The 50,880-nt window shown below is 58.1% G+C and carries 32 protein-coding genes and 1 riboswitch (1 of these 33 cut by a window edge); of the genes, 2 read left to right on the top strand and 30 right to left on the bottom strand.

The window, feature by feature from the left end; genetic code table 11:
- The 5 genes from ACFOTD_RS18180 to ACFOTD_RS18200 all read right to left on the bottom strand — a co-directional run.
- A protein-coding gene (locus ACFOTD_RS18180) for an S-layer homology domain-containing protein (RefSeq protein ID WP_378121210.1) crosses the window boundary here: on the bottom strand, nt 1-5,853 show its 5' portion. Its footprint begins 2,085 nt before the window's first position; the window shows 5,853 of its 7,938 coding nt (coding positions 1-5,853); its start codon is at nt 5,851-5,853; its stop codon lies off the left edge, out of view.
- Between the two features lie 718 nt (nt 5,854-6,571).
- Nucleotides 6,572-7,348, bottom strand: a complete 777-nt coding sequence (locus tag ACFOTD_RS18185; RefSeq protein WP_378121212.1) for a 3-hydroxybutyrate dehydrogenase — start codon at nt 7,346-7,348, stop codon at nt 6,572-6,574.
- Between the two features lie 15 nt (nt 7,349-7,363).
- Entirely contained in the window at nt 7,364-8,026 is a 663-nt protein-coding gene (locus ACFOTD_RS18190; RefSeq protein WP_378121214.1) for a CoA transferase subunit B, read from the bottom strand.
- A gap of 17 nt (nt 8,027-8,043) precedes the next feature.
- Complete coding sequence (locus ACFOTD_RS18195; protein WP_378121216.1) at nt 8,044-8,739, bottom strand: CoA transferase subunit A; 696 nt, start codon at nt 8,737-8,739, stop codon at nt 8,044-8,046.
- 15 nt (nt 8,740-8,754) lie between these two features.
- Complete coding sequence (locus tag ACFOTD_RS18200; RefSeq protein ID WP_378121218.1) at nt 8,755-9,954, bottom strand: acetyl-CoA C-acetyltransferase; 1,200 nt, start codon at nt 9,952-9,954, stop codon at nt 8,755-8,757.
- Nucleotides 9,955-10,090: 136 nt separating this feature from the next.
- On the opposite strand from ACFOTD_RS18200, the gene ACFOTD_RS18205 reads away from it, so the two are divergent.
- A complete protein-coding gene (locus ACFOTD_RS18205; RefSeq protein ID WP_378121220.1) occupies nt 10,091-10,984 on the top strand; it encodes a LysR family transcriptional regulator in 894 nt (297 codons plus the stop codon).
- 108 nt (nt 10,985-11,092) lie between these two features.
- Here ACFOTD_RS18205 and ACFOTD_RS18210 read toward each other — a convergent pair whose 3' ends face one another.
- The 9 genes from ACFOTD_RS18210 to ACFOTD_RS18250 all read right to left on the bottom strand — a co-directional run bounded on the left by ACFOTD_RS18210 (nt 11,093) and on the right by ACFOTD_RS18250 (nt 28,498).
- Nucleotides 11,093-11,839, bottom strand: a complete 747-nt coding sequence (locus tag ACFOTD_RS18210) for a PAS domain-containing protein (RefSeq protein ID WP_378121222.1) — start codon at nt 11,837-11,839, stop codon at nt 11,093-11,095.
- A gap of 475 nt (nt 11,840-12,314) precedes the next feature.
- The gene (locus ACFOTD_RS18215; protein ID WP_378121224.1) at nt 12,315-14,816 is read right to left on the bottom strand and encodes an ATP-binding cassette domain-containing protein; all 2,502 of its coding nucleotides are present in this window, start codon (nt 14,814-14,816) and stop codon (nt 12,315-12,317) included.
- The gene (locus ACFOTD_RS18220; RefSeq protein ID WP_378121226.1) at nt 14,789-15,679 is read right to left on the bottom strand and encodes an energy-coupling factor transporter transmembrane component T; all 891 of its coding nucleotides are present in this window, start codon (nt 15,677-15,679) and stop codon (nt 14,789-14,791) included. The genes ACFOTD_RS18215 and ACFOTD_RS18220 overlap by 28 nt, the downstream gene beginning before the upstream one ends.
- Nucleotides 15,676-16,656, bottom strand: a complete 981-nt coding sequence (locus ACFOTD_RS18225) for a DUF4430 domain-containing protein (RefSeq protein WP_378121228.1) — start codon at nt 16,654-16,656, stop codon at nt 15,676-15,678. The genes ACFOTD_RS18220 and ACFOTD_RS18225 overlap by 4 nt, the downstream gene beginning before the upstream one ends.
- Before the next feature lie 12 nt (nt 16,657-16,668).
- On the bottom strand, nt 16,669-18,300 hold the full coding sequence (locus ACFOTD_RS18230) for an S-layer homology domain-containing protein (RefSeq protein ID WP_378121230.1): 1,632 nt from the start codon (nt 18,298-18,300) through the stop codon (nt 16,669-16,671).
- Between the two features lie 82 nt (nt 18,301-18,382).
- On the bottom strand, nt 18,383-24,649 hold the full coding sequence (locus ACFOTD_RS18235) for an S-layer homology domain-containing protein (protein ID WP_378121232.1): 6,267 nt from the start codon (nt 24,647-24,649) through the stop codon (nt 18,383-18,385).
- 751 nt (nt 24,650-25,400) lie between these two features.
- Nucleotides 25,401-25,588: riboswitch (cobalamin riboswitch) on the bottom strand.
- 95 nt (nt 25,589-25,683) lie between these two features.
- Nucleotides 25,684-26,673 (bottom strand): SLAC1 anion channel family protein, encoded by a 990-nt coding sequence (locus ACFOTD_RS18240; RefSeq protein WP_378121234.1) that lies wholly within the window; start codon nt 26,671-26,673, stop codon nt 25,684-25,686.
- A 100-nt stretch (nt 26,674-26,773) separates the two neighbouring features.
- A complete protein-coding gene (locus ACFOTD_RS18245; RefSeq protein WP_378121236.1) occupies nt 26,774-27,667 on the bottom strand; it encodes a LysR family transcriptional regulator in 894 nt (297 codons plus the stop codon).
- 432 nt (nt 27,668-28,099) lie between these two features.
- Nucleotides 28,100-28,498 (bottom strand): FixH family protein, encoded by a 399-nt coding sequence (locus ACFOTD_RS18250; protein WP_378121238.1) that lies wholly within the window; start codon nt 28,496-28,498, stop codon nt 28,100-28,102.
- A gap of 540 nt (nt 28,499-29,038) precedes the next feature.
- On the opposite strand from ACFOTD_RS18250, the gene ACFOTD_RS18255 reads away from it, so the two are divergent.
- On the top strand, nt 29,039-30,286 hold the full coding sequence (locus tag ACFOTD_RS18255; RefSeq protein WP_378121240.1) for a glycosyltransferase family 2 protein: 1,248 nt from the start codon (nt 29,039-29,041) through the stop codon (nt 30,284-30,286).
- Nucleotides 30,287-30,288: 2 nt separating this feature from the next.
- Here ACFOTD_RS18255 and ACFOTD_RS18260 read toward each other — a convergent pair whose 3' ends face one another.
- From ACFOTD_RS18260 to ACFOTD_RS18335, 16 genes are all read right to left on the bottom strand, one after another.
- Complete coding sequence (locus ACFOTD_RS18260; protein WP_378121241.1) at nt 30,289-30,489, bottom strand: hypothetical protein; 201 nt, start codon at nt 30,487-30,489, stop codon at nt 30,289-30,291.
- Between the two features lie 27 nt (nt 30,490-30,516).
- Entirely contained in the window at nt 30,517-31,044 is a 528-nt protein-coding gene (locus ACFOTD_RS18265; protein ID WP_378121273.1) for a DUF2642 domain-containing protein, read from the bottom strand.
- An 89-nt stretch (nt 31,045-31,133) separates the two neighbouring features.
- Nucleotides 31,134-31,598, bottom strand: coding sequence for a GNAT family N-acetyltransferase (locus tag ACFOTD_RS18270; RefSeq protein WP_378121243.1), 465 nt, complete (start codon nt 31,596-31,598; stop codon nt 31,134-31,136).
- 20 nt (nt 31,599-31,618) lie between these two features.
- On the bottom strand, nt 31,619-32,668 hold the full coding sequence (pseI, locus tag ACFOTD_RS18275; protein WP_378121245.1) for a pseudaminic acid synthase: 1,050 nt from the start codon (nt 32,666-32,668) through the stop codon (nt 31,619-31,621).
- Nucleotides 32,669-32,673: 5 nt separating this feature from the next.
- Nucleotides 32,674-33,741 (bottom strand): UDP-2,4-diacetamido-2,4,6-trideoxy-beta-L-altropyranose hydrolase, encoded by a 1,068-nt coding sequence (gene pseG / locus ACFOTD_RS18280; protein ID WP_378121247.1) that lies wholly within the window; start codon nt 33,739-33,741, stop codon nt 32,674-32,676.
- Nucleotide 33,742: 1 nt separating this feature from the next.
- Complete coding sequence (locus ACFOTD_RS18285) at nt 33,743-34,474, bottom strand: cytidylyltransferase domain-containing protein (protein WP_378121249.1); 732 nt, start codon at nt 34,472-34,474, stop codon at nt 33,743-33,745.
- Complete coding sequence (gene pseC / locus ACFOTD_RS18290; protein ID WP_378121251.1) at nt 34,471-35,706, bottom strand: UDP-4-amino-4,6-dideoxy-N-acetyl-beta-L-altrosamine transaminase; 1,236 nt, start codon at nt 35,704-35,706, stop codon at nt 34,471-34,473. The genes ACFOTD_RS18285 and pseC overlap by 4 nt, the downstream gene beginning before the upstream one ends.
- Nucleotides 35,687-37,618 carry a hypothetical protein gene (locus ACFOTD_RS18295; RefSeq protein ID WP_378121253.1) on the bottom strand — a complete coding sequence of 644 codons (1,932 nt, stop codon included), beginning with the start codon at nt 37,616-37,618 and terminating at the stop codon, nt 35,687-35,689. The genes pseC and ACFOTD_RS18295 overlap by 20 nt, the downstream gene beginning before the upstream one ends.
- Nucleotides 37,615-38,394, bottom strand: a complete 780-nt coding sequence (locus ACFOTD_RS18300) for a glycosyltransferase family 2 protein (RefSeq protein WP_378121255.1) — start codon at nt 38,392-38,394, stop codon at nt 37,615-37,617. The genes ACFOTD_RS18295 and ACFOTD_RS18300 overlap by 4 nt, the downstream gene beginning before the upstream one ends.
- Nucleotides 38,395-38,552: 158 nt before the next feature.
- Nucleotides 38,553-39,647 (bottom strand): SGNH/GDSL hydrolase family protein, encoded by a 1,095-nt coding sequence (locus ACFOTD_RS18305; RefSeq protein ID WP_378121257.1) that lies wholly within the window; start codon nt 39,645-39,647, stop codon nt 38,553-38,555.
- A 9-nt stretch (nt 39,648-39,656) separates the two neighbouring features.
- The gene (locus tag ACFOTD_RS18310) at nt 39,657-41,852 is read right to left on the bottom strand and encodes a glycoside hydrolase family 36 protein (RefSeq protein WP_378121258.1); all 2,196 of its coding nucleotides are present in this window, start codon (nt 41,850-41,852) and stop codon (nt 39,657-39,659) included.
- Nucleotides 41,853-41,855: 3 nt separating this feature from the next.
- Entirely contained in the window at nt 41,856-44,807 is a 2,952-nt protein-coding gene (locus ACFOTD_RS18315; RefSeq protein ID WP_378121259.1) for a glycosyl hydrolase, read from the bottom strand.
- The gene (locus ACFOTD_RS18320; protein ID WP_378121261.1) at nt 44,804-46,966 is read right to left on the bottom strand and encodes an alpha-L-rhamnosidase C-terminal domain-containing protein; all 2,163 of its coding nucleotides are present in this window, start codon (nt 46,964-46,966) and stop codon (nt 44,804-44,806) included. Before ACFOTD_RS18320 ends, ACFOTD_RS18315 begins: the two co-directional genes overlap by 4 nt.
- Nucleotides 46,967-46,991: 25 nt before the next feature.
- Nucleotides 46,992-47,846: a carbohydrate ABC transporter permease gene (locus ACFOTD_RS18325; RefSeq protein WP_378121262.1), complete on the bottom strand. Its 855-nt coding sequence runs from the start codon at nt 47,844-47,846 to the stop codon at nt 46,992-46,994.
- Entirely contained in the window at nt 47,847-48,737 is an 891-nt protein-coding gene (locus ACFOTD_RS18330) for a carbohydrate ABC transporter permease (RefSeq protein WP_378121264.1), read from the bottom strand.
- A gap of 83 nt (nt 48,738-48,820) precedes the next feature.
- A complete protein-coding gene (locus ACFOTD_RS18335; protein WP_378121266.1) occupies nt 48,821-50,185 on the bottom strand; it encodes an ABC transporter substrate-binding protein in 1,365 nt (454 codons plus the stop codon).
- Nucleotides 50,186-50,880: the final 695 nt, after the last annotated feature.

Genomic DNA, 50,880 nt, shown 5'->3' on the forward strand with positions numbered 1-50,880 from the left:
ATCCGTGGCGAGCGGGTTTTGCTGTCCGTACCAATCCGCGTTCCAAACTTCCCATCGGTTCGCGGCTTCATTCCAGAACAACGCGGTCGCTTCCACGCCCTCGATGCGCTTGTTCTCCGTCACCTCGTACGCAAAGCCGCTAGGATCGTAGATCCAGGTCGGATCCGCGAGCTTTTTCTTCGGATTCTCGTCCTTGATCTTGCACTCGGCGACGATCTGCCTGGCGAACCGCGCGATCTCCCCGCCCAGTTGTGCATCCATGACTTTGCCTGCCGCGTTCGAGGCGATAAATAATACGATCGTTCCGACGCCGAACGTCGTCGGCCCCGCGACGACCGATGCCAGCGCGATGCCCTGCTTGATGAGCTCTACGCCGATCAGCCGGTTTTTCAGATGGTTGACGTAATCCAGGCGAATCGGAGCGATGTCCGGCGGGCAGTTATCTTCGATGGCGGTCATGATGCGTTCGAGCTGCTGCAGCGTATCTTCGCTGTCGCGACCGTCATAGATGCTGTAGGCCGCGTCAATCGCCGTCCAGGTCGTTTCGCCGGCTTTGGACTCGAGCGCTAGCCCGATGCGCACGGCAATCGTCGAGACGGCCGAGTTGAGCGCCTTGACCGGCGCAGCCGATTTGCCGTTCGCCGTCTTCTCGCTTGCCGAGATGCCTTCGCCCAATACGGCCAGCACATCGCCGAGCGCGGGATTCGCCGATGCGAACCGATCCTCCGGCAGGTAGGCCGTCAACTCGTATTTTAGCTTGCCGTCCTTGAACGACTCCCCCATCTCAAAGCCGTAAAGCGGAACGCCCGTCTGCTGCTCAAGGGCAAGGTCCGCCGACGTCGGCGTATATGTCTTCCGTTCCATCTGCGCATCGATCCGAATCTGTGCGTCGCCGGAGGAGGCTGGCAGCACGCCCACATAAGACATCGTCTGCGCGCCGCTGCCGTCCGACTTGGGCGATACGTTCAACGATTCTTGACGCGCATCGCGGAACGGCGCGGACAATTGCTCGCGAATCTCTTCCGCCGGAGGCGGATCGCCTGCAAGGCTGTCGATCGACGACTTCGTCTCGTAGTCGAGTCCGATGGGACCGACCGCGCTGCTGCCGACGATCGCTCTGTATACGCCGTTTTCTTGCAAGCTTGCCGGATAGCGGACGCCCTTCACGACAAAGGCGACGTCGCTCGATTGTTCGGTCCGATTGAATCGCGCCTCGAGCACGATCGGGGACCTGGGATCAAGAACGTAAGGGAACTTCGCCTCTCCGTTGCGCGGATCAATGCTAACCGCCCGCCCGTCCGGCTGGGACAGCGTGAAGGAAACAGGCTCCGCGTAGTCGGCGTCATAGTGAACCGTCGAGCCGCGGCTGCTCCACGTACTGCCGTCTTCGCCCCGCGCCGTGGCGCGGATCGGCCATGTAGAGATCGGACCCGAGCCGGGCAGCGCGACGGAAGCCGACCACAAGCCGGCCGGGGAGGCTTCCGCCGAACCGACGATTCGGTCGCCGGCATACAGGGTAACCGCGCTGCCCGGGATCGCCGTACCGCCGATCTTGACGTTGCGCGCAGAGCTGTATGCGGGCGCCGTCAGCGTCACCGGCGCGATCGAAGCTTCGGCGCCGCCGAGCGGCTCGGCAACCGTACGTCCGCCGAGCGCGTAACGGATTTCCGGCGAGACCCTGAGCCGGATGTTCGAAGGCGACTCCGTCAGCTTCAGCTCGTATTGCAGTGTGCCGTTAGCGCCTCTGCCGAGGATGCCCAGCGGGACGGAATAACCGCCTGCTTCTTGCGTGGGTGTCACGGAGCGGCCTTGCCAGACGACGCTTCCTTCGACAAGCGTGGTCTCGGCAGGCACGTCCAGCGCGATCGCGCCTTCGCCAAGATCCCCCGTGCCGCCGTCCGAATAGGACAGCCGTACTTGTACGGTCGAGCCGGGGACCGGCTGACCGCTGCCGAGCAGCACGCCGTTGCCCGCCTGACCGGAAAAACGTCCTGGAACTTCCGTGCCGAGCGTGCCGAGATCCGTCGTCGCGCCAGGACCCGCCGAGAAGGTTCGCGTGATGATCGGACCGTTCGTCATCGCAACCTGCAGCTCGTAGTTTCCGGCAGCAGGCAGCTTTAAATCAAGCTGCGTGCCGGGAGAGGCGCCGTATGCAACGTACGATCTGCGCTGATCGGCATCGATGGCGTAAAGATAATAGTAAGCGGCTTTCGAGGACAGCCGCGCGGTCGCAGCAGCGCCGTCATTGATAAGACGAAGCTCAACCGACCCGCCGTTGTCTGCCCCGATCTGCGCAGCAGCGCAGGCTCTTCCGAATCCGCCTTCGATGCCGTCCGCACAAATCGTGACCTTTTGGCCCGGTTCTGCCGAGATAAAGAATGGATTTTGGCTATTCAGAATAGCATGACTCGACGAAATGTGGAAATGGATAAATTCGCGCCAATCCAGCGTGTAAGGACCCGTCCACGCTTCGCCCGCCGCGCCCGTGAACAGATTGACTCGAACCCACGCAGGAACCGTTTGCTTAAAGACGATATCCGCATGCTGGAGACCTGTCACAGCGTCTAAGTAGGTCGTCCCGGAGACGATGCCGTTCACGATCGTCGCTTGAAGCATGTTTCGGCCAGCAGGAATATCAAGCTTGTAATGCCCTTCTTCGTCAGTAACTGATGCAAAGCTCAATCCAGCTTGATGGGCCGCGACTGTCGCTCCGGCTACGGGATTGCCGTTTGAATCGGTTACAGTGCCTTCGACCGTCGCTTCGGTAATCGGCCGGAAATCGAAGGCAACTGGATTTGAGCCGCTTAAAGCTTTAAAGGTTTTCGTTTGGGGCGCAAATCTGGCGTCTCTCGGCGTGGCGGTTACGGTCAACGTACGTCCCACCGCACCCGCAATAGGCGGCGTCACGAGATCGTTGCCGGTCCATTCGCGTTCAACGAGGACATCGCCATTCTCGTTCGCGACCGTTATGCCTGCATTCATCTTTAAGCCGTTCGATACGGTTGCGCCTACGCGCAGCTTGGCAGGCGCAACGACCGCGGCGCTCGCCTCCTTGCGTTCGCCGGGGCCGATTGTCATAGCGGGCGGCCTTCCCGAGCTTAGCAGGTCGAATCCGTCCGCGTCGACCAGCAGCAGCCTATAGTCTTCCGCAGGCGGCAATCCCTTTAATAGGGTGACGCCGTTGGACGATAATCTGACATAGGCGTATGCGCCGGCGGTCGCGCTGCTGATACCCAACTGAGCGTCCTGGAGAAGAGCGGACTCTCCGCTAACGTCGATAACCGCCGTGCCTCCGACCGGTATCGGGGCTCTCAGCAGCTCTCTCTCCGCATTGCTGCCTGATAAATTCACGGACGCCTTGAGCGAGGTCAACTGCCGGGCTTCATCCGGTACGACAAAGAATCCTCTGTAAGAGCCCGCCTCCGTCTGTTCCGCAAGCTTGATCTCGGCCGTACGGACTGCGCCGGTCGTATCTTCGTAAGTAAGCACTGCCTTGGCATTGGCGCCAGCCGGCCCGGAAAGCGTCAATTGACCGTTGTCCCCGTGACCCGCATATTGGCGAAGATAGAGCGGCAGCGCGTACGAAGCTTTGGCGATCGTGACGCCGCCCGTCGTGACGCTCTTTTCAACGGAATAAGCCGTTTCGTCGCCCGTCGCGCCGACGGCTCGAACCGCATAGGTATACGTCTGTCCGAATGCGGCAGTCTTGTCGATAAACGAACGGGCTTGCGGATCGGACAACGTGGCGAGGGTCGACCATCCCCCGCCTCCTGTGCTGCGCACGACCCGCAGCGCGACGATCCCCTCGCTTGTCGAAGGCGGATTGCCCCAGGCCAGCGTTACCTCCGCGCCCTTCGCCGTCAGCGTCAGATCGGCCAACGAGCCTGCCTGGTCCGGCAGCGTCCGCACGGGTGCGGATGGGCCGTTCGACGTTGAGGCGCCGTCCGCGTTGACCGCTTCTATTTTAAATAGGTAATCGGTGTCGGCCGTCAAACCGGAGACGACCGCTTCCGTCGTACCGCTTGGCACTTGCGCCGGCTGCGGTCCGCCGAGCACCCGGTACCCGTTGTCCGCGCCTTCCGCGGCCGTCCAGCTCAGCTTGACGCTAGTCTTGCCGACCTCCGACGCCGTCGCCGAGCTGCCGGCAGGCCATGTCGCCGCAGGAGAAGCGCCCTGGATCCGCTGCACGTACAGACCGTGCGATCCGCTCTCCGAGCCGCGAACCAGATTCTTCACCTCGCTTGCAAAGGCAAGTCTCGTACCGTCGCCGCTAAGCGCCCCCTCCCCCGAGTCGTTATCGATCGACACCGAAGGATCGTAGGGCAGACTGACGAGCGAGGTTTTCCCCTGGTTCAGATCCCGTACGTACAGCTTGGAATACGAATCCGTATAGCCGGAAACGAGACCCGCTGCAGCGGAATCAAACAAGACGTACCGGCCGTCCCCGCTAATATCGAGCGCCGTACCTACCGCCGCCTTCCCGCTAGCCCCGTCGGCCAAACTTACGAGCTTGCGAGCGCTGCCCGCATCCGCCGCCTCGTCGTCATATACGTACGCGCCTGCTAGCGTCTGCGCATCCGTCGAAGTTGCAACGGAATAAACGACATGTTTTCCGTTGTCGTCGATCGCAATGGTCTCTCCGATCGCGACGTTTCCGGGAACCGCCGCCGATACGCGGACCAGACGATTCGTCCCCGGTATATACAGATAGACGTCGCCGCTATTCGCCGGGTCGCCCTGCTGCAGCGATTGGTCCGAAAAGAAGGCCATCGCCGAGCCGTCCCGGTTCAAGACCATGTCGGACGACACCGGACTTGCGCCGCCCGGCAACAGCAGCGGTTCCAGCTTCCGCGAGTCCAGCTTATAGCGGACGGTATACGCTTTGCCTTGCTCCGGCGAATAGTCGGTAAGGTTGGTCGCTTCCGTCTTGAAAACGACGGTGCTGCCGTCGTCGCTGATCGCCGGATCGGTGCTGGGTCCGTTCGCTTCCCCGCCGTCGGACGTGACGCTGAGCTTGGTCATGTTCGCGGCCGCCGGATCGTATGCGCCGTCGGCGCTATAGCCCCGGTCAAGCAGGAAAACATCGTTAAGGCCGTTGTCCGGTCCAGACGTCGGCGCGCTCATGAGGTTATACGCGGCGGATGCGAACACGATGTAACGACCGTCCCCGCTCATGCTTCCGGAGATCGACGCTTGATTGCCGGAAATGCCGGCGCCCGTCCGGCTCACCAGTTGGGTGCTGCCCAGCACGGCATCGTATACGAATACGTCCGTAGTGTCGTTGTAATCGCCGCGATCGATGAGTTTGCCCGATTCCGAGGCAAACAACGTGTAACGCCCATCGTCGCTCATATCCAGCACGCGGCTGCTTGGGTCGTCGACCGGCAAGCCGTCCGCAAGGCTCGTGTCGATTCGCACGATCGACCGGCCTGCAGGCAAAGTAACGCTGGTCCAGGCTGTCAGGGCCGCGCACTCGTCCCGCTGGCAAAAGCGGTTCGCGATTTCGTACGTTTGCCCGTTTTCGAGATTGGTGGCGATGCCGCCGAGCGCACGTTCCGTGAGGATCGGACCCTGACGGTATTGACCGCCTGGCTTGCGCCAGACCACCCGCGCGCCGTCGAAGGCGCTCTGCGGCGGATAAGACCAGCTCGCGGATGCGCCTCCGATCAGAGGCGTAACGGACGGCGCGGGCAGCGTGTCCGCGAGCGCTGTTACAGCCTGAACGGACTTGCCGTTATTGGCCGCCGTTGCAGAGACCTGATAGCCGAAACCCGAAAAAAGCAGCAAACCGGACAGGCCTGCCGCCAATAGTCGATTTGCTGTGCGAAACCGATGCGTTAGACGATTGGACAATGATATCCTTCTCCTTTGCGACCATAGACGATTGTTACTAGATTAAGGAAAAATGCCATTCTATGCTAGTGACATCAGGCGTGCATGATCCATTTCGTACCTAGTCGCAAAGTTGCATTTTATCTCTGTATTCACGCTCTATTCGACATCAGTCGTTTTTCCGTTCAACATGGGCCGTCCTGAACCCCCCTCTAATGTTGAAGCAGCAAGCTGAAACGAAGCCGAAATAGAAAAACAGGACGGAGCAGAGGAATTCCCCGCTTCGTCCCGTTTGCGTTATTGGTCTATAGCTGCATCTCGATCAGGCGATGCGCAAGGCAAAGACAGTCCCATAGTAGACCGGCCCGGGCGCCAATCGCGGCAAAGAAACGCTGTACAACGTTACATGGCTGGACCTAGCTGCTAATCGTGAAGAAGTAACGCCGTACAACGTTACATGGCTGGACCTAGCTGCTAATCGCGACGAAGTAACGCCGTACAACGTTACATGGCTGGACCTAGCTGCCAATCGTGAAGAAGAAACGCTGTACAACGTTAAATGGCCGGACCTAGCGCCTAATCGTGACGAAGTAACGCCGTACAACGTTACTTGGCTAGACAGCGGCACAATCCTTGGCGAAGTGATGCTGCCCAGCGCCACTTGGCTCGAACCGGCGCCAGCCGAGGCAAAGCAACCTTTCAAGGCAGCCCCCTCAGCTGATATTTTTCAACTCTTTAATTACTGAGCCGTATACCCGCCGTCGATCAACAGCGCCTGCCCCGTGATGCCTCTCGCCGCTTCGCCCGACAAATAAAACGCGAGCTCCGCGACCTCGTTTACGTCGATCAGCCTCCGCTGCGGCACAAGGGGAAGAAGCACCTTCTCCAAGGCTTCTTCTTCCCTGACGCCGTGCAGTCTGGCAAGGTCCGCGAGCTGGTTGCGAACGAGCGTCGTATCAACGTATCCGGGGCACAGCGCGTTTACGGTAATGCCGTCCGTCGCCGTTTCCAGCGCCACGACTTTGGTCAAGCCGATGACGCCGTGCTTGGCGCTGTTGTAGGCGGCTTTGCCGGCAAAGCCGACAACGCCGTTTATCGATGCAATATTGATGATTCTGCCGAAGCTTCTGGCCCGCATCCCGGGAACGACGTGTTTAATGAGCATAAAAGGCGCCGTGAGCATGATGCGGATCATGCGCTCGAACGTTTCCGTCGGGAAGGACTCGATCGGGGAGACGAACTGCATGCCCGCATTGTTGATCAGCACGTCGACGCCGCCCCATCGGTCTTCGGCGATTCGCACAGCCAGCTCGATCTCGTCCTCGCTGGTGACGTCCAGGCGCATGCCATGAACATCGAGTCCCGATTCCGTCAGCCCGGCAGCGGACTGGATCGCGGCCGCCTCGTTCAGGTCCGTCAACACGACGGTCGCGCCGGCGATCGCGAATCGCCGCCCGATCTCGTAGCCGATGCCTTGGGCCGCCCCCGTCACCAATACGACTCGCTTGTCGGTCATCTCGCTTCCTCCTTTTTAATAAGCGTGCAGAAGCAATTGCTCCGATATCAGAAGCTGCGCGCCGGTCGAAGCTGCAATCTCCTCGGACGTGAACCCGTTCGCAGTCTCAATCAACACCAGCCCATTCTGCGCGACGTCGATGACGGCACGGTCGGTGATGATCCGGTGGACGACCGCCTGGCCCGTCAGAGGCAGCGTGCATTGCTCGACGATTTTCGGCTTGCCGTCCTTGCTTACATGCTCCATGACGACGACGATTCGCTTGGCGCCGTGAACCAGGTCCATCGCGCCGCCCATCCCTTTGATCATCTTGCCCGGTATCGTCCAGTTGGCCAGATCGCCCGTAGCGGACACTTCCATGCCGCCCAGGATCGCCAGATCGATATGGCCGCCGCGAATCATGGCAAAGGAAGCCGCGCTGTCGAAATAAGCGGCGCCCGTAACGGCAGTCACGGTTTCCTTGCCTGCGTTGATCAAATCCGGGTCGACCTGCGACGGCTGCGGATAAGGGCCGATTCCGAGCAAGCCGTTTTCGGACTGCAGCCAGACCTGTTTATGCTGCGGAATATAATTGGCCACAAGCGTAGGCATGCCGATGCCCAGATTGACGTAATAGCCGTCCGCGATCTCCCTCTCGGCCCTCACTGCGATTCGTTCGCGCGATGTTGCTGCAGTCATCGTATCCCTCCTCCGATTTAAGCTTGCTCTGCGACTGTCAGTCTTTCGATGCGCTTGCGCTGCTCGCCGATCGCGATCGAATGAACGAAAATGCCCGGCGTATGGATGCGGTCCGCATCTAGCTTGCCGGCTTGCACCAGCTTCTCCGTCTCGGCGATCGTGATGCGGCCTGCGGTCGCCATGATCGGATTAAAGTTTCTGGCCGTCTTGTTATAAACGAGATTGCCGCAAGTGTCCGCTTCCAAGGCGCGAATCAAGGCAAAATCCGCCGTCAACGACTGTTCGAGCAGATATGTTTTGCCGCCGAACTCGCGCGTTTCCTTGTGTTCCGCTAGCGGCGTCCCTACGCCCGCCGGCGTATAGAACGCGGGAATGCCGGCCCCGCCGGCCCTGATTTTCTCGGCCAACGTCCCTTGGGGCAGCAGCTCGACTTCGATCTCGCCGGACAATGCCTGACGCTCGAATTCTTTGTTTTCGCCTACATAAGAAGCGATGATCTTCCTGATCTGCTTGTTGCGAAGCAGCAGGCCGAGTCCCCAATCGTCGACGCCGCAATTGTTGGAGATGATCGTCAGATCCTTGACGCCGGTTTCGGACAGCGCGACGATCAGGTTCTCCGGAATGCCGACGAGCCCGAAGCCGCCGACCATGATCGAAGCGCCGTCCTCAATGGCCGCAACCGCTTCCACAAAAGATGGATGAATGATTTTCAATGGAGCCCGCCTCCTTTATCCGCTCTGGCCGCTGCGTTCCACGATGACCGCAATGCCTTGCCCGCCGCCGATGCAGAGCGCGGCCAAGCCGTACGTTGACTTGCGGCGATTCATCTCGTGGAGCAAGGTGACCAGCACTCTTGCCCCGCTCGCCCCGATCGGGTGTCCGAGCGCGATGGCGCCTCCGTTTACATTGACCTTGTCTTCGTCCAGATCGAAATGCCGGATGAAAGGGATCACTTGCGCGGCGAAAGCTTCGTTCACTTCAATCAGATCGATGTCGGAAATTTGCAGCTGCGCCTTCTGGAGCGCTTTCTCGACGGCCGCGATCGGTCCCGTCCCCATATAAGCCGGATCAACGCCGGCGACAGCGAAGGCACGGATGACGCCCAGCGGCCGGATGCCTTTTGCCGCTGCGCGCGCTTGGCTCATCAAGACGAGGGCGGCGGCGCCGTCATTGATGCCCGATGCGTTGCCGGCCGTGACCTGGCCATCGGGCTTGAACGCCGGCCGCAGCTTGGCAAGCGTACTCGGCGTCGTATCGGGACGAATATGTTCGTCTTGCTCCGCGACGAGCGACGGCTCCTTCTTGCCGGGTAACGCGACGCCTACGATCTCGTCGGCAAAAATGCCATTGCTGGCGGCGTTTCCGGCTTTACGCTGGCTTTCGAATGCCAATTCATCCAACTGCTCGCGCGTAAGCTCGTATTTCGCGCATAAATTCTCGGCCGTGATGCCCATGTGGTAATCGTTGACCGCGCACCATAGCCCGTCCTTGATCATGCTGTCGGTCAGCGTTCGATCGCCCATGACATAACCGGTCCGCGTGCCCTGGAGCAAATGCGGCGCCTGGCTCATATTTTCCATCCCGCCCGCGACGACGGCTTCGCAATCGCCCGTTTGAATGGAGCGGCTGGCCAGGTAGACGGACATCAGGCCGGAACCGCACACCTGATTGACGGTGGTCGCCGGCGTTTCGACAGGCACCCCTGCTTGCAGAGCCGCCTGCCTGGCCGGGTTTTGGCCGAGTCCGGCTTGAAGCACGTTGCCCATATAAACTTCGTCGACGATCGAAGCGGGTATTCCCGCCCGATCAATGGCCGAACGGATCGCGGCGGCGCCGAGCCGAACGGCGGGCACGTCCTTGAATATGCCGTTAAACCGTCCGATCGGCGTTCGGACAGCGCTTGCAATAATAACTTCGCGGTCGCTCATTCGAGGTCCACTCCTTTACACGGCTGTTGATTAAGCTTCTTATCCCTCATTGTAGAGCGCCTTCATTTATGTGTAAAATATTGATATTGGATATGATTTATTCAGAATTTGAATAAATAAAGGAGGCGTTAAATGTATGGAAAATATACAGCTCTTATACTTCACCGAGGTGGCACGGCTGCAAAGCTTCTCAAAGGCGGCGAAGTCGATGCATATTGCCCAGCCTTCTTTGAGCAGAGCGATCAAAAGCCTGGAAAACGAACTTGGCGTCGTATTATTCGATCGCACGACCCGGTATTTGCGGCTGACGGACGACGGCGAGATCGTGCTCCGGCATGCGGCAGCGACGCTGTCCATGTCCAAGGATCTGCTGGCAACGCTGAACGAAGGCAAGCAGCTTCAAAGAGGCGAATTGCTGCTTGGCTTGCCGCCTGTCATCGGCGCCAGCTTCTTTGCGGGGATTATCGCCGGCTTCAGATCCGAATATCCAGGTATACGGCTGCGGTTGGTCGAAGAAGGCGGCAAAATCGTGGAGCAGCTGCTCAGCGAATCGAAGCTGGACATCGGAATTGTCGTCCTGCCCGTCGACGAGGAGGAGTTCGAGTCGCTGACATTAGCGGAGCGCCGTTTGTTCCTTGTTTTAAATGCGAGTCATCCGCTGGCCGGCAGCGAATCCGTGCGATTGTCTGATTTAAGAGAAGAGCCTTTTATCATGTTTAAAAAAGGCTTCTCTCTTTACGATCGCGTGAGAGAAGCCTGCATATTGGAAGGGTTCGAGCCCAAGATCGCTTACGAGAGCTCGCAATGGGATTTTATGGCGGAGATGGTCGGCGCGGGGCTGGGCATTGCCTTGATACCGGATACCGCTGCGCGGAAGATCCAGTCCAGGGCGGTCTCGGTCATACCGGTTACCGTGCCCGCGATCCGCTGGGACATCGCGGCGATCTGGCCCCGCGGTCGCTATCTGTCCCATGCGGCGAGAGGCTGGATCGAATTTATGAGGCGATGGCTTACGAGTGAAGCGCGGTAGCGTCGGGCATGGGCGTGGCGTTGCGATGACATCGGCCGCGATGACTAGCCCATGCGATCGAAAATCATCGATTTCCTCCCATAACGGATCGGCGCTGACGGATCAGCGCTATTCGGCTTGCTTGTTGTCCGTAATATCGCGTCCGAAGCTGATGGTCTGGATGACCTCCCCGGATTCGTCGCGGATATATTCCGACGTCGTCTCGTACATGCGATAATCGCCGTTCTTGTGCCGGACGCGCCCGACGAACCGGACGTTGTCGCGATCGATCGACGAGAGGCCGCGGAATTCCAGCAGCTTCAGTATGTCGTCAGGATGGTTAAAAGCCGCCGAATGCTTGCCGACTACTTCTTCGGGCCGATAGCCTAGCAGCGCCGTGACTGTCGGCGATATGTAAGTGAACACGCCGTCCGTCGAAAAGACGGAAATAACGTTTTGAGACTTTTCCAATATGTAAGAGAGGATCTCTTCCGTGCCTTCCTTCTCGCCTGGCAAGCTAGAAGCCGGGTTGACGCTCTCCAAGGTGATCAGCTCGCCGATCGCCTGTCCGTCGTTTTGCAGCGGAACAAGGGTGAGCTTCACGTCTACGGGATGACCGTCCTGATGACGGGCGCTGCATTCGAGCTTAGCGGCTGCGTTGACGCGATCGCCGGTTCGGTCGATGTTCGCGGGATCAAAAATGCGTTCCAAGGGGGCTTGCAGCAGCGTTTCCTGCGAGTATCCGAGGATTGAAAATACGGCAGCGTTGGCGTGCTGGATGAAGCCGTCGAGATCAATGATAAGAAGTCCGTCCGGATGACGGTCGAAATAGTGTTGAAAAATGCCTCTCGATGAAAATAGATCGTTTTTCAGCATGGATATCCGCCTTTAACTACGGTAGACTCAGTTCGTTTGCATAGGCTAATTATATACTGACTTTTTCGGTTCTCAACAAAATAATTGAATCAAATACGAACATATTGTGCTGAAATCATGTACATCTGCGGATATGCGCGCTGTTTTCGAGCCATCATACGCGGACGCTTGCCGGAATGTAGCTGTGGAGACGAGTTCGATACCGGGAGGGATTGATGGATCGTGGCCAACGTTTTCGTAGCTCGTTCGCTTGACAAAATCAGGTTTTGGTCGGGCCAATCTGCTGCCCATCGATATGGATCATGTCTATCGTGAAGCGGAAAGGTTTCTGCATATAATCGACATGTTCGAACAGCACTTGACCGGCACGCCGGTATCGACGCGCGACTTGGAGGAGCATTAGCATACAAAAAAGGCCCCTTGAGCCGAAGCTCAGGGGCATAAAGAAACTGCTTGGCCGTTTTTGCGAAGCAAGCTATCGTTCTTGAATCATCCCGTATTTTTCTTTGATCCGGTCGAGCTTCTCCAGCATCGGCTTGGCGAGAAAGAGCAAAAAGACGACCGTCGCGACGCCATGGATGAGATCGAAAGGAACGCCGCGAAGGCAAGCGAGCCAGACGACTTCGATCGTCAGCTTGGACTGCGTCATCAAAACCGACGACAGATTCATCAGCGTGCCGTACAGCGCGAACGCCGCTATGCCGCCGAACGCGCAGAGCGCGAGCCTGTTTCTTCGAAGCAGGCCCTTCTTGAACAGCAAGCCGGCAAAAAAGCCGATGATGCCAAAACCGAACATCTGCCACGGCGTCCAGGGTCCCTGGCCGAAGTAATAGTTCGATACGAATCCGGTGACCGCCCCTACCAGGAAGCCGGCCTCCGCGCCGAACGCGACGCCGGCAACGATAACGATCGCCGCGACCGGCTTGAACTGCGGCAGCATAAAAAATGCCATTCGGCCGGCGACGCCGATCGCGCAAAGAACCGCCAGCGTCACCAGCTCCTTGGCTTGCGGCTTTCTCCCCTCGTAGATGAGCACGAACGGCAGCAGCGTCTCCAGGATCACGAGCATGGATATAAAATAATATTTCCGGTCGTCCAAGTATTCGATGCCGAACCAGATCGTGAGCGGGATCAACAGCAAGATCATCAGCATGGCCGTCATCGTACGCTTCGGCAGCCGGCGGTTAGCATCGACCTCGCGCGTAGGATTGGAAGGCTCCTCGACGCTCATATTTTCGGCGCTACGGCCGTTAGCTCGGGGACCGGCTGGCGGCTTGTTAGACGATTCGTCATCAACCGGATGGTCTACGCCCTCGGCGCCGAACGCTTGCAAAATATCTTCCGCGGTGATCGCGTCCGGGAGGATGTCTCTGGCCATTCGATTCGCAGCCGTCGTATAAAACCGGTTGCCGGCAAAAAAGGTTCGCGGCTTGTCCTCGGAGACGACGATCCCGTCGAATACCATAGCGCAGCGGTCGGCATGGCTCGCGCAAAAATCGATGTCGTGGCTGACCATGACGATGGCGGTTCCTTCTGCCTTCAAGCGGGTCAATATGTTCGCAAGCTTCAGCTTGTACGCGGCATCCAGGCCCTTGGTCGGCTCGTCCAGCAGCAGGACGGAAGGTTCGAGCAGCAGCACCTTCGCGAGCGCCGCGCGCTGTTGTTCGCCGCCGGATAAATCGTACGGGTGTCTTCCCAGCAGCGATTCAAGCTCGCACAGGCCGATGACATAGGCCAATCGACGCGAGATTTCCGCAGCGTCCAGTTTTCTGCCCGTCAGCATCTCTAATAAATTCGCTTCGACCGTCTTGCGGACGAAAAGGGCTTGCGGATTTTGCGGCAGAACGGCCAAGCCGCCGTTATACTTTTCCTGGTCCGTCCATTGCGATAACGGCCGTCCTTGCAATTCGACGGCGCCGCGGTATGGACTGCGCAAACCGGCGATTATGGACAAAACCGTCGTTTTGCCGATTCCGTTGCCTCCCACGATCGCATACAGCTCACCGGCGTATGCCTTCAGGCTCAAGCCCTTCAATACGTCAGGGGCGTCCTTGCCGTATTTGAACCACACTTCGTCCAGCCGGACTGCGGGCTTGCCGCGGCCGGAAGTCTCCAGCTCTCGGACCCGTACCTGGGCGAACGGACGCGTCTCAGCCATCAAGTGCATGAACGCCCGTCCTTCCCGGACGGTGACCGGGCATTCGAACGTACTGTCGATCCCGGCATAGACGCGCATCGGCGTCGGCATCGCATGGAACATCTCATGCCGCGATTCGCGCAGCCGCTCGCCTGCTTCCTTGGGCGTCCCTAACGTAACGACCTCTCCCCGCTCCATCACGATCGCCAGGTCGGACATCGGCAGCGCCTCCTCCAGCCGGTGCTCCGACAGCAAGACGGTCACGCCGAGCTCCCTGTTGATCTTGCCGAGCGCGGCCAGAAATTCCCCGGCGGCGATCGGGTCGAGCTGGCTGGTCGGCTCGTCCAGCAGCAGCGCGCGCGGCTGCATCGCCATGACAGAAGCGAGATTGAGCAGCTGCTTCTGTCCGCCGGAGAGCTCCGTTACTTTCTTGTGAAACCATGCTTGAATGCCGAAAAAGCTGGCCGTCTCGGCGACGCGCCGGCGGATCTCGGAGGCGCCGAAGCCCAGGCTCTCGAGTCCGAACGCGAGCTCGTGCCACACTTTGTCCGTGACGATCTGGTTGTCCGGCGACTGCAGAACGAAGCCGATCTCCGCGGTTTGCGCGCGCCGGTCCGTCTCCTCCACAGGAATGCCCCGATACCGGACCGTTCCGCTTCGGCGTCCGTGCGGCGCAAGGTCCGGTTTGAAATGCCGCAGTAGCGTGGACTTGCCGGAGCCCGATTGGCCGCAGAGCGTGACGAACTGACCTTGGCGAATCGCGAACGAAACGTCGCGCAGGGCGTTCTTGTCCGATCCCGGGTAGCCGAAGGTCAGACGATCGACTGCGAATGCTTCCATCTCAGATCCTCCCGAATGTTAATGACAAGCGGAATCGCGCATAACGCGGCATAGGCCAGGAACACGCTCATGCTGTATGCCGAAGACTCCACGCCCTTCATCGAAGGGAAATAACGGTAATACATCGCTTTGGCGCCAGCGCCGATCCACACGTAGCCGCCGATCGACCCGATCGCGATCAGCGCGAAGCCGTCCCGCCGGTCAAACCGGAACAAAGAAAAGGCCGTCCTGCCTTTTAAGCCGTAACCGCGGCTTCTCATCGACGCCGCCGTCTCGACGGCATTCTCGAGCATCCAGGTCGTCATGATGGACAGGATCCGAATGCCGTGCTTCGCTCTGGCCGGCAGGCTTCCGTTGGAGATATCCCTGCCGATGCATCGCTGCGCGGCCGATACGACGGCGAGCTGCGCCTTGAATCTCGGCACGAAGCGCAGCACCATCGATAATACGAGCGATAGCGCCGGAATGACCCTGCCGAACAAATAAACGAATTTATCGGAGGTCATGACCGCGTTGTAGCAGGAAAACCAGCAGATGACCGAGACGAACATGGTCGCCGCCGCAAATCCGTACGCAATGGATTCCAGCGTCAGCGGATTGCCGCTTCGCAAGTAGCCGAGGATCGTAGCGCCTTCGTGATTGAAGGCCGGATTGATCAGCGCCGTCGTGACGAGCATCGGCAGCATGTAAAGAAGATTGAACCTGATCGCCCGTCTGCCGTTCAGCGAGATGGAGTAAAGAAAGGAAAAAAGTAAGGAAATGGCCAAGCACGCAGGGTGCATGAAAACCATCGAAAAGGCGATGACGAGCGCAAAATACGCGAAGTTCACGACGGGATGGTAGCTCGAGAACGCATCCTTCACTTGTTTCCTCCGCCCGAAGCGTTATAGGTGTCGCCGACGTCGCGGCCAAGATCGCATGTATACACCCACTCGATCACGTCCCCTTGCTTGAGCTTGTAACGGCTGCTGCCGTAATTCGGGAACCAGCCGTTCACCTTGTACATCCACCCTGACAGCTCGCCGCAATCGAATTCGTATAAATTGTTGATGCCCTCGATATAGGCGGAGTTGTATATCGGCGTGTTCTCGAACTCCATATGAATTTTGTTCTTCTTCATTTCCCGCTGCAGCACGTTAAACACGGATTCTCCCTCGTAAAAAGTCACTTCCCGCTTCGAGAAAATGACGCCGTCATCCGGAACGAGCTCCAGCTTGTCGGGATCCAGCAGATCCAGATGGTCCAGTATCGTCGTGCAGGAGACGGACAAATACGCGGTCATGGCCTTGTCGGTAATCTTGGCATCCTGCGGCTCCACCGGGAGCGGCTTGCCGGAAGGGACCGGATCGGTCTGATACTGATCCTTGCCCGTCTTCGGATCGATCGCCATCGACGGCGAAGGCGTCGGCGATCCGGCCGGCCGTGCCGTGGACGTCGGCTTGGGCTTCGCCGTGGAGGCCGGCGATGGCGAAGCCGCTGGCGATGCGGACGAGGTCGGCGAAGAAGATGGCGAAGCTGTTGCTGCAGACGTTGAAGATGACGATAACGACGAAGATGACGGTGACGAAGATTGAGACGACGGCGAAGGAGAAGGCGCTGCTTGCGTCGCCCCGGAATCGGGGGACTGGCCGTTCCCTGCGCCCGTCGCCTCCGTCTCTTCACTCGATTGCACGGGCTGGCCTGCGTCCGTCGCCGAAGCGGCAGAAGGGCTCGCCGCGACAGTGTCCGCTTTTGAGGGCCGATCCGCACTTTTCTCCAGCGGACCGCTGGCAAAATAAGCGGCGATCAACACGGTGATGATCGCGATGGCCGCTATAAACTTGTTTTTCGTAAATCGCATAGAATCGCCTCTTTAAATCAGTTTTGCAGCGGTGAGCAGACGCGCCAGCATTTCGGCGATTTGGGCGCGCGTGACTGCGAGCTTAGGTTCGATGTTCAGGTCTTCCTGCGACAGGATATTCTCCCTGTAATCGAAAGCGAGCGAGGTACGCGCCCATTCCGCAGTTTTAGTGTAATCGCCGAACTGCGCAAGCAAGTCCCTCGTCTCGGCGGCGCCCAGCGCCGTGTCCATGCCGCTAAGCTTTGCGGCGTTCGCGATCATGACCGCAGCTTCCTGCTTCGTGATGGTGGCGCCCGGCGAGAAGGTCGACTTCGAGGTGCCGCTGACGATGCCGTAGGTCGATGCGGTTCCGATATAGCCGGCGTACCAGCTTCGGGCAGGAACGTCCGAGAAAGCAACCGAGGTCTTGGGCGACAATCCCAGCCCTTTCGTTACGATGACGGCGAATTCGGCGCGGGTCATCGTCCGATCCGGCATGAAGGCATCCGCGGTCATACCGTTAATGATGCCGCGCGAGCTAAGCGCTTCGATGGCTTTTTGGTTCGAATGCCCGGCGATATCGGTAAAAGTTTTGGCATCGTCCAGCACCGGCAAAGCCCGAACGTCCGCGTTTTTATTAGGCAAGCCGACGCTCTCGCTTCGAGAAGAAGGCGTTTTGCGCTTCACATCGCTCATTCGGTAGAGGCTCGGCTTTCCTTTTGCGACCCGATCGGTGTTTACGAGTCCGTACAGCGCCTGTTCCGTAGACATGCCCGTCTCGCCGCTGCCGTCCGCCGCATGCCGGAATCCCTTCCCTTTAGTGTAATAATCGGTCAGGGCATCGACGATGGATCTGCCGTTTTTCACGAAGCGGCCGTCGTCGACGGGAATGCCGAGCTCGCATAACGCCATCAATACCTGGACGGCGCTTTCAGAGTTGCCGACGCCCCAGCTGGCATAGCCGCCCTTGTTGTCCTGCAGCTTGGACAGCCGGTCTAGCGCCCGGTCGGTAGCTGCCTTCACGTTTTTCCGATCCTGGTACTTGGCAAGCGCCTGCAGCGCCATGCCGGTAATGTCGGGATCGGCCGCGTCGCCCGTTAACGCAAAGCCGCCGTCCCTCAACTCCCGCGACAATATTTCGTCGATATACATCTCTCTCGTCGCCTGTACTTTCGCAGCAGGATTGATCGGCATGGCGTAATTGCCGCTGTCCAGCGCAATCAGCGCGAAGATCGGCCCGTTTATTCCTTGCCACACGGTCTTTTCAAAATCGCCGAGCGGCGTCAGCAGGTTATAGCCGCCGACGTCGGACGGATCTGCGCCGATTGCCGTCAGCGCCAGAATCAGCCGCGAGTACTCCGTATACTTTTTATCGTGAAGCTGGCCCTTCAATCCGACGACATATCGTTCGACAGTCTCATAGTAGTCGTCATAATAGCTTTGCGGCACGTCGTAGTCCGATCGCGCCAGTCCGATGACCGCCCATTCGCCGCCGATGGATCCGACTTCCGGACGATTCACCGTCGACAAGACGTAAGCCGCCGTGTCCGTCACAACGTCCTGCGCCGTTCTCGCCGGAGCCGCTAGCGCAGCGGCGTTCCCGAACAAGCAGATTGACCATGCGATTAACATCAGCCAGGCGAACCGCGTTGCGATGCTTTTCATCTCTATTCTCCTTCCGCTAAAAACGCAAGATGGGAGCAGCCCCTGACATGATCAAGGACTGCTCCATTTTCGCATCTACCGGTTATTTGGCTTGCTCGATGATCAATGCCAGCATTTTGGCCGCTTCCGCCCGAGTCGCTTGTGCGCCAGGCTCGAATTTACCCTCGCCTTTGCCTGCCGCGATACCCGCCTGCTGCATTGCGTCGACGGCGCCTTGCGCATAAGCGGCGATCCGCGCCTGATCCGCGAACGCTGCCTTAGCTTGCGTATTCGTCAGCTTCAAGCCCTTATAGGACAAATAACGAGAGAGCATCGTGACCAGCTCCTGACGCGTGATGCGCTCGTCCGGCGCGAACTTGGCAGCGTCTCTGCCTTTTGCGACGCCCGCCTTGCTCGCCCATGCCGCATAAGCTGCGTACCAGGAGGTCGTCGGGACATCCGTGAAGGAGGCGTCTGCGTCAGGCTTGGCGTCGCCGCTCATCCGGAACAGCATCGCCGCGAACTCGGCGCGCGTCACGGATCTGTCCGGCGCAAACTTGCCGTTTCCGATGCCTTCCATGACGCCCTTGGAAACGAGCGATTCAATATAGGATCTCGCCCAGTGCGTATACGGCACGTCTGCGAACGATTGAACCGCCTTATAGGCCCAGGCGACGCCGAATTTGGAGAAATGGTCGGTGGTAAACCAGATGCCGTATTGCTGCGCGTCATAGGCTGCACCGGTCATTTCGACCGCTTCTCCGGTGTCCGGCAAATACGCTACGATCAGACTGTCAGCGCGCTCGCCGGTCTGTAGCTTGTAAGGCAGCAGCGCCCGGACCGTCCCGCCTTCAAACGACTTGATCTGCTTGTCGCCGACTTCCAGATTAAGTTCGAAGACCGGCCGATTGCCTACGATCGTCGACTGCCGTTCCGTCAGATCCGTATTCTTGAGCAGCCGCATCGACACCATGGCGTCCTGCCCGCCGGCGCTCGCTCCGATCGCCGCTAGTGCCTTGGCATCGATGACGAACGAGCCTGCGGCCGTCTGGATGGACAGCGTCGTTTGCGTCCTGACGGCCAGCTTCGCGAGCGCGTCCTTGGACAGGGTCAAGGCGAAGCCGGTCGTTCCCTCCGGCACATCGATGCCGATGACGACGCCGGATCCCGCCGTATCCTTGAGCTTGCTCAGATCGCTCAGGAACGCTTCGAGCTTGGCGCCAGCAAGCGTCGCCCTTGCGGTACCGTCTTCCCCTTTCGCAGCTGTAAGCTCCGTTTTTTTCGTCAAGTCCCCGGCGTTCGCTCCGGTATCCCCGCCGGTGTTTTCGCCGAGCCATGGCTCCGCGCCTTCCTCGTAACGGTAATCGTCGGTATAGTGCCAGACGACGTTCTGCCCGCTAGACAGCACGTATTGCGCCAGACCGAGCTGCGGATGCGAGCCGTTGACGGTATACATCCAGCCCGAATATTTGCCGTTCGTGAATTCGGACATCCATACGCCGCCCGGGGATTGAATGGAAGAAATATAGTTGCCGCCGGACTTGTTGACATAAGCCAATCCCGCTTCGGTCAGGGCCTTGTCGAACAGATCGAGGACCGTCGAGCCTGCAGGCAGCGTATAGCTCTTTGTCGCGATCCAGTTCTCCATCTTGTCCGGATTGTTCTTGTACACGAGCAGCGGTCCGGCGCCGTCGTGCTTAGGCATGCCGAGCAGCGCAAACGTTGCCGTTATCGTACCGTTGCCCGCTGGAGCGGCCTCGCGAAGAACCGTAAGCGTCGTTGTCTCGGACTGCTCGCCCAGCTTCGCGACGATGCTTATCGTCGTTGCGCCGACGGCTAGTCCGATCGCCTCGGATTTTCCGCCCGCGCTCAGCGGATTGCCGTCGACGGTGACGATCGCGCCGGAGACGACGGTCGGCACGACCTGAATGCTCGTCGTCGTATAAGGAACCGTCGCGCTGAACTGGTCAGTCGTATCCTGGGACAACGTAATCTCGGCGCCGGTCCGCTCGGCCTTCAAGGCGGTCAGCAGACGCTCTACCGGCTTGGCGCCGCTCTTGAGACGAAGCATGACGATGCTCGGCTCTTTCGTGCCGTTTTGCGTGATGACGCGAATCAATCTCGGGTTGTCCGCGGTCACTTCGTAAGACGTATCGGTCGACTGCTCGGCGCCGATCTTCTGGTTGTTGAAGTAGATGACGTCGCCGGGCTTGGCGCTGACCTTGGCCTTGACGAACTGCATGTCTCCGACATAGACGTCGTATACCATTTTTCCCGCCTCGATAGGAACGATCAGGTCGCTGTGGCCGCTTGCGGTCAGCGTAATCCGCGAAGGCGCGTCGGTCTTCCCGACGGCGGCCGTGCCGCTGTCCTTGCGCAGGACGCTTAACACCTCGGGAGACTTCTCGCCGAGGAGGCCCCCGTCCGTCAGCTGGTTCGTGAATACTTTGACAAAGCTGATCTCGTCCAACTCGATCGGCATGCCTTCGTCGTCGACGGCCCAGTCGATGTCGAAGTCGGCGTAGCTGCCGACGTAGGGATTGCCTTTGATAATCTGGTCGTTATTTGAATTGACCGTCGAATCCGCATAGCCGAAGCCGACTTTAAGCGTATTGATGTTGACGCCGGTAAAGGTCATTTTCTCCGGGTCGTACCGATCCTTGGCCGCGTTGCCTTCAAATAGGTAGTTTTTGCCGTTCGGATAATAGATTTGTTTGTGGAACGCGTTATACGTAATGAACCCTGCGTTCCCGTTGTTGTCCGACCACGGCACGTTCTGACCGATGTTGGGCGTGAAGCCCGGATCCGGATTTGTATACGTAACGCTATAATTCCAATCCGTCTTGTCCTCGTAATGCTCGCTTCCCGCGAGATTGTACCAATGGTCGGGCTTGCCGTCCCGGTCCTTGTCCTGCGCGACCATGACGCCGGCCGGCTCGTTGTTGCCCGGGAACGGGTTGCCGACCACCGTAAAGTCTGCGCCGTACGCGTTGTATGGCCCGTTCTTGATCGGTTGGTCGAACTGGTATGAGACATAGCCGCCGAACGAACCGAGCGATACGCCCGGACTGCCGCTTGCCGATTGATTGATTTCCTCGTCCGTCGCATAGATGCTCGTATCCCAGCCTTCGCCCCAGCCGAACCCGGTCTCGGTGCCCGTTACGATCTGGCTCTGCTCGTTTACGAATTGACCCGGCGCAGGCATGATCTCGTACGTTCTGCTCGGCGCCAACGGATGCCTGAAGCGGATCGTCTGCGTGTATTCCGTATATTTGTCGGTATCTGCGCCGTCCCAGATCCGCACCTTCGCCGGCAAGGCAGCATCGAGCCCTTCGGCCGTTACGGTGCCGATGCCGCTGATCGTATAGTCGCCTTGCGCAACCGTCAGCGTCGCTGTCGAATCTTCGGCCGTATAAGTCACGCCGTAGGTTGCCGTTCCCCGATCCGCGATCCCGATCTGCGAGAGCCTTGTCGCGCGCATGACGCCTGCGGGGACGATGCCCGAATCGGTGAAGCGAACGGATTTTAAGCTAAAGTTTTTCCCTGCTTCTCGCGTGATTTTGAAGGTGTAAATTTTTTCGCTCGCACCGACCGACCCTTTCAGACGAACGATGTTGTCTCCGACCGCGAGCGGCACGATCGCCTTGGCGTTGATGCCTTGGGAAATTGTCGTATAAGCGCCGCTGCCCAAGCTCCAGCTCATGACGATATCGTTGGAGAGAACCGTCGGCAGCAGCACGATCTTATCCATTTTGTAATTTACGTTCACATTGTAATTCAGTTCGCTCTCGATAAAGGTCGTCGAAGACTTGCCCTCTACGCGCAGCACCCCTTCGCCCGATTTGAAGGCGTTATCGGTGCCCGAAGCCGTCGTGACGTTGCTGAAGCTGGCTGCGGCCGGCTTTTGTTTAGGCACGACGTACGTATACGTCTTGTCTGCCGCGTTGATTCCCGGAGGCGCATGTACGATAACTTCGATGTAGGTCGCATCGATGGTCGAAAGCACCTGATCTCCGGCTTTGACCGGATAGGAATAACCGCCGACATGCGGGATATTGTAATCGCCGGCCGTCTTGCGATCGGCGACCACATCGGTCTTGTTTACGACGATGCTGTATGTCGGCCCGCTGTTCGGATACAGCAGTTCGGGCTTCAAATAAATCGAAGCGACCCGCAATTGATTCGCGTCAAGCTGCGACTGGTCCGAAGTGACCAGCCATGTATCGTCGGTCGTCAGCGTGAGATCGGCTGTCGGCGCTACGGAATCGCCGCCCCACCCCGTCGCAGGATCGATCTTGCGAACGCCGACCTGATAAGCCGGAATGAAGGCTCCCGTCGTGCTTTTGGCTTGAACGTTGCCCTTGTAGAGCAAGGTCGCATTCGAGGCCGACGGCGGCAGCGCCGCGCGTACGATTCGGAATGTGTATCTGCTCTTCGAGAATCGGTTCGCTGCGGTAACGTCGAATGACAGGTCCTGCGTATATTCCCGGGACAAGTCCGTCATGTTCGTAGACAAATTCATGACGCGCTGGGATTGTCCAAAGCTCGAAGTCGCGCCGTCGGGAATGTGATTCAAGCTTGCCGTAACCTTGCTCTGCTCGGCGCCCGACGGCAGACGGATCAGCCACAGCTTGGAATCGGCGGCATCCTGAACCGGTACGAGAGTGCTGCCCTGCGCGTCTTGGAACGTCAAGTCGGCTGGCGTAACCGTCGTATCGCTGGACACGCCGTTCGTTTTCTCCCGATAGACGTTCAAGATCCCGTATGCATTCCAGTCCGATTCGCCGATGGCCTTCGATTCAAACAGCAAGTAGTTGGAGCCCTTGTCGAGCGACACCGTTCCCGTAGCGAACTGCTTGCCGTCCGGTCCGATCGTTCCGTCGATATAGGAAACAAGGCTGCCGTCTTTATTGATCTTGCGGACGCGCAAGCCATCGACGGCATTGAGCATGCTGCCCTGGACGCGAACCGCGGAAATCTCGTTGGCGATGAGGGATTGATACATATGACTGTAGTCGCCCGCTAGTTGAATGTCGCCGTCCGTAAAGCTGTAGAAGCCGCTGTCGGTCGTAATCGTCGTATATTTGGAGCTGTCCAGCTCTTTGCCGGTGCCGTCCTGGAATTTGGACAGCTTCGGCAAGGATGGCTCCGGCGTGCCCTTATAGATCATCAGCGCGTAATAAGACTTGGTCGTTGCGTTGTCCGCGGATGTTACGTCGATGCGATGATAGCCGTAATGGCTTGTATTCATATGGCCAACGGCCGGGTGGAGCAGGGCTTGGAACCAGCCCGTGTCGTCTACGTTAACGGTCTGGCCGTCGACCTTCGCCTTGGCGCCAACGGGAACGACGCCGGATATGCCTACTCCCGTAATGTTGCTTAAGCCGTATGTCGCCCGCAGGAAATAAACGTTGTCGGCATCGTCGAACATCGCGCTTGCTCCCGTGTAGGTAGGCTGCATGTCCGCCTGATGCATCGCCGTTCGCAGATCCGTGAGCGCCGTAGACGCATCGTCCTTGACGAGTATCATGCTCTGGGGCGCGTTCGTTTTGTAAACCGCGCCATTAACGGAAACTTTCGCATTCGCGGTAACGATATATTGCCCGGGCTTCTCGAAGCGAAGCGTGACCTTCCCGTCGGCGTCCGTCGTTTGATCAAGGCTCGTGTACGAGCTCAAGTAATCCGAACCGCGAAGACCGGTCCTCCCGATTTCCGCGCCGGAAATGGCGTGCGCCGCATCTGCGCCTTCAACCGAAGACAAGCTGTAGCCTTTTAATTGGAGGACGACGGGTTCGTTCGGCGCCACGACGATCCGATCCGCATATTTGCCGCCCGCTTGATCCTCGAACCAGCTGTACAGATTGTTCTCCGAGCTGCTGACCGCAAGAAACGACACCTCGTCCCCGTTATGAATAACGGTTCTGTCCAATTGGTCGAGGCCGATCCGATTGCCGTTCAATAGCGCATAGAACGTACTCGCGCTCGGCTGCGAATAAACGCCGGAGACCTGCTTCAATTCGCCGTTTTCAAACACCAGCCGATAATATTTAGTACGCTTCAGGTCCTCGCCGTACATGTCGTATACGGCTTTGGCCAGCGCATCGAACATCGTCGCGCTGCCTGCGTTGGCCGTCAAGCCGGCGGATTCATAGCCAAGCGATACGGCGAATCCGGGCTCGATCGTACCGAGCGTGCGCGGGGTCTGAATGCCGAGATTGTAACTGGCGGGGTTGCTCCAGCCGTAGTGAATCGTGGCCGGGCCTGTTGGAGGCGTGTCCTCCGCATCGACAAGCTTAAACGGAACGGAGGCTATGAATATAGCAATAGTCAGTACAAAAGCAAATAACGATCTCAATGTCTTTTTTCGCACGCAAATACTCCTCTTCAACGTTTTACGGAAATTTATGATTCCGTGCCGGTCTTTTTCGTTTACCGCATATCCGCAAATCGATTCGCTCGGAACGCTTATCGACGGCTCAGCCGACAGCCGTTCAGGTGGCTCATCCGGCAGCCGTTCAGGTGGCTCATCCGACAGCCGTTCAGGTGGCTCATCCGACAGCCGTTCAGGTGGCTCAACCTACAGCAGATTCGATAAGTTGGCTGATCGTCGCCAGCTTCGTTCTTTCGCCGCAACCACAAAGCCTGCAAATATACATCTTTTAGGTCCGATATCGCCCCTTGCGGTCCAGATAACTGCAAATGTGCAGTTATTTCCGCCTTCAAGCCCCATTCTTGGCTTATGCTTTGAATTTGCCTGCATATTTGCAGGTATTTCATCAGGTGTGGCGGGACGACCGAAAATACCTGTATAAATGCAGGTTTTGAGGCCCGTCCAAACTCCGAAAGCTCCGCCACGCCTAAAGCACGCACAACCGTCCACGCATCGTCCGCCCTCGAGTCATCCGTCCACCGAATCGCCCATCCACGCTCAAAAGTCCGCGCCCGTCCACCAATCGCCAGCCCACGCTCGCCAGCCCACGCTCGCCAGCCCACGCTCGCCCCTCCTCGAATCGATGCGTCAAAAAAAGCCCTTGATTCCTGAGAATCAAGGGCTGCCCGTGCTGTCTGTACCGATTGAGGCAGACAACAAAAAAAGCACCGCCTCCATCATCCGTAGAGTCTGTGAATTACAAGTCAAGGCAGGTCTCCTGGCTATGCGTCATCGCTCCCCTAGTCCTTCCCGGCTTGCGCCAGTGGCATTTCTAGAGTCGCTCTTCATTTACAGTGGCGGGACCGCGCCGGATTTGCACCGGACTTCCCTATTAAGCAATGTCCGTATTGACATTGCACCTTGACTTGGTCTATTCAATTATTACGATCATATACGGATGCACGCTGTTTGTCTATCTCACGCTGCGCCGCTTTTCTCGAGCAGTCCGATGATTACGTCCGGCAGCCCGTACTTTACGATTTTCCGTCGAGCAGTCTTCCGGCAAGCAGCATCTTCAATGTGCGAAACAAGAGCACGATCAAGACGAAACTCAGCACTGCCAGAACGACTGCGGCAATCGTTATTAAAGGCCATGTGCGCAAGTAAAGCGCGTATTTTAAAGCGGCTATGGCGAGCGCGGCCATCGGAAAGCTGATCCCCCACCAGGAAGCGCCGAACGGCACGGACTTTTTGAATACTTTAAAGAACAAGACGACGAACAAAAATAGACCAAAGTAAAATAAAACGGATGCAACCGAATCGATTCGCTGCTCGAAATTCGTATATCCCAGAAATCCGACTTCAAACGGCGCGACAAGGATCATCAACGAAGGCGTAATTCCTGCGGGTATCGGGGCATAATGAATCAGCCTGGATAAGATTAAAGTAAAGAAAATCAGGGCTACGATTCCGCCGATCGCAAGGGAGAGCAAATTAATCTCGTGCGCCCAAGGGAAAGGCATCGTCCCGCCGGCAACCGCGATATCCAGCGTGCCGACGACAGGAATCAGCATCGCCGGAACGGCGTGAGCGGGATCGCGATTTCCTTTAAACAGCCGTGCGACGAATACGTAACTTAGACCCAATGTCGTTGCTGCACCCAAGACCCATATCGATTGACCGGCAATACGGTTATAAACGCCGACTACGGAAGAAAGCAGCAGTATGGCAATCGTTATCGTCCCGAAAAAATTTCCGGTAACCGGGTGCGCAAACTCATCCTTCACTTTTTGCGGATATATCGTCCATTTGGACAAGTAACCGACAGTCATGGCTATAAATAATCCGATCGCAAGGATACCGCTGATGTCCGCAACCACATGGGAAATGCCGAATAGCATGCTTGCTTCTCTCCAGGCCAAGGAAAGACCGGAAAATCCCATTACCGAGGCGAACAAACTGACTGGAAGAAACTGAACGGATCCGATGCTGGACGGCTTGAATTCGGCAACTAAGGTACGCATATAACCTTCCCCCTTCTCTTGTGGCTTTATTGTAGGGGGATACTAATCATAGATCAATATCGTTGTTTCTATGAAAATGATAGATTGGAATCGCAGGTTTTTATGTATTTGGCTTGATCGCTTTAACGTGCGCTTGCACGAGATCGATAAATCCTCGCGATGCCTTCCCCATGTATTTGTCCCGATGGTACGCGATGCCCACTTCTCTGCTCAAGCCCGGATTTTGAATCGGAATATGGACCAATTCGTCGGAAGGATACATGTCCAGCAGCGTTTTCGATAATACGGAGCCTCCTGCGCCAGAACGGACGAGACCGAACAACGATTCGATCGTCGTCGTTTCGATCAAAGGCTGTAAGCGAAGTCCGGCGCTCGAACAAGTCGAATCGACCAATTGCCGGCATCGGTGCGTTTCGGGAAAAGTCACGATCGGCACGCTCAAAATTTCTTCGAAATCGATGGCGCTGCGCAGCGCAAACGGATGCGAGGTTGTTGCGACAAAGAAAAATTGTTCTCGATACAAAGGAATCGTCAAGATCCGTTCATCATCGACTGGCAAAATCGTAACGGCTAAATCCAATTCATTTTGCAACAGCCGGCTCACGATATCTTCGACGCCTAAAATTTTAATCTGAACGAACGGATACCCGCGATGGAAATCAATGAGCAAGTTCGAGACCAGTTGGTTAAGCTCGCCCGGCAGCGCTCCGATCGACAACTTTCCGCGTTCGATCTGCTGCAGCTCCTGGATTTGCTCTTTGGCGCTCGATAAATTGCCGAACGCCAATTTACTTTGCTCGTACAGAATCATTCCCGCTTCGGTTAGCGCTATTTTTTTCCCGATCCGGTCGAACAAAGGAACGCCGAGCTCGTCTTCGAGCGACTTAATCTGATGGCTCAAAGTTGGCTGCGTAATCCCGAGCTTCACGGCCGCTCTTGTAAAGTGCAGTTCTTCGCAGGTTGTTAAGAAGTAATCCAGTTGTCTGAATTCCATCCCGGTCGCGCCTCCTTCAATGGCAAGACGTGCTTGCAAGCGAGCGATTGCAGATAGCCTGTTCGTTAAGACGCTAACTGATGCCTCGAGGTTGCCCGATTCCTATTAATGTACCGTATCCGCTAAAAAGGAACAATGAACAGAAAGCGCTTGTCTGAACAAAAAGCAGTTTAGTCCGGCGCTCCGGACCAAGCTGCTTTTTTGCTCTCCTGCTTATGCCTATAAAATAGGCTTTATTCGTATGCTCGTAAGCTCAAAGGCTTCTTTAGGTTTTCCAAGGGATTGGGCCTTCTTCTTCTTCTTGATGACCATCGCCTGCCGCATGCTCGTACCTTGGCGAACTTCATCTTGAATGCATCGCATCGGCGTATCAAATCCGAAAATAGGATGTCCACACAGTCTGCTAATATGCAAAAAAAGGAAAATGATGTTTTAGCCGCCGCCGACCTTCAATTGCTTCGTAAACGCAAAATGATCGTTCGGGTACATCAAATGAATCGTGATCGTATAATCGCCGGCTGAAGGAAAGGTGTGACTGGACGTATAGCTGTCCCCTTCTTTTACGGCATCGATCAGACTGGGCAGATCGTTTTTGGAGTTGATCTGAAACTGAACCTTGGCTTTCTCGGCGGCAAACTTATTATTATTGATGGTGGCGATCAGCTTGGTCGCTTGTCCCGCAGCGGGAGGCGACGGCACGCTCGTCAACGCGACCTCCGAAAACTTCAGCGTTTGCTGCTTACCCGAAGCACCGCACCCGGCCAGCATCAGCAAAACGGCAACAGGAACAACTATGCTAAGCGCGCGCAGCGAAATTCCGTAAACCTTCATTTCCTGTTCCCCTTCCGTTAACTCGCACATGTCCTGAGATCATCAATCATACGCTGTCCACTCAGCATAAACAAATAGCCCCTGCGTCAAATGACCAGAAAGGGCTAGAACTTCTTTTATAAAAGAGTTCAATTCAAAGAGTTCAAAAAATGTCCATATCAATCATCAAGACATCATGATTCCGACTACGATCCAGACAAGATACCAAATTAAAAGAGGAGATAAGACCAGGATGATCGCAAAAATCAGTATGAAGGTCGGCCAATGAGGCTTAGGCATACGTATTGGATTTTGTACAGATTGTTGACCACTATAACAAGAAGCACACTTTTGGTAAGGATTCATATGGCGGCATCGGCGGCAAATCGGTATTCCGCAATTCGTGCAGCAGGCCACTGCGTTCCATTCGGGATGTCGATAACATTGCATGGGAACCTCTGTCGTTTTTATTAAATATTAGCATGGCCCGTGAACCTTTTATAGGCGAAATTCATATGTATGAGCAATAATGGTTCAGCGCGGAAGGGGCGATGGGACGCGATGCTGGTCTTCATCCTCAATCCGGATCATCGGGCGCTCCAACCGCGGCTCACGCAAAACGATGTCCTGAGTGCCTTCCCGCTCTGGCGGTGCGAGATCGTGGAGGGCGCAATCGGCGAACGAATGAACGCAATCCTGGATGGATATAAAGAGTCGATTTTTCTTACGCTGCTCGCTGGCGAACGGTTGAACGCCGGCAGCCTGGAGAATCTGCGGACGTTGGGCGCTCAGTTGGACGAACAAACGGCATGCCTGTGTCCAAGCGCCGGCCCCGACCGCCGCGGTCCCGTCGTATGGCGCACTTCGGCCGTTCAACAAAACGACGGATTCGCCGATTGCGACTGGCTGCCCTTTCAATCGCTGGTTCTGGTCGAGATGAAGAACCGGCTCATGCTAGGCTGGCGCATAGCCGAGCTGCCTGCAGCATTATGGCAGCCGGGCGGCTATCCCCGTCCGGCTGCCTGGCGCAAAACGCCGATGACGCGTCAACGGATAGCGCCGCTGCTCCTAAGCCGCCCGGTCACGCCTGCAACAACCGCAACGCCGTTTTATTCCGTCGCGCTGTGCGCTTACAATGCAGCCGCCACCTTGTGCTGGTCCATCCGCAGCGTGCTCGCGCAAACCGACGGGGACTGGGAGCTATTTGTGGTGAACGACGGATCGGACGACGAAACGGCGGCGCTGCTGGTGCGGCTTCCCGATGACCCGCGTATTCGTATTTTGACCCATGCCCGCAATCAAGGCAAAGCGCGCTGCCTGAACGAAGCGCTGGCTGCATCGCGGGGACGATGGTTGCTGGAGCTTGATGCGGACGACTGGCTCGCGGACGATTGTCTGGCGCGTTTTCGCCAGCAGATCGAAGGTACGGAAAAACCTTGCGGCTTATGGTATGCGGATCACGACGAATGGCTGGAGCGCCCAGAGGGCGAACCGCTTTTTCGCCGAACCGCGATGGCCATGCCCGAATTCGATGAAGCTAAACTTCTGGAAGCCGCCGCCCCCCTCGCCCCTCGCTTATACAGGACGAAAGCGCTGAGACGGCTGGGGGGCTGGTGGGAGCACGGTCCGTTCGACGGCCGGCTGTACGAGGATTTTCAGATGATCGTCCGTCTGGCACGCTTGTATCCCGTATGTCGCGTCCCTGCCACCTTATATCATCGCAGGCTGCGTGCCGACAGCGTCACGCGTACGAATCTGGATGGGTATGCGGCGTGGAAAAGCTGGTTCGAGCAAGCGGTCCGGAAATGAGGTTAAGGCAGAATCCGAATATAGTGGATTTTGGAGGTGACGATTTCGACGTTGCCCGTGACCTGCGTATATGCGTTTTCGACGGCTTGAACGACCAGCGTTCCGGGCGTGACGTCGAGGAGAACGCCGGAGATGAATTGACTCTCCTGGTACACCTCGATTCGACGACCGACGATCATAGACAACCTCGCTGTAAAATGCACGTTCTTCCCGCCTCCTCCGTGCTATTTTCAGACCATGGAAATGATGCTGACGACCCGCACGATCACGATCGTGCCGCCCGGCTCCCGGATCTCCGCATAATCTTCGCCGACGGCAACCAGCGTGCCAAGCACGGTGCCGGAAGGCGTCTCCAGCGTGATCGAGCTGCCGATTCGCGCCTGCAGCAACGGAAGGATCGCTTGCTCCGCCGCCGACAGATCGGCTACGCGCGTCTCCAGCACGTTAATGACGCTGTTCGCGCCGGCCGCCTGGTTCTGGAGCGCGTTGACGTCGTTGCGGATCTGGTTTACGAACGCCACGATCGAGGCCGTGCTTGCCGTTAGCCCCTTCAGGCTCGCGGACATCGCGTCGATCAGCGGCCGCAGATCCGTACGCTCCGCATCTGCCGTGCGTCTCGTGCGTCTCCGCGAAGCCGCGCCGGTTTTCTTCTTTTTGCGCTTGCAAGACTTGCTGCACGATGCAGCGAGCTTGGAGCGGTTTCGCCGAAGCTTGGACGTCGGACCGTCCGCCTTGAGGGCGGCCATTCGGGAGACCATGCGGTTCACCATCCCTTTTCCTGGTTTGATGCACAATATGTCGCTGCGGCGCCTCCGTCTACGTTTCGGCTGCAAAACGATGAAAATGCCTACCCGTCGAACGACCGGTCATCGAATTCCCGCGCAAGCTGCAGCGTCATAATGCAAGTTTCCAGCCGGTATCCCGCCTTCGCGAACGCCTTTTGAGAATATAAATTGTCCCCTTTGATCCGCGCCTCTATCGTCACGCTTCCGAAGCGCGACTGGCATTCCGCTGCAGCCAGACGCAGCATCCGCGGTCCGGCGCCTTTGCCGCGCTCGGAAGCGGCCAGGGCGATGCTGATGACGACCGTGCCTTCGGAGAGACGATCCAGGCGAAAAACGCCGATCGGACGATCGTCCTCCATCGCAATGCAAAGCAATCGGTTCGGGTCGGACAAGCAGCCGTCCAGCCATCTGACATGCGCGTGCCAGTCCAGCGGCTTGTCGTCAAAGGAGCGTTCCCGCACCGACGGATCGTTGCGCCATTCGAACAGCAGCGCTGCATCGGCCGCCGTAGCTTCCCGGATCCGCATGGACGTCCCCTCCTCCGCGTTCAGATCATCTCCCAGCCGATCGGCGAGCCTCTCGTTATCGGCTTGCTTGCGTTTTTGCCGATCAGCGTATCGTAATGCTTGGGCGCGAGACCGTATCCAGGCCGGATGATCGCAATATTAGCCTTGCTGAGCGGCTCTCCTTTGGCAATGTCCTTGACTGCGTAGATCGACCTGCGAAACCGAAGAGAATCCCGTTCGGCGGACGAAGGTCCGTACGAGACCCGGCCGATCGCGCTGGACGCGTCCCGGCAAGCCGCCGTCAGCTGCTTCAGCTCGGCCGGCTCCATGGAAAACGCGGCGTCTACGCCGCCTTCGGAGCGGGACAGCGTGAAGTGCTTCTCGATGACGGCAGCGCCGAGCGCGACGCTTGCCACCGCAGCCGCCAAGCCGAGCGTATGGTCCGACAGGCCGACGGGACAATCGAACAGCCGCTGCATATGCGGAATGGTAGCCAGGTTGGCGCCATCGACGGGCGCCGGGTAGCTGCTGGTGCATTTGAGCAGCGCGATCTGGCCGGAGCCGGCTTCCCGGCAAGCCGTCACCGCTTCGTCCACTTCGGCGAGCGTCGCCATGCCGGTGGACAGGATGACCGGCTTGCCGGTCGAAGCGGCTCTGCGGATCAGCGGCAGATCGGTGATCTCGAAGGAAGCGATCTTATAGCAGGGAGCGCCCAGCGATTCCAAAAAATCCACTGCCGAGGCGTCGAACGGCGAGCTGAAAACGATAAGCCCCAGCTTGCGGCCGTATTCGAAGATCGCCGGATGCCACGCCCAAGGCGTGCTCGCTTGACGGTATAGTTCGTACAAGCTTTTGCCGCCCCACAGCCCTTCCCCGTCCGGTATCGCGAACGCATCCGAGCTTATATCCAGCGTCATCGTATCTGCGGTATAGGTTTGCAGCTTGATCGCGTGGGCGCCGGCCTTGGCGGCTGCCTCCACGATCTTGAGCGCGCGGTCGAGCGATTGATTGTGGTTGCCCGACATCTCCGCGATCATAAAAGGCGGCGCATCGTCTCCGACGCGAATGCCCGCGATCTCGATGGCATTCAATCCGCTTACCTCCCCGTATCGTCAATCAGCGCAGCCATAAGTCTCGGCCATCCTGCGCTGCGCCCGGCCATCGCACGGCTGGCGCGCTCGGACATCTCGGCAACCAGCGCCGGCTTTGCAAGCAGCCTGCGCAGCGCGATTCCGATGTCCGCGGCGGAGATCTCGTCATGCCGTCCCATGTACACAGCGGCGCCGCATTGTCCGAGATAACGCGCACCGGCCTCCTGGTTGTCGGCGGCGGTGACGATCAGCGACGGCAGCGCCAGACAGCAGCGCTCCCACGCCGATATGCCTGCGGCGCCGATCGCAAGATCGGCGCCTGCCATGAGAGCCGGCATGGCGCCGGACCACTCGTGAATGCGAATGCCCGGCAATCGGCCGCCGTTGGCGCGAATGTCAGGCGCATGCGGGCTTCCCGGTCCGATGACGACGTCGGCTCCAAGCGCCGCGAAGGCCGGATCGGCCAGCGCTTCGAGCGTCCGTCCCGTCAGGTTGACGGCATCGCCGCCGCCGAAGCCGACGAGCAGACGGCGGATTCGCCCGTCCCGGATCCGCGAATCGGCTTGCTCGAACTCCCTTCGCAGCAGCGCAAAGCCTGGTCCCAGGAAGGTGACGCAGTGGCCGGGAACGTGTGCCTTTTGCGTAAATGCAGCTGCGTCGTCATAGACATTGGCATTCAACAGCAGATCGCAATCGTGTCTTCTGTCCGTCCAATCGTCGATGACCGCGATGCGGCGCGCATAAGACCTCATCCGACGCTCCCACGTTTCTCCCAAGCCGTAATGATCGACGAGGAGCCATTCCGCCGGCCCGTAGCGGGCGAGCACGGCGGCCGTCTCGGCCGCATCCGTCTCCCGCGCGTCAACGCCTGTCATTCCGGAAAGCGTCGACACGGGAAAGCCGCTCTCCTCGAGTAGCGCCTTCATTAAATTCGGCAGGCTGCGGCATACGAAGCGGCACTCCAGTCCCGCCGCCCGCATCCGTTCCGCCAAAGCCAGACAACGCATCACATGTCCCGTGCCGATCGCGACCGACGCGTCCGCGCGGATGAACGCCTTTCCCGCCCGTCCCATTTCAGGTATCCTTTTGCGCGATATCCGCATTGATAGAGAGCCATGCCGGGTTGCGATCGAGCAGCGCGAGCACGTCCGGCGTGCCGAAATGGGGCCGCTGCGGATACAAGGCTGCCAGAATTCGCGAAACCAGTTCAAAATCCTCGGGGGTATCCACTGTCCAGCGATGCGCCTGTAAATCGCGCGCTCCCGGCACGTTCAACAGTCTGAACCGGTCAGGGTGCCGGTACATGTAGAGGGTGACGTGCTCGCGCTCGGCCGGCTGATCGGCCTCTCGCGCTGTCCGCTGCAAGGCTTCCGCCGAAAAAACCTCGGTATCCAGCCCTCTCGGATCGGTACGGACCAGCGTATTCGAGGCGTAGTCGACAGTCGTTGAGCGGTCGAGAAAAGCGGACGTCACGCGGTCGATCACCGCCGGATCGATTAACGGACAATCCCCGGTCAAGCGGACGATCGCATCTGCTTGGCACGCCTTCGCCGCCTCGGCATATCGCCCAAGCACATCGGCTTCGTCCCCGCGCATGCAGCGACACCCGAGCTTTCGGCATAGCGCCGCGATCGGGTCGTCCGCCGGTTCCCGCGTCGTCGCGACGACGATCTCGCCGATCCGCTTCGCGCGAGAGACGCGCTGCAGCTCATGCTGCAGCAGCGGCAAGCCTGCCGCTCGCATCAGCACCTTGCCCGGCAAACGCGTTGAGCCCATCCGGGCCTGGACGATGGCCGCAGTCCTCATGGCAGCGCCTCCTCGTCTTCCGCCGGACAGCTATAATGCCGCAGAACCTTGTTCACGGCCTGGATGACGTCGCGGACGTCCCGCTTCGACATTTTGGGGAACAGCGGGAGCGTCAGAATTTCCTCGTACAGTCGTTCCGCTCGAGGACACAGCCCCGGCTCGTAGCCCAGACTTCTATAGTAGGGATGCAGATAAACCGGCAAGTAATGGACGTTCGTGCCGACATTTTCCCGGCGCAGCGCCTCGTAGATGTCGCCGCGGCCGGCGCGAAGCGCTCGCGTATTCAGGCGAACGGCGTACAGATGCCAGGCCGACCTGGCGAACGGCTCTTGACAAGGCAGCGTCAACCCCGAGATCCCCGCAAACGCTTCGTCGTACATCGCGGCGTAACGGCGCCGGCGTTCCAGGAAGCGATCCGCCTTCCGCAGCTGGCTGATGCCGAGCGCCGCTTGCAGGTCGGTCATCCGATAATTGTAGCCGAGCTGCTGCATTTCGTAGTGCCACCCGCCCGGTTGCCGCTCCAGCTTGCGGGGATCGCGGGTAATGCCGTGCGTCCGAAACGCGAGGAGCCGTTCGTAAAGCTCCGTATTGTCCGTCGTCACGGCGCCGCCCTCGCCGGTGGTGATCGACTTCACCGGATGAAAGCTGAACGCCGTCATATCTCCGATGCCGCCGATGCGCTTCCCCCGGTACCTCGCGCCAAGCGCGTGCGCCGCGTCCTCGATAACGATAAGACCATGCCGCTTCGCCAGCGCATTCAACGCGCCAAGATCGGCCGGCTGTCCGGCGTAGTGGACCGGGAGCAGCGCCTTCGTCTTGGGCGTGATCCGCTGCTCGACGGCTGCCGGATCGACATTCCAGGTCCGCTCGTCGATATCGGCGAAAACGGGCACGCCGCCACAGAACAGGACGGCGTTGGCGCTGGCGGCGAACGTCAGGGGCGCGGTGACGACCTCGTCTCCCGGGCCGATGCCGGCCGCGAAGCAAGCCGCATGCAGCGCGGCCGTTCCGTTCGAGAAGGAGACCGCGTGCCTTGCGCCGACGTATTCGGCAAGCTTCGCTTCGAAGGCGTCGACCGACGGACCGGTCGTCAGAAAATCGCTCTTGAGCACGTTGACGACAGCTCTGATATCGTCTCTGCCGATCCATTGGCGTCCGTACGGGAGCCACTTTTTCCGGACAGGACGGCCGCCGGCGACAGCTGACAGCTCCTTAGGGTCGATGTCGTTCACCTTCTCGCATGAAGATTGGCAGGCCGGTCGGGATGCGGCTCAGCCATCTGTCGTCCGCTTCCAGGACTGGCGCTGCCGAGACTGCGTCGGTCCAAGGAACGACCCGTCGCTTGCGTCCGTCCTCAAGCGCGAATACATCCGGTCCCGTTCCCCGGACCCATAATCCTTGCGGCTCCTGCTGTCCCTGAATCAGCAGAGCCGGTCCTGGTGCCGGTGCTGGTGCTGGTGCCTGTGCTGGTGTCGGTGCAGGTGCTTGTGCCGGTGCCGGTGCTGGTTCTGGTGCCGATGCAGGCGTATCGTTTTCGCCGATCGGTTCGCCTGCCGGGATCCGTTCCGCGAACCGTTCGTCGAAGCGTATCACTTCGTCCCACCGCCGACCCGACGCTTGGAAAGCGCGCGCCGACGCAAACGGATGCAGGCGGCCGCCGCGAATCACGCCCGGCATATGTTCGCCTGCCTGGAGCAGCATGCCCTCGGGAAAAAACGCATGACCGCGTGTCGACTGTTCGCCCGTCAACTCCGCGATCAGCCGCTCCAGCTGCTCCCCAGCGAGCTTGCGCGGATAGGCGCGACGGATAAAGCGCCGGATCCGCTGCATGAGCGCGGCCGCTGCGGCAGGATCGCCCAGCACGCGCGCGGCAAGCTCGGACAGCGCCTCCGGCTTGTTCGTAATGTACGGAGCCATGCGGTTATAATAGGCGTACCTTTTCCGTTCCTCCGGATTTCTGAAGATCAGAACCGGCTTGCCGGACAGCATCGCTTCCAGCCCGACCGTCGAGTTTTCCACGATCACCAGGTCGATATCGGACAATTCATCGTACAGATCCGTCTCGGCGGGTACCAGCTCTACCGCCTGCAGCTCCGCTGCGAGCGCTTCGTATTCGGACAGCAAGCCCTTCTTGATCTCCCATGGATGCGGACGAATCCGGATGCGCGCACTCCCTAGCCTCGCAAGGAGCAGCCGCACCGCTGCGATCCACAAGGGCCGGTTCGTCGCAGGCTGCGTCACCATGAGAATGCGAGTTTGCTGCGATCGCGCATGCTCCTCGGAGACGCTCCGCTGCTTGCGATCGCGGACCTTCGTGAAAATGTCGTCATAACGCGGATGCCCCGCGATCCGCACCGATTCGCGCGGCACGCCCCTCGCCGCATACCAATCCGCCTCATATTTGCCGTATACCGCCTGTACGGTCGCAAAAACGGGTAGAAAAGCCTCTTCTCCCATAATGACGCCGTGCTGCATACACACGGACGGAATGCCAAGCTTCCCGCCTGCCAGCGCTAGCGCCCGGCTCGTCAAATCCTCGGTCGTCCCGACCAAAATGCAGGAAACCGGATTCGATTCGAGCATTCGCTCCGCCGCATCCATCGTTTGGACGATGCGCGGCGTTTCCTTCAGCAGCTTATCCCGGAAGCGCGCATCTCCAAAGACGGGATGATCCCCCGTATCGTCCAGGATCATGGCGACCTGCCGGGCGATCCGCCCCGTCTCTGCGGACGTATCCTGTTCGTAGTGGCTGAGCGTCACGACCGGAATGCCAAGGTAAGGCTTGCCGCGCGACAGAAGCAGCGTGCGCTGCGGATCGAAATGCTCCAAAAACACGCGCGGCGGGAACCGGTGGTACGTGCCGTTGATTAAAACCTTGCCGCCTTCGTCCTTGCGCAGCTTCGCGCGAACGCGAAACAAAGAGATATAACGCTCGAACGCCGGCTGGATCTCGGCGCTTTTCAGGCTTCCGTTCCGAAGGTGCGATTGAAAATCGTGGCGCGCCATGCGCACCCGCATATCCTCGGTCAAATATTGATAAAAATTGATCAAGAGCGGTACGGGGATCCCCCGGTAGACAACCGCTCCGAAGGCGTCGGCAAAATCGGCGAACAACGACCAGTAATGACGCAAATACATGCTCATCGGCCGGCCTCCGATTGCCTTCTGCGCAAGTCTTCGCGAAGCTCCCTGCATTCCCGCTGCGGCGGCAGCAGCTCGACCATTCGCGACTTGTCCTTCGAGAACAGCTGGCTATGAAAGGACTGATCCGTCATGTAATTATCGTCCAGCACTTCATTCAAGGGGTAAAACGGCCAATACTGATTCAGCCTCCAAAAAAAACGGGCGTCGCCGATCCGGTAAAATTCCGGATTCTCGTCCCAATACGTCCCCCACCGCTCGAGAATAGGCTGCAAGATCGACCGCCGGTGCATGACGGAGCAATGATCGACCGCGCATGGCGCCAGCCAGGTCAATTTGCCGGCGGGCCGGTGCACCGCTTTTTCGACCGTGCCGTCCGCGCGCACGCGCGTGGTGATGGAAGCGGAGTAGACAATTTGGACGTCGGCGCGTTCATCCAGATAGCCGGACATTTTCGCGAGCCGCGCAGGACGATAGACATTGTCGTCCGTCGCATACGTAACGTAATCGCCCGCAGCCATGCCAAGCGCCTTGTTGATCGCCACGGCGTAGCGTACGGCGGATGCGCGCTCTTCGACCGACAGCGGATCGCTGCGGACATAGCGGATGCGCGGATCGCGCAAATAGGGGGCGATGACGCGTGTCGTCGCTTCGTCGGAGTGATCGTCCATAAGAAGCAGTTCCCAATCCGCATGCGTCTGGTCCAGCACGCCCTGAATGGCTTTTCCGATATAATCCGGCTTGTTGTAGCTGGTCATAATCACGGATACTTTGCCCATCTTGGCGCCCCCTTGCGGACGGGCAACGGCCCTTCCAACCTTGTCGGGTACAGGATATTCAAGGCAAAGAGCGTTGGTTACGAGGCCTTAGACCGCAAAAAACCAGCCGGGCTGCCCAAAAATCGCATGGACGTCGGCTGGTTTTGAACTTTCCGTACCTATAAGGCAGTCTCGCTATCTGCTTCCCCCAGGATTAAAGCGATCAGGACCTGGGCGTAGCAGCGAATAAGGAAATCGTTCGGATGGTTGACGTTATTGCCGGTTAGATCGGCGTAATCCTTGTGCTTCAGCAGCTCCCGGTGAACGGCCGTCATGTCGGCGACCGCGGCTCTGCCGCCGGATGCGCCCGCAAGATCTCGCAATACGGCGGCATACGCCGCCTGGTTCCCCGAGAAATAAGTGTCGGGATTGGCCAGCATCGGCGCGACAAGAATAAATTCCGCGGCGCCGTTCGCTGCCTCCATGCGTTTCATGATGGCCGAGATGTTGGCGGCATATCGGTCAGGTGCGACCTTGCCCGTGCCGTCGTTCATGCCGAAGGCGATGATGGCGAGATCGGGCGCCATGTCTTCCAATACCCGGTCTACGATCTGCAGCCCTCCCTCGCTGGTAATGCCGCCGACCGAGCCGTTTTTATATGCGATTTTCGATCCGCAGGCTTCTTCAAGGATCGCGCGGACTTGATCGCCCCATGTCGGCAAAAAGGGAGCTGCGCCGGTTAATCCGCTTGCATTGGCGCCTTCCGCGATGCTGTCCCCGAATACGAGCAGGTTGAGCGGTTCGGCGTTCGCCAATTTAGCTGCCGTACGTTCGGGACATGCGGTCTCAATTCCAGCAAGCGCGCGATACCCGCCCGTTTTGCGGCATTTGTAGCTGACGGCGACCTGCTTGTCGTGGAAAAAATGGCCTTCCGAGAACAGGCTGTAGCCGCCGCCCACTCTCTCTTGCACCCATCCCTCCCGGTTCTCCTCCGGGAACATTTCCTCGATACGGGTAATCGGAACGCGCGAACGGGGTGGGAACCACAGCCGGCCGTCTTCTACGACCCAATCCGTTCCTTCCTCGTACACCGTGTCCAATCGGGCGTTGCGCACTTCGACGATCTCCTCCGGCTTGTACAGCAGTCGGCCCTCGATCCTTTCCCCTTCCGTCCTCGCGACGGGCATAATAGGCTCGTACAGCATGAAATTCCCGGTCCAAAAGGGCTTCGTCAGCTCTTTTAAGCGAGCGGTTTCGTATCGTATCTCTGGCATGGCGTCCTCCTAATCGATGTCAAAGCGAACCTCGAACAGCCGAGCTTGATAGGCTTTCGGGAAACGAACCGTAAGCAGCCCTTTGTTGGCGCTGTAAGTGGCTTCGACGTCTTGATCCTCCTGCGGATAAATGAGACTGACGGTCGCCTTGCGGCCCCGCCAACGCGCAAGCGGAATCGTCCTGTATTCGGCGCCGCTTCCGAGTCTCCATACGGATAGCAGAATGCGGTTTCCGTCGGGCGACGCCAAGCCTAAGCAATTCCAGCTGTCCGTCTCGTTGATACGCTTAAATCCAAGCGGCCAGATCGGATGGGATTCGCCGATAAAGGCTCTTTCTTTTTTATATAACGCTACTGCATCCGCAATCAACCGGAGATTGGTCTCGTCGGCCAGGTGAAAATGCCCGGATATATATAGACTGCCGCACAAGCCGTTAACCATATTAAATATCGTCTGTTCCCCGTCTTCCATCGCTCGCAGATGCTGGCCTTCCTTTAATTTCCCAGGAAAAGCGAGATCAGCATGCAACAGCGGATACGGATACGCCCATATCCCCAGCTGCTCCGGCAACACGGCGGCGAGACTGCCTCCGATAATCGAAGGATATTTGCGGTAATCCTCCTGATCGCTGGAGCTTTGCAGATGAAAATGGGATAACGCCTCGTAATCCGCACGCATGCCGCCGGATGCGCAGTTTTCCAATATCAGCTGCGGATGCCGCGATTTGACCTGGCCGATAAAAGCGTAGAAATCCCGCATCGCCTGCTGCAACCCCGCCGCCGCCGCTCTTCCGCCAGTGTCGTCGCCCGTTCCGATGCAAAGATTATAGTCGTTTTTGATATACCGCACGCCCATCCGTACGAGACGATCGATGACCTCATGCATATAGGCGCGTACGTCGGGGTTGCCGAATTGAAGAAACCAGCGCGGCCCTCCGCCTGCGCGAATGCCGTAACGCCGGATGAACCAGTCGTCCGGCTTGGCGGCTAACGCGGCATCCTCGCCGCAAACCTCCATCTCGAGCCATAAGCCCGGCTTCATCCCCTGCTCGGATATATAGGCAAGGAAGGCTTCAAGCCCTTCTTCGCCGAACCGGTTGCGGCTTGGCCGCCAATCGCCCAGCCCGCTGCCCCAGGATGCGCCAAGCTCGCCGAACCAGCCGGCATCGATGCAGAAATATTCGCAGCCAGCTGCGGCAGCCGCTTCGACGAGCGGCACGAGCTTCTCCCTGGAAGGATCGCCCCACAGCGCGTTCATATAGTCGTTGTAAACGACAGGCGCAGTCGGCACCGTTCCCTTCATCGCTCGCGTCAAATATCTCCGGTAGCCCGTCAAATGTCTGACGGCTTCCGTAAAATCTCCGTTGCAGCAGCCAAAGGCAGCCGGAACGGCCTCGTACTTTTCGCCGGGCGCCAGCTCCAAGCTCCATCCGCCGTACCGCTCGTCGGCGCCGTCCGCATGGATAAAAATTCCTCCGCTATCGTCGCTCCAAGAGCCGCGATGGCCGATCTCGAAATGCCAGTCCGCGGATGTCTCGATCTGCCAGTACCACGATTTCCCCGTTTCCAAGTCTTCTAATACGGCCATCGGCAGCAGCTTCCCGGTGCTCCAGCTGCCCACGGAAGAGAAGTGAACGGCAGCGGCGCTCGGATGCGTCGATGTCGGGTACAGCCCCAGCTCCTCCAGATCGCCCGATCGCCACTGTCCCTCTCCGTTCCACGTTTGCCGGCAATAATGGACGCGTAGTTTGTTCTTGTCATGCCAAGGCAGACCGCCGTCGGTCGCGACGCCCTGCACGCACATCGATGAGACATGCGTCAGAACGACCGGCAGCTCGCCTTCGTTCGTGACGACCGTCGACTGTCGGATGACTGCCGTACCCGGAATAAATCGCAGCTCCGTCTCTACCATGAGGCCGAGCCGCTCATGCTTGTAAGCCATCGCCAGCTTTTCTTCGTCGGAGGTCCAGGACTGCAGCTTCATTTCGAGCGGAAGTCTTGTAAGTCCGGCAACCAGCGCGGGCGAATGGCCGTACGGGACGCCGGCGACCGCCAGTTCGAAAGGGGGAAAAGGAATCGCGGGAACCTTGCTCTTAAGCTTGCTGTCGGTATTGAACGTAGCTTGCATACGTCCGTTTTCCGTATCCGTAAAGCCGATCGCCATGCCGGCATGCTCGATCGTCAAACTCTGAGGTCCCTCGGTCATTTGCTACTCTCCCCTGTAGACGATTTCCAGTTCGCCGATCGCCAGCGGCTTCAGCACGTAACGGTCGGTCCATCGGGACCGGTCGAAGAAATGGGACGGCGTCAAAAAGTTAATGGCTTCGTCGTCCGTGAGATGATGCGGTCCGATCAGGTTGCGAAGCGAGCCGCTCATCACCAATGTAAACCGGCGGCCTTTGCCTGTCCACAGGTCTGTAATATCCCACACCCAAGGCTCCCACGCTCGTGCACCACGAAAGGCATCGTCGGCATACAAGCGAACCGAGCCGGCTTGCGGGCGGGTTAGCCTAAGCAGCCATTTTCCCGGCGGCCTCTCCTGCTCGCGTTGACTTACCCATTCGTCCAACGAGAAACCGAACGCGAAGCTGCCGGCATAGAAGGGATAACCTTGTTCGCTCAAATCGCCAACTGGATCCTTTATCGGATTATGCTTTCGTTGAATGGCCGGCGCGAGACCATCCTTTAACGCAACGGAAAAATCGCCGATTACATACATGTTTTCCATGTGCCCGGCACCTTCCCGATCGCCAAGGCTTACCTCTATGTCGTTGCTGCCAGGCCTGACAATGCCTGGCGGCACCTGATAGCAGAGCCAATCCGGATCCAGCCAGGCGGAGCCGTCAGAAGCGAGCGGACAGCCGTTCCATCGCACTTCCAGGGCCAGATGGCGCTCGACGACGACTTGCAGCTGCAGCTCGGGCGCGGCTTCGGCGACTTGAACTTCGGCGCAGAACCGCGTACCCGGACCTGAGGCGGCACCGGCATGAATCCATTCCGCCAGCGGGAGCGGCGAGGACCACAGCGCTGCATGCGCATCGTAGCGCGAAAATCGGTCCAGTAATAGCACGTTGGGCTGCAGCGGAACAGGTGCGGTATCCAGGGTTACCGAAAAACGTTCTTCCGCGCCATTAGATTGGCATCCGGTTAAACCATCTTCTTCATCTTGCGGAATAGCGCCGATCAGCAGCGTGCCGCGCGGTTCGAAAATCCAGTCGAGTTCCGTTCGTTTCCCTTCGGTACGGGCCGGGATCGGAAAAACGTCGCCCGTCTCCGCGTTCCAATCGAATAAATTCGCGGCAAACGCAATCTTGAGCTTCACGCGGATGAGCTTCTTTTCCGACATGCTGGCCAGAAAATAAAACCGCTGCGAGCCTGCTTCACGCTCATGAAGCCAGATGGAGCTGCCGTCCTCCCCTTCTACTACAATCGACTGCGGCACTTGCTTGCTTAATCGATCGATCGAGAACGGCAGCAGCGGAAGCTGCCGGACATGTTCGGGAAGCCTTGACGAATCGGACATCCGACCGCCGATGGCGCCCTGCGGAGCTAGCGTGTCTGCCCCGTCTTCGCAGAAAATCGGAAAACCTAGCTTGGACAGCTGCTCCAGCAGCCGAATCGTCGATTTACGCAGACGCGTGCACGGCGGAATAATAACCGCTTGATAAACGGCTTCCTTGATGCGCAATCCATCCTTGGACACCGAGCCGTATTTATCGAGCAGATGTTCGTTGCCGTAGTCGAAATTTAGATGTGCGTCCAGAAGCTGCAGCGAGATTCTTTCCAAAGCGACGTTCAACTCGGTGACAAGCGAACTCGCGAGCGGCGAATACGACTCGAATGCCGATTCGATCGGATGAAGGACGAGCACCGGCGCGACCCGCTGCCCGCGCGTGAGCGCATAGCTCATTCTCGCCTGGTAGTCCGTCAGCAAGCGATAGTCCTCCCACCAGGGCTGCTGCGGGCCGAGCGTCGGCGGATAGTCGCGCTTCCCCTCGCCTTCCATCGAATAAGGAAGCAGATGCGGACTGAAGAGGTTGATACCGTGTATCAGATGCCAGTCCGACATCCACTTTTGCCTGCTCAATTCGAAGCCTTGGCCGGCGCAGGCAAACAGCTCGGACAGCGCCCGCTCTCTGCCGAGCTGGTTCGCGACGCTTGTCACCTGCTTCGCCGCCAAGACCGTCGTGTACGGCTGTTCTTGTTGTTCCGGGCGGCTCGCCTGGAAGTACCGGCCCAGATGGTCCATGCCGGGAATATGCATGTACTCGTATTGACGCATTACGTCGCCTACCCATTCCATTTGGTAGACCAGCCTGTCCTCGGCCATAAGGTGGCCGGTGTACAGAAGCCCGCGGCTTTCGCACCACTCGTACAGCGTTTTGCTGAAGCGCTCCGCGAACAGCTCTACGACGAGCGACCAATAATCGTAGCGGACGCTCCGATAGTCGCCTTCCGGCAAAAATAGCGCATGCAAGCTAGGAAGCAGGCTGTATCCGTATTTATCGGAAAATAACTCATCCAGGCCTGTCGTCCATGGCAGCGCCGGAATGTCAGGATTGAGCCACAGCAAGGCGCAAGCTTCGTCGCTGAAAACGCCCGGTACGGTGCGCCCGAAGGTCGAGCCGAACCGCGCCTCGTAATGCCGGTGCGTGCGCTCGATAAACGCTTCGGTCACGCGCGCATCGAGCAGGTCTACGTATGAAGCATTTTCGAATCGTGCATCTCCCATGGGTTGAACCCATTCGTATAAGAAATGGGTGTCGCCGTCCGCTTCATAGACTTCCAATAGCCGGCAGACCTCATCGTCCTCCCGCCGCTCCGGCAGCATTACCAGCGCTTTTGCGCGATAATCGCGACCCAGCGAAGGTATAAGGCCGCCGGCAAAGCCGCTCGGCCATCCCTTCTCGTCGTATATCCATGCCTTCATGCCAAGCCGATCCGCTTCTTCGATGCATAGCCGGACGCAGTCGAACCAATCTTCGTCCAGATAACCGGTCTTCAGTCCGTTTCTGGCATGCATGAAAAAGCCGCCGGCGCCGGCTTCTCGCATTTGAGCGATTTGCGTCCGCAGACGTTCGGGGGTCAATCCGCCGTTCCACGACCAGAACGGGACGGGGCGGAACTCGACTGCCGGATCCTTGAATTCGGATGGCTTCACTTCCCATTCCCCCTGCTGGCCGGCTGCAAGCGATCGTTTTCGGTACCGTCGACAATCTCAATGCCTTCAGGCGCATCGATCGTGGAAGCCAACGTACCGTCAGCTTGCCTCTCCCACCTGACATGTATAGGTCCCTGAGGCGTACTCACCGTTCCCTGGCAGCGATTCATGCCCGGCACCGCATGCGGCTGGAAAGAAATTTTACTGTAGCCGGGGGCAAGCGGCCGAATGCCGAGCAGATGCCGGCTCATCCACTGGACGGGCGTGCTCGACCAGCTGTGGCACAGGCTGATCCGATAAGAATCGTAAGCCGTGTAGGTCGTCAAGGCATGATGAAAATCGTCCGTCTGCGCAAGCGTAATGCTTTCCCAAAAGGTCGTCGCCCCTTGCGCGAGCATCCGGCCCCATACTTGCTCGACCGCCTCCCAGCCCTGGTCCAGCATCCCTCGAAGCGCGAGTCTCTCGGCCAGCCAATAGGCGGATAGCGGCGTTACCGGATCGCTTAACGCGATGCGGTTCAGGGCGGCCAACTCCTGCGCTTCGCTCACATAGCCGCTCTCGGCGCCAAGCAAGAGCGCGATCAAGGACGAGCTGTCCAAAAATTCGGAGGCGGAAATCGACGGCAAGGGGTTCTCGGGAACGGGCAGTTCGAGGCCGGGAATCGCTTCGTTCAGTCGACGCACGCTTTGGATCGCCAGCGCGAGTACCGCATGCAGCGTATGCCAGGCATCCTCCTCCGTCATCGGCACCCATTCGATAAACGCCTGATGGCGTTGCTTCAATAACCCTGAAGCTGGATCGATATTCTCGATGATCCATCCCATATGCCTCGTCAGGTCCGGCTGCATCGCCATCACGAATTCCCGGTCTGCTGTATGCAAGTAATAGTCCCATATGTTAACGAACCACCAGCACGTATAGGCGGGAATCGAATTCATCCAATAACCGTAGGGCGTATCGCCGAGCTCCCGGATCGTACGCTTCAAAACGGCAAAGTCGTTCCATAGCACGTAATCGGCTTTGGCGGCCATAAAGAAATCGTAGGTCCAGTTCAGGCGATCGCGCTTGACGCCGTCCCACAGCCCCGTCTGATGGCAGATTCGATTCGTATGAACCGAGGTTTGATAGATCCGGTCCGCGACGGGGAGGTCGGAGCGGAATTGCCCGATCTGTTCGAGCATGACGCCGACCTCCTCGAATGCGATGCGCAGACAAAACGCTTCTTCAGGCGGGCCGATCATGAAAAATTGCACATATCGCATGCCCTGGGGCAATATCGTGAAGCTCTCCCCAGGGACGACCGTGATGCTCTCGGTGATGCAGCCGGCATAGTTGTCCAGCTCGGCAATCGATTCCGTACCGTTCCATAAGAGCAAGACCGGCCGATCCGAGTCATTGTCGACGCGAAACCGCATATTGTATTCGGCATCCATCGCTACCCGAATCCACGGTCCTTCATCCAGACCCGCTTGCTGCTGAAAGGCGCGCAGCTCGGTCCATTCCTGCTGCTTGCGCAAATGGTAAAAAATATGCCGTTCGTTCCGGCGTATCTCCGGGAGCCGCGTCTCCTTCGCATACATCCCTTTTAACGTTAAAATGCCGTCCTCGCCGATTTGCGCGTCTAACCTCGATTGCTCCAATACGTCGCAGGATGTCAGGGCGCTCGTCCCGATGTCGCCGTAACCGCCTTTGACGAACCACGAAGGCGCGTTCTCCAGATCGCCGTACGGCTCTTCCCCATACACGCAGACAGCTCGGGCAAGCAAGTCTTCGGAGGTCCAGCTCTCGTCCGTCGGCATCCACAAGCCATTACCTTCCAGATAGCCCAAGCAGCCTACGCGCCGTTCGATCAGATGGACATTGACGTCCACGATCGGCATCGCCTCCTTGCAGTCGATCTTCAATTGAATCCGATGATGGCCTGGGGCGATCGTTTCAGGAAAGCCAAATTCCGTAAATGAAGCGAGATTGCCCGGATGCTCCGGCAACTCCCCGACCAGCCGATCGTCCAGGGTGATCGCGACATGCCCCGTCGCAGCCAAGTAAAGCTTCGCATCGTTTATTTCCGTTTCCACGTCAAAGGATCTCTCCAACACGATCTGCATGCGATCGCTGCCGGCTTCATGCCAGATCCATTTCGGTACCGCTTTGTCAGCCATGCCCTTCAGTCCCTTCCATTCACCTTTAGCCTTTAATGCCCGTCGAGACGACCGTACCCGAGATCAGCTTCTTCTGCGCGAAGAAAAAGACGAGAATGACCGGGACGACCGCCAGGCTGCAGGCCGCCATCAGCTGCGCCGTCGTAATCGAGCCGATGGTCGCGCCGCCCGCTTCGCCAGGGGACAACGCATACAGTCCGAGCGCCAGGGTAAAGCTTTTTTCCTTGCTTAAATAAATCAAAGGCCCCATAAAATCGTTCCAGGTCGACATGAATACGCCGATGGCCACTACCGTGAGTCCCGGTCTGCACAGCGGCATGGAGATGCGCCAAAAAATATTCCAGAGGTTCGCGCCGTCGATTTTGGCGGCCTCGTCGAAATCGTGGGGAAGCGTCGCGAAAAACTGCCGGAGCAAAAAAATGTTGAACGCCCCGCCGCCAAAAAAGGTCGGCACGATCAGCGGGAGCAGCGTATTGGTCCAATTCAGCTTGCTGAACAGCACGTAAACCGGAATCATCGTCACCGCGCCCGGCAGCATCATCGTCGCGAGTACGATGCCGAATATGAGATTGCGATAGGGAAACCGCAACCGGGCGAATCCGAATGCGCAAAAAGCGGCCGACAGCGTGCCCCCGACGACGCTGAAAAAGACGACGATGCCGGTGTTGCCGATATAAGAAAGAAATGGCTTGATGGTCCAAATTTCGGAATACGCTTCTGCCGTGAATTGCGTCGGAAAAACGACCGGCGGAACCTTGTATAGATCGTCGAGTCCCATAAAGCTGCGGGCGACCATCCAGATCAGCGGAAACAGAAAAACCACCGCGCTTACCAGCAGCAAGGCATACAGCACCAACGAAGATTTTACGGGCGATCTCATCTATCTGACCTCCCCTTCGTAATGGACCCATGATCTGCTCGTCCTGAAGATGAATGCCGTCAGCAGCAGCACGATAAAGAACAGCACCCATGCCAGCGACGAAGCATACCCCATCTCCAGCGTGCGAAACGCCTTCTTGTAAATCATCACCATGAGAAAGTTGCTTGCGTTGAGCGGCCCGCCAGCCGTCGTCGCCATGACTTGGCCGAACACCTGGAAGGACCCGATAAAGCCCATGATCAGATTAAAAAAGATGACCGGCGTAATCATCGGAATCGTGATACTCCAGAATCTACGCATCCGGGATGCGCCGTCCACGATCGCCGCCTCGTACAGCTGAGCGGGTATGCCCTGGAAGCCGGCCAGCCAGATGATCATCGATCCGCCCGCCTGCCACAGCCCCATAATGATGAGCGAAGGCATAACCGATTCCGGATGCGAGAACCAGGTGTACGGCGGCAATCCGACCATATCCAGCAGCTTGTTCGCAAAGCCGTAAGTCGGGCTGTACAGCTGCTTCCACAAAATGCCCAGCGCCACGACCGGAACGACGACCGGCAAATAAAAGATCGTCCGGAACAGGCCGATACCGGGCAGATTGCGATGGAGCAGCAGCGCCAGCAGAAAACCGATCAGTAGAGATGCAGGGACGGAAATGCCGGTGAAAATGCCGGTAATCTTTAAAGACTGCCAGAACTCCGGATCTTGCAGCAATTTGTCGTAGTTGTCCGTGCCGACCCACTGCGGCGACTTGATAATATTGAATTTCGTAAAGCTGTAGTAGAGAGACTGCAGCACGGGCCAAGCGGTGAACAGCAGTATGCCGACCGTCACGGGCGATGTGAACAAATAGCCGGCGATCGCTTCGCGCACTTTTTTTCTGGATCTCATGAAGCTCTTCCCCTTTCCGCGTTCGGGCGGAGGAGCTTCTGCTTGCTCCCCCGCCTCGAAACTCCTGCTGCGCTGCCCTTCGGTTATTGCCAAGCCTTGTTGATGCGTTCTTCCCATTCCTTAAGCGCATCCTCCAACGGCAGCTTGCCCAGCAAATACTTGTTCATCGCGTCCTCGTAGCCGGCGTTCGATTCGTTGATCAGCGATACGGGGAGCTTCGCGCTCAAAATCGGAAGAATGTCGGCTTCAGGCTCGATCGTATACGCTTCGACGTTTTTGCCTTCCACCGGACTGTTGCGCCACACGTCGTCGCCGGCCAGCGATTTGAGGACCGGAACCGAGTTGCCTGCCGAATTAAATGCCTTCTGGCCGGCCTCCGTCAGGAACATCGATACGAAAGCGCCCGCTTCGTCCTTGTTTTTCGACTTCGAGCTGACGCTGTAGCCGCTCGTGCCGCCGCCGACCGCATGAACGGAAGGCAAGCGCGGGAAAGGAACGACATCCCATTCGAACCCTTTGGCTTTGGAGACATCGTTGATGGACGTGGCTACGGACTTCACCGCGAAGTAAAAGGCGACCTTGCCGGCCATGAACATGTCTTCCGGATATTGTCCGTTCGGGTCGAGCGCATAGCCGTCCTTGGACAAATCCCATAGATCCTTCAATCCTTGGCCTACGAGCGGATCGGAAGCGACCGTTACCTTGTGGCCCGCTTCGTCGATCAGCTTGCCGCCGCGGCCCAGCGCGAACGGCGTCCATACCGCCCACCAGTGAATGTTGGAGTTGACCGCCCATTGCGTCGTCGTGCCCGAGGCATCCTTTTTTGTCAGCTTCTTGGCATAGTCCATGAACGTATCCCAGCTCCAGTCGTTAGACGGCAGCGGCAATCCGGCTTCCTTGAGCAGCGTCGTATTGACCAGCGTGACGACATGCGCGTAATCCCGGGGGACCATGTACGTTTGGCCGTCTACTTTGCCCAGATCGAGCATGCTGGGGTATACGTCGGCGACGTTTACGCCGTTCGGCTCGAAATACGCGTCGAGCGGAGCAAGAATGCCCAGATCCTGATACTCCCTCACCGAGGTATCCGGCAGCCAGAATACGTCCGGCAATTCGTTCGCCGCCGCCTGCGCGAGCACCTTGGCGTGCGGGTCCCCGACCATCTTCTCGACTTTGACCGTCACGTAAGGATATTTTTCCTTAAACACGCTTACAACGGCGTCGACGTTTTCGGACTCGCCTGGCCATTCGGGTACGCCTACGCGAAGTTCGACCGGGTCATGCGACTTGATTGCGTCCGATTGAACTGCTGCGCCGCTTCCGGTCGCGCCGTTTGTATTCGTTTTCAAATTGTTGCTGTCCGAATTCCCCGCACATGCGGCGCTCATCAGCATCGAACCGATCATGACCGTCGCCAGTATTCCTGTTTTCATTTTGCCTGCTTTCATTTGGTTAACCTCCTCGATTGTTCCGTTCGATTGAGATGATGTCACACAATTGCAGTTGCATTTAAAGCGGCTGCGGTCCGTGGCTGGCTTTCCTCCCTTGTTCGTTCCCCCTGTTTAATTTGATTCCCTTCAAGTAAAATAAATATAAAACGTTTTACTTAAATTATTTTATCTCTGAGGATTTAAATTGTCAATGCTAAATACGAGAGCGGTTTCGTAAAAAATGCTGCGGGAAAATCGCCATGACTGCCGTTACTGGAGACGCGCGGAACCGCCTAACGTTGATCTAGCTCAAGCGACAAACTTACTATGGAGTCCGCGTGTCATAGCCAGCGTCGGGTCTACGTATCGTCTCTAGTGTCGGGTCTCTATTCGTATCCAGTGTCGGGTCTGCGTATGGTCTCTAGTCCGCGTATCGTCGCCAGCGTCGTTCTTCCGCCGCAATGCCTGCATATATACATCTTTTTATGTCGATATCGACCTTTTTCGGAGAATAGATGCATATATGCAGGAATTTTCCTCCATCAGCCCTTTTTCCGGGTTGTATTTTGAATTTACCTGCACATTTCAGGCTGTTGAGAAAGTCCCCTGCATTATTCAATTAATACGTCACCGCGTTAATTTGGTATAATAGATAATATTATGCTGAAAGTGGTGGTCCATTTTGTTGCAACATGGCCAAGGTAAACCAGCAG

Source organism: Cohnella sp. GCM10012308, assembly GCF_042649185.1.
In the GTDB taxonomy this organism is placed as follows: domain Bacteria; phylum Bacillota; class Bacilli; order Paenibacillales; family Paenibacillaceae; genus Cohnella.

What these genes read in the sequence shown, in the direction of transcription:
- ACFOTD_RS18185 (WP_378121212.1), bottom strand. Translation starts at nt 7,348, where the DNA reads ATGACCGACAAGCGAGTCGTATTGGTGACGGGGGCGGCCCAAGGCATC.
- ACFOTD_RS18190 (WP_378121214.1), bottom strand. Translation starts at nt 8,026, where the DNA reads ATGACTGCAGCAACATCGCGCGAACGAATCGCAGTGAGGGCCGAGAGG.
- ACFOTD_RS18200 (WP_378121218.1), bottom strand. Translation starts at nt 9,954, where the DNA reads ATGAGCGACCGCGAAGTTATTATTGCAAGCGCTGTCCGAACGCCGATC.
- ACFOTD_RS18205 (WP_378121220.1), top strand. Translation starts at nt 10,091, where the DNA reads ATGGAAAATATACAGCTCTTATACTTCACCGAGGTGGCACGGCTGCAA.
- ACFOTD_RS18210 (WP_378121222.1), bottom strand. Translation starts at nt 11,839, where the DNA reads ATGCTGAAAAACGATCTATTTTCATCGAGAGGCATTTTTCAACACTAT.
- ACFOTD_RS18215 (WP_378121224.1), bottom strand. Translation starts at nt 14,816, where the DNA reads ATGGAAGCATTCGCAGTCGATCGTCTGACCTTCGGCTACCCGGGATCG.
- ACFOTD_RS18225 (WP_378121228.1), bottom strand. Translation starts at nt 16,656, where the DNA reads ATGCGATTTACGAAAAACAAGTTTATAGCGGCCATCGCGATCATCACC.
- ACFOTD_RS18230 (WP_378121230.1), bottom strand. Translation starts at nt 18,300, where the DNA reads ATGAAAAGCATCGCAACGCGGTTCGCCTGGCTGATGTTAATCGCATGG.
- ACFOTD_RS18240 (WP_378121234.1), bottom strand. Translation starts at nt 26,673, where the DNA reads ATGCGTACCTTAGTTGCCGAATTCAAGCCGTCCAGCATCGGATCCGTT.
- ACFOTD_RS18245 (WP_378121236.1), bottom strand. Translation starts at nt 27,667, where the DNA reads ATGGAATTCAGACAACTGGATTACTTCTTAACAACCTGCGAAGAACTG.
- ACFOTD_RS18250 (WP_378121238.1), bottom strand. Translation starts at nt 28,498, where the DNA reads ATGAAGGTTTACGGAATTTCGCTGCGCGCGCTTAGCATAGTTGTTCCT.
- ACFOTD_RS18255 (WP_378121240.1), top strand. Translation starts at nt 29,039, where the DNA reads ATGCTGGTCTTCATCCTCAATCCGGATCATCGGGCGCTCCAACCGCGG.
- ACFOTD_RS18265 (WP_378121273.1), bottom strand. Translation starts at nt 31,044, where the DNA reads ATGGTCTCCCGAATGGCCGCCCTCAAGGCGGACGGTCCGACGTCCAAG.
- ACFOTD_RS18270 (WP_378121243.1), bottom strand. Translation starts at nt 31,598, where the DNA reads ATGCGGATCCGGGAAGCTACGGCGGCCGATGCAGCGCTGCTGTTCGAA.
- pseG (WP_378121247.1), bottom strand. Translation starts at nt 33,741, where the DNA reads ATGGGACGGGCGGGAAAGGCGTTCATCCGCGCGGACGCGTCGGTCGCG.
- ACFOTD_RS18285 (WP_378121249.1), bottom strand. Translation starts at nt 34,474, where the DNA reads ATGAGGACTGCGGCCATCGTCCAGGCCCGGATGGGCTCAACGCGTTTG.
- ACFOTD_RS18295 (WP_378121253.1), bottom strand. Translation starts at nt 37,618, where the DNA reads ATGAGCATGTATTTGCGTCATTACTGGTCGTTGTTCGCCGATTTTGCC.
- ACFOTD_RS18300 (WP_378121255.1), bottom strand. Translation starts at nt 38,394, where the DNA reads ATGGGCAAAGTATCCGTGATTATGACCAGCTACAACAAGCCGGATTAT.
- ACFOTD_RS18305 (WP_378121257.1), bottom strand. Translation starts at nt 39,647, where the DNA reads ATGCCAGAGATACGATACGAAACCGCTCGCTTAAAAGAGCTGACGAAG.
- ACFOTD_RS18310 (WP_378121258.1), bottom strand. Translation starts at nt 41,852, where the DNA reads ATGACCGAGGGACCTCAGAGTTTGACGATCGAGCATGCCGGCATGGCG.
- ACFOTD_RS18320 (WP_378121261.1), bottom strand. Translation starts at nt 46,966, where the DNA reads ATGGCTGACAAAGCGGTACCGAAATGGATCTGGCATGAAGCCGGCAGC.
- ACFOTD_RS18325 (WP_378121262.1), bottom strand. Translation starts at nt 47,846, where the DNA reads ATGAGATCGCCCGTAAAATCTTCGTTGGTGCTGTATGCCTTGCTGCTG.
- ACFOTD_RS18330 (WP_378121264.1), bottom strand. Translation starts at nt 48,737, where the DNA reads ATGAGATCCAGAAAAAAAGTGCGCGAAGCGATCGCCGGCTATTTGTTC.
- ACFOTD_RS18335 (WP_378121266.1), bottom strand. Translation starts at nt 50,185, where the DNA reads ATGAAAGCAGGCAAAATGAAAACAGGAATACTGGCGACGGTCATGATC.